A 57,671-nucleotide genomic window follows, 5' to 3' on the forward strand; every position below is an offset into this window, starting at 1 on the left:
AGGTGGAGGTGGAGGTGGATTCGGTGGCGCAACAAGACGCCCTAGTTTTGCCCAGCCGAATGCATCGGGGGGAGAACCTCAGGTCACACCGGCCCTAAAACCAATGCGGCAACGAGTTGACGGTCTTTCTATCGAGAAGGAAGCTGGCAAAAAGTTGGCTCCTGGGCAACGGGCCATGTTCGACTCGCAACTTGGCGAGCAACAACTCGGCTGGGGAGCCAATCAGATGCGATGGGACGACATGTCGACGTTCCAGCAGCGCAGTTGGTATTACGATTCTCAGGGGAATGCCAATCTCGGCCTTCAAGTTCTCGATGCCCGTGGGCGTTACTCGAACCGAGCCATTCAGGTAACCGATCGGGGTAAGGCAAACCAAGAGTTCTTATTCGCTCTGGTCGACGAAGCCGCGAAAAATGGCGACCTCTTGCTGCCCGGATTACCACCACAAGAAACGGCGTTCTGGTCACCTAACCTAGTCACCGACGACCAAGGTTTGGCCAGTGTTGATATTACACTGCCACCCAATTCGACCACATGGAAACTGCTTTCCAAAGGTATCACTGTTGAAACATTGGCCGGTGAGGCGGAAGCTGAACTGACGGTTACCAAGCCTTTGTTCGCTGACTTAACCTTACCGATGGCGTTTCAAAGTGGAGACACAATCCAAATTCCAGTCCGAGTCTTCAAGACAAACGGCGAGCCTGGCAAGGTCGAACTGACACTTGAAATCAGCATCGGTGACAAGACAGTCACCCAAAAGAAAACAATCGACTTCAAGCAAGAAACCGAGCGTGATCTACTCATACCTTTGAAGATTGATCCCGCCTCGGTAAAAAATGCCGATCCAGCCGTGGCCGAACTTCGCTTAGAAGTTCGCGCTGGCGACATGGCCGATGTGCAGCGACAGTCGGTGCCGATCCGCCACCGCAGCTATCGCGTTGTCCGTTCGGCCGCAGGCCAGGCTTCCAGTGACATGACAGCGGTGGCCAAGTATCCAGAAGGAATGCCTTGGGAGAACCCCACGCTGAGTATTGTGATCGGCCCTAATGTGCGTTCCGACCTCATGAGCGTACTGGATCCTCCGGTCGTGCCGCTCTATCGATGTGGCACCATCTCGGCGACACCGATCGACACGCTGACGAGCGATATCCTCGCCGGCATCGCCTTAGAAAGTCTACTGAAACAAAGCCCAGGCCAAGGCGGCCCCTCACTGGATACGGTGAAATCAAAGGTCGACTCCGCGATCGCTTCCTTAATCGTCATGCAAAACGACAATGGTGGATTCAGTTGGAGTGGTTCACTAACAGCAACCAATCGCTACTCGACAGCCCGCGCTCTTTGGGCGCTCGCTGCCGCTCGCAAGGCGGGACATCGCATCGATATCGATCTAATCCAAAAGTCGGTCCATGCGGTTAAGAATGAGATCCCCAAACTTCCGGTTGGCGACTATGACAGCAAGGCGACCTTGCTGCATGCCTTGACGATTGCAAATAGCGGCGATTTCTCGTTAGCCAATCAATTGCATCGCAATCGACAATCACTCACCGCTTCTGGCTGCGCTTATCTGGCGCTAACGTTTGCAGAGATGAACCGCAGCGATACGGCCCGAGAATTGACAGACCTAGTTAAGAACAAGATCGGCCAGCAGGGAATCTCGGGCTGGAATAGTTCGAATGTCGAGTCCCAAGCCCTGTACGCGTTGTGCCTTTTGGCAACTCAGCCTAAATCACCTGAGATGACGAAAGTAGCCAAGCAAGTTCTCCAGGCTCGCAGTGGTCATCGTTGGCAACCGGACAAGGCTACCGGACCTGCCATGATCGCAACCTGCGGCTGGACCGCCGGTCAAGCGTTAGCGGCCGACGACTACCAATTGGCCATCTTGATCAATGACCGCCAGGTAGAGACTCTAAAGATTGACGCGAATAGCCTGACTCAAACCATTGATATTCCGGCCGATTTCCTGAAGCGAGAGAAACAGGAGACCGTTCGATTTCAATTGACTGGACGAGGTGAGTTCACCTATCGCTGCGAACTGTCGGCGGATGTTCCTCTCGACAAGCTTGAGACGAATACCTCGCGATGGTATGTACGGCGCTACTACGACCCAGCTCCGCTGCGATTCGACGGAGAGGAGATTCCCCGCGGATTTGGTGTCGTCAATGGTAGTTACCAATCGTTCCGGAATGAACTCACCGAGTTACCCTCCGGCGAACGAGGTCAGGTACGCGTCAACATCTATCGCAGTAACGTCCGCAATGACGAAGAAGAACAGCAGATGGAATACCTGGTCGTCACCGAACCTATTCCCGCAGGGACGACGGTCGATCCAAGTTCGATCAGCGGAAGCTTCGAACGTTACGAGCTTCACCCAGGCTACATCTTATTTTACTTAGGACCGAGCCGCAGTTCGCGTTATCTCAAATACGAGTTGGTCGGCATTCAGCCGGGCAGCTACTACACCGGCCCCACGTTGGCTCAAGATGTTTACCGCCCCGAAAGTCTTGCAGTGGGTAAGTCTAAGTCGCTTATAGTTCTCGCCAGTGGCGAAGAAAGTGGTGATAAATACCAACTTACACCGCAGGAACTCTACGAACTTGGACGCCGCAAGTTCGACAAAGGCGACCTCGCCGGTGCCGAGGTTCACTTAACGGAATTGTTCAGCAACTGGTCGCTCGACAACAATCCATTCCGTGAAACGACCAAGATGCTATTTGACATTCATCTTCAAGCCAATCACTCGGCAGAAGCGGTCAAGTTCTTCGAATTGCTGATCGAGAAGTTCCCGGACGAACAAATCCCCTTCGCCAAGTTATTGAAAGTTGGGGACGCTTATAACGAACTAGGCGAATACGAACGTAGTTACCTGGTCTTCCGAGCAACAGTTGAAGCCAACTTCATGGTGGAAAGCCAAGTCGCTGGGTTCTTGGTCGATCAAGGCGAAGTCATTCGCAGTATCAAAGTCATGGAAGACCTTCTGAAGGACTCTCCCCAGGAAGCCTACACAGCGATTGCTGAGTACGCGCTGGCAACCGATGTGTACGGAAATGCGGCGCAAGCCGCCGCGTCTCGAGAAGGAAAGAACTTGAAATTAACGAAGGTTCACTTCCTGAAAAAATCGCTCCAAATGCTCGAGCAGTTCCTGACAACTCATCCCGACGATCCTTCCGCAGATGAGGCCGCATTTGCATTAGCATCAGGGATGACCGAACTCGAACAGTACGAGCAGACGATCAAACTTTGTAAGAAATATACGGATCGTTACCCCAAAAGCGATCACTTAAGCAGCTATTGGTATTTGACGGCATTTTGCCACTTCGCACTGAGCGAGCCGAAACAGGCTCTGGAGATGTCGGATAAAGTCGCGAAGAGTGTGCCGACTTCGCAGCGAACCTCGAACACTGTTGCCGCTCAGAATCGTTGGCGAGCCATCTATATTATGGGGCAGATTCACCACTCCTTGAATCAAGCCGCCAAGGCAATTGCCAACTATTCGGAAGTGAAAGATCGTTTTGTGGATGCGGCCCAGGCCATTAACTATTTCACTCGACAAGCGATCTCCTTAGAGGAAGTCACCAGTTTCCTGCCTAAAGAAAAGGTGCAACTGGCTCTGGACTATCGCAATGTAAAAGACTGCGAAATTAAGGTCTATCGTATCGATCTTATGAAGTTCGGTTTGTTACAACGAAACCTCCAAAAGATCACCACAATAAACCTCGCCGGTATCCAACCGTTACACGAAACGACCATCGAACTGGGCGACGGCAAGGACTATCAGGACAAGCAAAAGAACGTTCCCCTGCCTCTGGAGGACGAAGGAGCGTACCTGATTGTTGCTCGAGCTGATAACCTTCACGCCAGCGGATTGGTGCTCATCAGTCCATTGAAACTCGACGTTAACGAAGATCTGGTATCGGGACGCGTTCGGGTCACCGTGAAGAACAAGATGAAAGACACCTACGTCGATGATGTACATGTCAAAGTTATCGGCACGAGCAACTCCGATTTCGTTTCCGGCGATACGGATCTCCGTGGGATCTTCGTAGGCGATGGCATACGAGGACGTAGTACAGTTATCGCCCAAGCTGAAAAAGGAGAGTATGCGTTCTTCCGTGGAACTACTGACTTGGCTCTTACACCAGAGGAACTTAATCGGCGTAGTACGAGGCAATCAGAAACTCAGCAACAGCAAGGTCAGCAAGCACCGATGAACCAAACGGATGCCAAGCAGGAACTGCTTGAGGGCATTCAATCCGGCAACAGCGTAATTCAGCAGGAGCAACGCCGAAACCTGGATCGATTCTATCGCAACGACGTCAAAGGCGGCATCAAGAACTTCAAGTTCTAATCATCGCACTTTGTGGCACTGCTTCACCTAGTCGCGAAGCGGTGCCGCCATGGCTGTGGCGATCGGTACGAATATGATCAGCGGAATGAATGCCGCTAGGGACGTCGGGCGAATCCACGAAGTCGCTCCCATCGCCTTGCAGACCAACGTGACTGCGTAAAAGCACATCACCAGCAATAGGCAATAGCCGATTGCAATAAAGATGTTGCGATTCTCTTTTCGCAGGATGATTGGCAATCCCAGAAACAGCAGCGTGATATCGAGAAATGGCTGCACAATTCGGCTATGGATCTCGGTACGAACGTCGGCCCCCACATCGAGACTCCGATTGCTAAGCGTGGCAATCAAATCGTACGTAGAAGCGTAGTCTCGCCACTGGCTACTGGCTGTAAGTTGCTCGAAGGTAAGCTCAGTTGCCAGAAAGCACTGATTGGGCTCGAGCCAGTCGTGATCGACCGGCATGAGGACAAGCGGAGTCCCCTCGAAGTCGACCGAAGAAACCCCTTCGGTCGATGCCGGCTTGGTCAGGTTTTCGATAAGAAACCCACTGGGATGATCTGCTGTCGCGACTTGATAAAAAGCATTCTCGCCGTTGATCTGGTTTCCGATACCTTCGTAGTTTTGATCGAGCCGGAAAGTGGGCGACTCAATTCGTGAATCACTGGCAACTGTCGCAGCACCGTTTAGAAGGACGCCGGTCCGGTTATCGAACTTAGGCTGGAAGGTCTTTTTTGATTCACCGAGCCAGTCCTGGGCATTTCGCGTCAGGCGATCCATGTATTGGGGAATAAGAAGTTCGCGATTCAGAACACCCAAAATGGCAATCACGATCACTGCAATAATCACGGGGCGTACGATACGAGCCTGGGAAATACCTGCCGCCATCAAGGCCGTCATTTCATTATGACGCTGTAACCAAGTTACCGTAAACATCGCCGAAATTAGTGTCAGGATCCCGCTGGTCATTCCAAAGAAGGTAAACACACGCGGACTGTAGTATTCCCACAGAACACCAAACGTGCTTCCAGTTTGGTCGCCGTACTTGAGAAACTCGTCTAAGTTGTTGAATGAATCGATGACGATGAACAGTCCCGTGAAACTGATAAAGAAAATCAGAAACGACTTGAGAAACTGAGTCAGTAGGTAACGGTCGATCAGCAACATAGGTAGGGCCTTCCGGCCGGTTTGCTAGCAAGGGCGTTGTATAGATGGAGGCGATTTATACCGATTATGGGTCATTCCCCAAAGACGAAATGTCTCGATTCGTTTGACGGCAAGCCTCACAGAACAGATAAAATCAGCTGCTAGTAAGTAGTGCCTGTCCCGTTTTCGGCGTTCCGAGATCAAATTCCATGCCTCAGAATTCCATCTCTAGCGCGGTTTGCGACATCGGACGAACTTTGGCAGGGCTCTTCCTACCTGGCTGTTGCTGCCTATGCTCCGATGAAGTCGTCGAGTACCGAAACCCTAAAGTTCTCTGCCCGTCTTGCGAGCGGGAACGCACGGGGGCCAAGAAATGCTTCCGCTGCTCGGCCGTGCTATCACATGCGAACTCGCTTCCTTCGGATGATTGCCCGGCATGCCATCACCTAAAACTACCATTCGCTGAAGTCTCTTCAATAGGCAACTACGAAGGATTACTGGGCGACGCGGTGCTTTCAGCTAAAAGCAGCCGAGGTAGGGCAGCAGCATGGGATTTGGGACAACTACTGGCCAGTGAACTAGAAAATCGTACTGAGATCGAACCGTGGATCGTCCCTGTCCCCATGCATTGGATGCGTCGGATCCGACGCGGTACCGATACGGCTTCAATCTTGGCTAAATCCATTGCTCACAAAACAAGTTGGCCATACCGCAGACTCGTCTACTGCCAGCGTCGCTTGGCCAAGCAAAGCGAGTTGCCAATATCCGCTAGAAAGAAAAATGTACGCAATGCGTTTGCCGTAAAAGGGACAGTCTTGCCGGATCGTCCGATTGTGCTGGTAGACGACATTATGACGACCGGTGCAACGCTGGTTGAGCTTGCTCGCATTCTTCATAAGGTCGGAGCTTCGGATATCCGCGTCGCAATCGTTGCGCGTTCCATTCCCCAGTACCTTAACGTTTAAGCGGACAATGGGGACAAAATTCATGAAAATGCAACCGGATTGACTGTTTCCTTCGCGTAGAAAGGATCGAAGCAAGAAGGAGAGCATCCACACGACTAGCTATGTCGTACTGGAGAAAATAGCAGGAATTGCCCTATCAAGGATGAGCTTCCACCCAGACCTGAATGACGTCTTGCGCGAGAACAAGACGACAAGGTACCCCCCATGGCCAGTGAATTGACGAAGACCGATCCGAAAAAAGTGGGCGGGTTTTATATGTTTCGCCGCGCAGTCCTGCGAGGCTTGGCCATTGCCGCTCCTCCGCTGCTAACGATCGTCATCTTCATTTGGATCTTTACGACGATCCAAAGCTACATACTCGCCCCGATTGAAACGACGGCCCGTTCTACCATTGCCTGGGTCATTCAAGATGTTCATCGCGAACTTCCCAATGTCGCTCCCGAAGAGACCCGGGCCGAGTACGACTCGGAAATCTATCGCAAGACCGCCAACGGCCAGTGGGTCCCGGAAAAGATCTACAACTTCGTTTACGAACATCTTCACGACCAACCGATGCCTGCATCGGGCTACGGTGTGTACGAGCAGTACGTTCAATATCGCTGGCTGAAGCGTGAGCTTACGATTCCTTCCCTTTTCGCTATCTGTTTGCTAGCTCTCTATTTTACCGGGAAATTCCTGGCTGGGGGCTTAGGGCGGATGATCTGGAACGCCTCTGAACGGCATGTCATGCAGAGACTGCCAATCATTCGAAACGTCTACGGCTCTGTAAAACAAGTCACCGACTTCTTGTTAAACGAACAAGAAATTCAGTTCACCCGAGTGGTCGCGGTTGAGTATCCACGTAAGGGGATGTGGTCTCTTGGCTTTGTAACCAGTGAGAGCTTGCTCGATATTAAAGATAAGGCTGGCGAGCCTGTCATTACGATTCTTATACCGACCTCGCCGATGCCTGCTACTGGTTTTACCATTAACGCCAAAAAGAGTGAAACGATCGAACTGAATATCACCCTGGATCAAGCATTTCAGTTCATTGTTAGTTGCGGCGTTGTCGTCCCTCCGCAACAACAAACTCAAGCGTCTCCGGTCGCGGGCCAGATTCAAGCTCGCTTGAAAGAAAAAGAAAAGCAGGACTCCGTGGACGAACCACAGCAGGGCAATGGATAATTGTTCGTTTTTGATACACCGAACGATCCGTTTTGGCGAATATTCGCTTTTACGGACACCCCAACTCCCCTAACGCTCATTTGTTTTGTATGCTAATGAGTCGTTCAGTTCTTTAGCCAGCCTAATCACTTAAGCGTGATAGGCCCTGTCGGTCTGGATAGCAAAAAGTCTCAGATCGTCAATAAAGACGTCAGCCTCAACCCAATTTTTCATCTGGGTCAGGCGACCCCCATCTCATCCCGCCTTCGATTCATGGAACGAAACAGCACGTATGAATGGTGAGCCTCTCCGCATCGGTACGCGCAGCAGTCCCTTAGCTTTATGGCAAGCCCATTGGGTTGCCGAAGAACTTAAGCGAAGCGGTCAGTCCGTTGAAGTCGTTCATGTCTCGACCAAAGGCGATGTCACTTCGGGGCCACTTGGCGAAATTGGCGGCCAAGGCCTGTTCACCAAAGAGATCCAAGCGGCTCTTCTGGAAAATCGGGTCGATGTGGCTGTTCATAGCCTGAAGGATCTTCCCACCGATCCAACTCCTCGCCTTGCATTGGCGGCGATTCCCTCGCGCGAAGCTTGCGGTGACGTGCTCGTCTCCAGAGGTGGATTTCATGTAGATTCACTTCCTCAAGGGGCGATTATAGGCACAGGCAGCGTTCGTCGGCGTGCCCAGCTTCTGCATGCCCGACCCGACCTGGAAATTCGCGATATTCGAGGCAATGTCGAGACGCGTCTTCGAAAAATGGACGAAGGCGAGTACGACGCCATCGTCTTGGCCGAAGCTGGCCTCCGCCGCTTGGAAATGGCCGATCGAATCGTTCACGTGATCGACAAACGCGTCATGTTGCCTGCCGTTGGGCAAGGAGCATTGGGAATTGAAGTCCGCGATTCTGATCAACGAGCCAAAACAGCCGTCGGCGTTCTACATCACCCAGATAGCTATCAGTGTGTCCAAGCCGAACGAGTACTGCTAGCAGAACTACGTGGTGGATGCCTTGCCCCGGTTGGTGCCTGGGCAAGACTCGAAATTGGACGCGATCTTCTGCATCTTGATGGAGTGGTGATCAGCGGAGATGGCGTTCAGAAGATTTCTGCTTACGCCTGCGGACCGCCAACCAAAGCCGCTGAAATCGGACGTCAGGTTGCTTCGCAGCTTATCATTCAAGGCGCTCAGCGTATCATCAGCTATGCGAGAACCTCGGGCGGACGCGGTTAAGTTTTTGCCGCCTTCCGCAATCTTTGCCGACCAAGCCCGGCAGCTTTTTCCGGTTGCCGGGCCTTCGGAATTTCTTTCCGCCATGCTGGCGGGTATTGCTATCAGGCAAGTATCTCTCGCTCATTACCTAACTTAGAACAACCGCAGAACTTTTTTCCCATGGCGGTGGATCTTTGGCACGCACATTGCCTTTGAAAAGAGCGTGTCCGGGGGGGCATGTTTCAGACTAAAGATTCACCATGGTTTATGGCCTGTATATTTCGGCAGAAGGGGCTCAAGCTCAATCACGGCGTTTAGAAGTGATTGCGAATAACTTGGCCAACGTCGACACACCAGGGTTCAAAAACGAATTTGCGATCCTCGAAGCTCGCGATTCGGAAGCCATCAACCAACATCTCGATTCGCCTGGTAACGGCACCATCAACAATATTGGCGGCGGGGTGATGGTTCGTGATACACAAACCAACTTCAAGCCTGGCCCCATTACTCCGACTGGCAACCGCGACGACATTGCTATCCGCGGAGAAGGATATTTCCAGATTCAACATGGCGATCAGGTCATGCTGACTCGCGGTGGCAACTTTGTATTTTCCCCTGATGGACGTCTTACGACGCAAGAAGGGTATCCGGTGTTGTCCAGCGACGGTGACCCTGTCCAAGTCGATCCAGAAGCGAAGGCCGTTCATAGCGGTGAATACTTCAACGAACGCGGCGAAGCGGTGATTGGCGGCGAAGCCATTCCTTTGGCCATTGCTATGCCAGAATCGAATGCCGACCTCGTGAAGTTCGGAAAAAACTTTTTTCGTTCGCTCGGTCCTGTCGAGCAACTTCCAGAAGAGCAACGCAGTGCTGCTCCTGGCATGCTCGAACGATCTTCCGCCAATCCCATTACGGAAATGATGGCCATGATCGAAACAACCCGAGCCTACGAATCCAATATCAACATGATCAAATCGCAAGATGAAGCCCTAGGCAATTTGCTTGGCCGCGTCCTGCGACAAACCTAATATCCCCCTCGTATCACACACGCGAATTTGAAGGCGAACAAGGAAGTAAGCCATGAGTGTTCAAACTCTATACACCGCAGCCACTGGCATGCAGTCGATGCAAACAAAGCTCGACGTCATCGCCAATAACCTGGCCAACGTGAACACGACCGGGTTTAAGAAAGATCGAGCCAACTTCGAGGACCTGTTCTACAATCATGAAGTTCTCCCTGGTAATCCAGACTCGACCGGCAACCTGACACCAACCGGTACTGACGTCGGCCTCGGCGTCCGCGTTTCCAGCGTCCAAACCGATTTCGACCAGGGCTCGTTCACCAGCACCGACCGACCACTCGATATGCTGGTCGAAGGAGAAGGGTTCTTTCAAGTTCTCGATCCGAGCGGTGAGATCTACTACACCCGGGCAGGAAATTTTTCTGTCAACGCCAATGGTCAAGTGGTTACCGGGTCGGCAGGCATCGGTCGCCCTATCGAGCCGGCGATCGTTATTCCCCAAGACGCCACAGCAGTCGAAGTCAGTCCCGACGGTATCGTTTCAGTCCAGCAGCCTGGGTCAACTACTTTGAACGAAATTGGCCAAATTCAGTTGGCAACGTTCATCAACCCGGAAGGCCTTCTGAAACTGGGTGAAAACCTTTACGCCGAAACGGGCGCTTCAAGTGCCCCCATTACCGGCAATCCCCAAACCAATGGATTGGGTCAAGTTCGTAAAGGGATGCTGGAAGCCTCGAATGTCGAACCAGTTCAAGAGTTGATCGACCTGATCACGACCCAGCGATCCTTTGAGTTGAACTCGCAGACGATTCAAGCCGGCGATCAGATCTTGCAACTCATCTCGAACCTACGTCGATAGGATCCGCACTTAGAATCATGACGATTGCGACTTTAATTCGTTCCCTTCTCAGCATCATGGTGGCCTTAGTCATTTCCACAGCGGCAATGGCTCAGTCCAGTCAGGTCGTGCTGAAAAGCTCCTCCATGATCGGTGGGCCGTTGGTCCGCTTAGGCGATGTGGCTGATATCGAAGTTCAAGATAGTAATCTTCGTGAAGAACTGACTGACATGGAGTTGATGCCAGCTCCAGGCAAGGATCATTCAACTTACTTGACCATCAACGACATTCGCTCCATCTTGGCCGCTCGTGGAATTTCAAGTGATAAAGTCGCTGTCACAGGCTCGAACCGAGTTCGCATGGAAGCCGCTTCCATCGAAGAAACGATTGAGAATGCCGCCGTCACTGCCAAGAGAACTCCACGTCGAACTTTCGGTGGCCAGGTTGTTGGCGATCGCCCCCTAGAGATCATGACCGTTGCTCATGTCGTGAGAAACGTCCGCCGGGGTGAAGTCATTCAGGCAAGCGACGTTGAACTTCGCGAACTGACCGTCATTCGCCGTGACGACTCCTACCCTTCCGCACTACATAACGTGGTTGGAAAAGAAGCGACTCGGACTATCTCCGCTGATCTGCCGGTTTCCGCCAAAGACATTCGCGAGCCGATCATTGTTCATCGTAACGATGTAGTCACGGTCTACGCACATGCGGGCAATGTGGTAGTACGACGAGAGATGCTGGCCCTTAACGATGCTGGTGTGCGGGAACTGGTCGAAGTCCAACCCATCGAACCAAAACACTACGGCCGTGCTCGCCAAGTGGAGCGATTTCAAGCACAAGTCACTGGTCCCGGGGAAGCGATTGTCCTGGGCGGCCACGTGAAGGTGCCTACCTCGAAACCATTAATGGCGTTGCCGCAACCGGAGATCAACTGATGAAACTTCCTATCGCATGCTTAGTACTGCTGCAATTGGCCGTCATGAGTGACGTCCTGGTTGCTCAACAAGGTGGGCCCGTTTCGAGTCTCGGACGGCGCAACATGCCCGAAGGACAAATCGCCCAAGGCATGCCCTACAACGGCACCACAAAAGACCTTAGCTGGATGCACCGCGAATTGCCTCCGCCTCGCGAAGTGCAAATCCACGACTTGATCCATATCCGCGTCGACGAACGAGCACAGGCCTTCTCCGACGGCGAAATCGATCGCAAGAAGACCGGCCAATACGCGGCCATTCTTACCGATTGGATTCGCCTGGATGGCATTAACTCGATCAAGCCTGCGGTTCAAGCAGAAGGCGATCCAAGAATCACCGGCACGCTCAACCAGCGTCTCAAGTCGGAAGCAGAGATGGAAACGTCCGAGGGCCTGAAGTTCACCATCGCCGCTGAAGTTCAAGAGATTTTGCCGAACGGCACACTCAAGCTGGAAGCCCGTAAGACGATCACCGTCAATGACGAGATCTGGGTCTATCACCTGCGGGGAGTCTGCCGCACTGAAGACATCAACCCGAACAATACGGTGTTAAGCGAACACTTGGCCGACCTGACGATCACGAAGGAAGATCACGGCTCGGTCCGTGATGCTTATCGCCGCGGTTGGCTTCTAACACTTTGGGATAAAGTTCACTGGTTCTAAGAGACGCCTTATTATCCAGTTCATAACGTCATCAGAAATATTCAAATGATTCCAAAACTCGCATCCCTGACAATCTTCGCTTTACTGGTACTTGCCGGAGCCTCGGTTGAAGCCCAGGTTTCTCGTACACAGTACAGCTCGATTGACTCGCAGCGATTCCAAATCAATCGCCCGCTATCTGACTTTGTTCGGGTAAAGGGTCAAGAAGGCAACTACTTGCAAGGAGTCGGCTTGGTGGTTGGCTTGAAGGGAACCGGAGATTCGGATCTGACTCCCACACACCGTGCATTATCGTTGATGCTCAAGCACATGGGCAACAACTCTGGTAGCGGCCCGGGTGGCGAATTCTTGCCGGAGGAATTGAAGAACATCAAAAATATGGCCTTGGTTCTCGTCCGTGCGGATGTTCCTGCCGAGGGTGCCGAGGAAGGGGACTTCATCGACTGCGAAGTTAGCTCTCTGGGAGCTAAAAGCCTGGCAGGCGGCACACTGGCAATCTCAACTTTGCAAGGCCCTAACCCCCATGACAAAACCGTTTGGGCACTAGCAAGTGGCCCCGTCGAACTGGCCACGAAAGCCATTCCCACGCGTGGCTACGTTATGAAAGGCTGTCGTATCGAACAGGCGATTCGCAACCCGTTCGTTACCCAGGACGGAAAGATCTACTTGGTAATCAATGAAGGACACAAAGACTGGCGGATGGCTCAGGAAATTGTCTTCGGAGTGAATAACCTGGAGCAAAACATTAGCCGAGGAACAAGCGGTCAGATCGCCAAGGCGTTGGACCAGAAGACGATCGTGATCTCGATTCCTCCTCAATATAAGGAAGAACCAGTTTTCTTTCTTTCCATTCTGATGGAAACCCCAATCGTTGATAGCCTGCTGAACAACAAGGTCGTCATCAATAAACATCAAAAGCTGATCGTGATTGGCAGTGATGTCGAGATCGGCCCTGTCGTGATCAATCATAACGGCATCAAGGTCGAAACGGCCAATCCGGAAGCCTCGAAGTTTGTCACCATCGACACACAGAAGCAGTACGCGACACGCCTGAAAGACCTGGAAGACGCCCTGACGACACTAAAAGTTCCAGCGACCGACATCATCGATATTGTCGAAGCTTTGCATCATCAAGGCAAAGTGTACGGCGAGCTGATTTACGTCAACTAATCACTAATAAAGTCGATCCCATGAACGTCAATACGCTAACTTCAGCATCCGGCGCAGCGGCCCCCCAAGGCGAACTGCGCGAGAAGTTCGACCAGTTCGTTGGCGAATCGATGTTCGGACAGATGCTTAAGAGCATGCGAGAGTCTCTCGGCAAACCGGCCTACCTTCATGGTGGTCGCGCCGAGGAAGTCTTTCAGTCACAGTTAGATCAGTTAATGGTCGAGAAGATTTCCGACGCGAGTGCCGAGCAAATTTCCCAGCCGATGTTCGAGCTTTTCACCGCTAACATGGGCAATCGACACGAGGCTTCCGAGCTTTCCTCGTATGTAAGCGAAGACGAAGCTGAGCAGGCCATCAAGCAACTTGGTGCTCTGCAGCAGCAAAATAAAAACCAAGACAATGAAACGAGTTCGGCTGCCTTGTCGCAGCTGGATATCTCTATTTAATTCAGAACATTCCCCACTCTCAAGCAAGTGGTTTTGATCGACATGACTTTGCAAATGCCTTCCACTGCAGAACATTCATCACCGCCTCTTAATCTCGAAAACGAGACGGCGACCTTTCTGCTGGAACTTTCAGACGTCCAGGCCGACTTGCTGAACGTCCTACATCGTAAACGTGAGCAAATGGTTGCCAATGACTTGGAAGCCATGGAGCAAACCATGGTTAGTGAACAGGCACTGCTTGAGAGGCTTGATCAACTTCGCGATTCGCGCCAGATGCTCTTGGCCGATGCCCAAGGCAAGGGCTTACCAGCCGATAGCATGCACTCGCTAGCGAAAGCACTCGACGAAGATCAATCTGGCGAACTTGCGGCAAAAGCACACACCGCGAAAGATGCGATGCGTCATATACAGAACGAAACGTTGACTAATTTCGTGCTAGCCCAACAAACCGTGCTACATCTCTCGCAATTGCTACAAATCATTGCGACCGGAGGGAAACTTAAACCGACATATGAAGCGGAGAATGCCTCGAATCAGGGTGGAACCTTGGTGGACCAGGACGCTTAGGACGTGCTAGCGCAGCTCGCCTAACGAGGTAAAACAACTATGTCTCTATTCAGCTCTCTACAACAAGCGAATAATTCCCTGCAAGCAGCCCAGGTTGGGCTGCAAGTGACAGGGAATAATATCGCCAATGTCAACACGCCGGACTACCTTCGCCAGCGTGTGATCTACACGCCTGCGCCAACCCAGGCCGTCGGCAACCTGCGGCTTGGGCTGGGAGTTCAGGTCGAGGCGATCGTTCAACAGGTCGACCACTTCCTCGAAGAACGCCTGCGTGGTTCACGCAGCGATCTCGCCAAAGGAGAAGCCGAGGAAAACACGTTCACGCAACTCGATGCACTTATCGGCGAGTTGAGTGACACAGACCTCAGCACATCGCTCAACAACTTCTTTGGTTCGATCAACGATATCCTTAATCAGCCGGAGGATTTAGGCGTTCGCAACTTGACCATTCTTCGTGGTGAAACGCTAGCGGACGATATCTCTCGGCTTTATGAACGTGTCCGCCAGGTTCAACTCGACACGAATGATCGGATCCGTGATGCGGCCGGAACAATCAATGGCCTACTGACAGACATCGCTGATCTCAATGGAAAAATTACGGTCATGGAAGGGGGCGTCACTCAAAGTGATGCAGTCGGCCTCCGCGATCAACGACAACGAAAGCTAACTGAACTCTCCGAGTTGATTGGCATTCGAGCCGTGGAGCAGGAAAACGGTTCCGTCTCAGTTTTCGCTGGGGGTGAATACCTGGTGACCGACGGGATCGCTCGACAAGTCTACGCCGATGAAGAATCACAGGATGGAACCAACTTCGTAAACATTAAAATTGTCGACTTTGAGTCTCCTATTCAAACCGATACCGGCAGATTGGCGGGCCTGGTAAATTCGCGCGACCACATTCTCGGAGACTTTCTCAATCAGCTTGACGACTTCGCCAAGTCGTTCGCCTTTGAGTTCAACAAGGTCTTCAGTAGTGGCCAAGGCCTTACAGGTTACGAGTCGATTGAAGCAGAACACTTTGTCAACGCCGATCAATGGGACGATGCCCTCGACCAAGTCGGGCTCCCATTCACTCCGGAAAATGGCTCGTTCCAAGTCAAGCTTCTCAATCGACAGACAGGCATCTCCGAAACCCACGACATCTTCGTACAACTCAACGGTACGAACGACGATACCTCGCTGGAAGATTTAAGAGCGGCATTCGACGAAATAGATGGCCTGTCCGCTTCGATCAGCCTAGAAGGCCAACTTCAGATTGAAGCGGATCAACCCAACATTGAATTTGCTTTCGCAGATGATACCAGCGGGGCGTTAGCAGCATTGGGGTTGGGCACGTTCTTCACAGGGTCTTCGGCCACTGATCTGGGCGTGAATGAAATGGTAAGTGGTGATCCGTCCAAATTCGCGGCCAGCAAATCAGGCATCGGCAAAGACACCGACAATGCGTTGGATCTTGCGTCGTTTTCCGATCGCGCACTGGACTCGTTTAGCGGTACGTCCGTCGCATCGTTTTACAAAGGCTTAGTTGGAGGAGTAGCCCAAACTTCCGCAGTCACGAGGGGAGTCACCGAGGGTTTTCGCGTATTCAAGGATACGCTCGAAGGACAAAAGCTCGGCGTTAGTGGCGTCAACCTCGACGAGGAAGCTGTCCGCATGATTACCTTTCAACGTCAGTTTCAGGCATCCTCGCGAATCATCGCCACACTAGACGAACTATTAGAGATTATGGTCAACCTGTAAGGAAGGCCTCAGCCTGCGAGTCCTTGATACTGAGTAAAATCTCAGCCTCGCGGCCACGGAAACATATCCATGACACGCATTATTCCGGTACCTACAGGTCGAACGAGCGACTATCTTCTGTCGCAGCGTCTCACCAACCAAATGTCGGCCGATCAGCTCGACTTACTGCGACTTCAAACGCAGTTGAGCACCGGACGTCGTGTACTTTCCTTGAGCGATGACGCGCCAGCCGCGATACGTGGTGTCACACTGCAGTCGCTGTTGGAACAGAAGACGCAGATCCAAACGAACCTGATTACCAGCCAATCCTATCTTTCCGCCACGGACGTAGCACTAGCAAACGTCCAGACCACACTGAACGACGTAAAGGGATTGGCCGTTCAATTAAGCGATTCAACATTTTCAGATACAGAGCTCGCTGCAGCCGGAGAACAAGTCGAGCGTGCCATCCAACAACTAATGGACTTGGCCAACCAGCAGTTCCGCGGACGATATCTATTTTCCGGATCGAATACGACAACCAAGCCGTTTCAGACGCTTGATAATGGCCTGATTCAGTATCTGGGCAATACGACTGGACTGCAAAGCTTTGCCGACATCGACTTGCTCTTCGATACGACGGTAAACGGTCACGAAGCGTTTGGCGCTATCAGTCAACAGGTCAAAGGAATTGGCGACCTGAATCCGATTGTCACCGGCTCGACTAAGCTTTCTGATCTACGGGAAGGAAAGGGGATCCAACAAGGGAGCTTCCAAATTTCGGATGGGCTCTCGCCACCGGTTACCATCGATATCACCAAGGCGAACACACTCAATGACGTCGTTCGCCTGATAGAGTCGAATCCGCCTGCGGGTCGTAGTGTGACCGCCCGGATCAGTGATACAGGGCTTGTTGTCGATATCGATGATGCCGGAGGTGGCAACCTTACAATCCGCGAACTCGGTGGCAGTCGAGTCGCGGCGCAGTTGGGCATTCTCAAGACCGAAGGCAATCTGACCAACCCAATCGTCGGGGCATACCTGAACCCACGTGTCACGTTGACAACTAAAGTCGAAAACCTGCTGGGCACCAAATCAAACGCGATCATTGAATACCCTGGTGATAACAACGACATCCTCATTAAGGCCAATGCCAACGGCGAATCACTCAACGGAACCAAGATTCAGCTGATCGACGACGACTTATTGAAAGCAGGTACCGGTATTACCCGCGGCAATGAAATCGTAACCAAGGGTTCCGACTTGTTACGTCCCCAGGCTACCTTGAACCTAAACGGAGCCGACAACGACTTGCTGCTCACCGCCAATTCAACTGACGGCAGTCTGGACGGCGCGAGAATCGTAATCGATGCGACCAACGATATCGGAGATTCAGCCGTAATCGGCCCGACAACGCTTGTCGACGGTGTGCCTACGATTACGGTCCAGGTCGACGACAGTGACGAGACAAGCTTACAGACATTGATGAACGCCTTTGCTACCGACGGACGCTTTGCAGTCGGCAAGGCCAATACCGGCGAAGGCTTAAATCTTGCGAGTGTCGTGACCGCAGCCAACGATGGACAAGCTGCAACAGCCACCGTAACCACGCAGGCGATAAAGGCTAGAGCATCGCTTCCGCTTGTGGGGGGCGGCAACGACTTGACGCTCATTGCGAACCAAGCCGGTGATCTATTCAACGACGTTGAAATCGTGATCGATGCGTCCAACGATCTTGGTGATGCTGCAACGGCGAGCTACTCGGACAACGGAACGACGCGTCGATTGACGATTCAAATCGATGACGACAACGAAACGACCGTTCAATCGATTATCAACGCGATTGCTGCCGATGGAACCTTTTCCGTTACCAAGGACAATGGTAAAGGGGAGGCGTTCAACCTGACCGCTTCGGTGAATGTTGCCAGCGCCGGCACCATCGGCAATACAGGAAACACCGGTGGTGACATCGACACCTATTTTGTTCAGGTCTCTTCGGGAACGACGACTGCGAATGATCTTATACGGGCACTCAACAACAACACCGACTTCTCAGAAGAATTTACCGCTAGCATTGATCCGAAAGATACGACTGCTGAGTTCCTTACCGCAAGTGGCACAATAAGCACGACGGTAATCGGGCAAACTTCAGGTGGATCGGGAACAACCTTTGACAGCGAGTCTGGCATCCAAATTCAGAATGGATCAGTCATCACAACGCTTGATTTCATCGACGTAAAAACGGTTGAGGATCTGCTGAATGTTTTCAATGGAGGTGGTGCCGGCTTAGTCGCCGAGATCAATTCCAGCGGAAATGGAATCAATGTCCGCTCAAGCGTGAGTGGTGGAGATTTCTCCATTGGAGAAAATGGGGGACAAACAGCGACGCAGCTAGGCCTGCGAAGCTTTACGACAGAAACACGTCTTTCCGATCTCAACTACGGGCGCGGGGTAACCGGTACCGACGGCACCGACTTGACGATCACTCGCAACGACGGCGTAGAACTTCAGATCGAGCTCTCGTCCGCGAAAACCGTTGGGGACGTACTGAACTTGATCAACAATCATCCAAACAACTTGGATGAACCCAACACGGTGACGGCACGCCTTTCCGAGTTTGGTAACGGAATCGAATTGATCGATGACAATCCGCCTGGGTTTGGTCGTCTCACCGTCTCACAGGGCGTGCTGAGTCACGCAGGCGTTGACTTGGGGCTGATTCCTGCCGGCCAGACAGAAGCCACCGTCTCCGATTCGCCCGACGCTTCGCCAGCCACGGCAATCGTTCAATTCGCAGAACCAGACAACATCAACAATGCCTTCAAACTGACGGCCAATGACCCCGGCACCAGTTACAACAACATTCAGATCGAGTTCATCAACAATTCAGCCAACGGAAATGAAGCCCTCGTCTCCTTCGATCCCGCGACGCAAAAATTGACAATCGATGTCGATCCAACGCTGACTTCAACCAATACGGTGCTCGCTGCAATCAAAGCCGAGGGTACATTCGACGCAGAACTCTACGCGACCGAAGATGTTACCAACGCAGGTACCGGGCTCGTCACACAAACGGGTGTCCTTGCGACGACCAACGGTGGTTCTCCGGTGGCGGATTCGGCCGCAGCTTCCGCAGATATTTCATTCGCCTCGCCCAATCACCTCAATACCGCGTTTTCCCTAGTTGCCAAATCACCGGGAACGCGAATGAACGACGTCCAGGTTGTCTTCGAAGACTCGCTTTCTGGTGGTATTCCCAGCGCTGTCTTTAATTCAGCTACCAAGACGCTAACCGTTCAAATCGAAGCTGGCGTATCGACAGCCAACCAAGTGATAGCCGCGATCGACCAGCAAGGGGATTTCGATGCCCAGCTGAACTTCACAAACGATCTGACCAACTCAGGAAGCGGCATTATCAACGTGGCGGGGACTGTCGGAACTACCACAGGCGGAAGTCCGGAAGTGCTTCAAGGTCGCAATGTTAACCCACAGGAAACCCAGGGCATCTTCAATTCGCTCCTGCGATTGAAGGACGCCATCGCTTCCAAGAATGTCCAGGAAGTCTCGCGGATTGCCGGTCTGCTAGAAGATGATATTGATCGGCTTAGCTTTACCCGAGGCGAACTGGGTGCCCGAGATCAGCATGTGGATGTGCTGAAAGCTCGTGGAGAAGACGAGATCCTGGAATTGAAAACCAATCTTTCATTAGAAATTGACGTTGATATCGTCCAAGCCATTACAGATATGACCGCCAAACAGGCATCATTCCAGGCATCGCTGCAAATGACCGGCCAGCTCTACCAATTAACGTTGCTGGATTTTATCTAGTCTGACTTTGACGATTTTATGGATTCCTCCGACCATTCAGTCGATAGAGAGAATAGGGCGTTATCTTCGCGTCCATTACCATTTCGCCGTCACGATCGCGTAAGGACGCCAGGGGCTATGGAGTTTAAGACCACTCGCTTCGGCAAGCTCGACATCCGTCAAGATGAAATCATCACCTTCCCAAACGGCATGATCGGTTTCGACGATCATACGAAGTGGGCCATTCTGGCGGATGAATCCAACGAATCCGTTGGCTGGCTGCAGTCGCTCGAAGACCCAGGCCTCGCCTTCGCCGTCGTTAGTCCACGGCGATATATTCCGTCTTACAAAGTCAGAATTAGCCCGGAACAAGCCAGTTCTCTGCAAATCGATGCCGGCATGGAGACCTTTGTGCTTGTCATCGTAAGTCGCGAAGACAGCTTGGTTACCGTCAACCTCAGAGCTCCCCTCTTAGTAAATCTCTCGCTCCAGGTCGGGCGTCAGATGATTACCACTGACGAACAGCCGCTTCGGCATGTCATTGCGACTGAAACAATCCCTTTGCGTCGCAGTGCTTGAACAACCGGACTTGCCGTCAGAACAGTATCCACGGATTGAAAAGTGAATCCGTATCTCTAGGTGTCCGATACTCAACACGTCGAGTCATAGCAATGCACTGCTATCATTGCTGGCGAACGACTGCATCCAAGCAGTTGTTCGGGGCTGGACGGAATCTAAAAACACCAAGCCCAATAACCTGATTGAAATAAAAGTAGGAAGGAGCCAGAGATGCTGGTACTCTCGAGGCACCGTGATGAAAGCATCATGATCGGTGACAATATTGTCATCACGATTGTCGATATTCGTGGTGATAAAGTTCGCCTTGGCATCGCTGCCCCTCAAGACATTCCTGTGCATCGCCAGGAAGTCTACGAGGCCATCAAACGCGAGAACATGCAGGCCTCTGGCATGCAGCCGGAAGACACGGCCATGATGAAGAAGGGCCGCAAATAGTTGCGGTCACGATACGGAGGTCGTCTATCCGTCTGTCAGGCGACCTCCCAATCACTTACACCTAGCATGAGTCTGCGCAGCAAATCCCTCCTTGCGCTGAATCAATCTTCGGCAATCCGCAAGGCGTTGCGGATCATGATTCCTCTCCCTGCGGACTTTCGGCGAAATATTTCTCGTCGTAGTGTGTCTCCCGCTCACTAGCAATCAGCAAGTGCCAGTTCTTAGCTACCCGTACTCAAACCACGGGAAAACAGGGCATCTTAGCTTTTCTGACAAGTCCTTAGGCGCTCGTCTCTCACTCTATAACAAGCATCCTCACAGTTTGGTTGTAGCGTTTGGTTAGATGGTTCTGAATGGGCAAGGGAAACAACTTCGGTCAAGTCATATGTCAACGAAAAAGAATGTCTTTATCTCAAGCTAGTGTCAAAGTGTGACGATCTTCCCATTTAGACGTTTCGGAATCCTCACGGAAGCTGCGCCGACCACGTAGCTAGCTAGGATTATGAAGCGTTCAACGGGGGCAGGCCAAAGTTGGCTACGAAGTTCGTAGAACCGAAACGTGGCCAAACTCAAGATTGATAGTCGTTCGTTCCCAATATTTCGGGGCTGCGTTTTGCAGCCGCACCAGCTGAGTCACGACTCCCCGTCTCGGTTGGAACCAAACGTAGTCCTCTACTAGGAGGGGTGTCTCAATATGACCCGAATCAATACTAACGTCAGCTCACTCGTCGCTCAGAACACCTTGTCGCGGTCGAATAACGACCTGCAAACGGCCCTAGGTCGTTTGAGTACAGGCTTGCGAATCAACCGCGGTAAGGATGACCCAGCGGGCTTGATCGCCAGTGAAGGTCTTCGAAGCGATATCATCAGCGTGGAAAAGGCCATCACCAACAGTGAACGGGCCAACCAGCTGATTGCGACCGCCGACAGCGCCTTAGGCCAGGTGAGTCAGCTTCTCAACGACATTCGTGGCTTGACTTCCGAAGCCGCCAATACAGGTGCGTTGAGTGAAGAGCAGATCGCGGCTAACCAGTTGCAGATCGACTCGTCGCTAGAAGCCATCGACCGAATCGCTCAGATCACATCTTTCCAAGGCAAGCGTCTGTTGGACGGCAACTTGGACTTCATCACCAACGGCGTGGAAACCCAGTCGATCGAAGGCCTTCGAGTCGATCAGGCCAACTTTGGTTCCTTCAGCGAAATTGGCGTCGAGGTCAACGTCGTCAAACAAGCTACCCGCGGTCAACTGAATTACAACTTCGGTGCCATCGCCGAAGATCTCGTGCTGCAAATCGGCGGCGGCAACGGTACCGAGGCGTTCAATTTCGCCAAGGGCTCGACCATCGAAGAAGTCGCTTCGGCCGTCAATCTGGTTTCAGACGCAACGGGCGTGGAAGCCATTGTCGAAACGGCAGCCACCAATGGTACCTTGGTCGCATCCAGCTATGGCGAAAACAACGACGTCCTGCTGACCGCCAACGACGCTGGTTTCGACGCCGGCGACGTCCGCGTCAAGTACGTCAAGGGCACGTCTTCCTCGACAACGGCCAACTACACCGGCCCGCTCGGCGATGATCCGGCAACCATTGAAGTTGCCCTCGGCGTCCGTGACTTCGAAGCCGCATCCGTTACCGTCGACACAGCTGGTACGGACAACGACTTCACCATCACGGCCGATCAGTTGGGTGCCGACTTCAATGACATTAGCGTCATCTTTGCCGACGGAACCAATGTCGGTCAAGAAACGGCCGTTTTTGATGCCGACGCCAAAACGCTGACGATCACCAAGAATGCTGCTTCTACCGGTGCCGACATCGTTAATGCTGTCAATAATGCGCATACCCTTGCGGATACGCCGGCCACGATTATCGGTACGACTACCGGTGGCAACTCGTTGTTCAGCTTTACGTCGGATACGACCGGACTGGCAAACGATGGTGTTACCATTAACTTTGTCGGTGGCGAAACGGCTGGTTCTGAAACTGTCGCGTACGACAATAGCGATCCTGACAATGTCATTATCACTGTTGGTATTCAAGATGGCGTCTCGACCGCGAACCAGGTGATTGCCGCATTAAATGGCGACGTTACGGTTGGTGGCTTGTTCACTGCCGCTGCCAACGTTGTAGGCAGTGACGGTTCTGGTACCATCGCGGTTGCCGACGGTGGTGCAGTTACTGCAAACTCGAACAATGCGGCTACCGCTGCCTTGTTCACTGCCGCTTTAGTGGAGGTCGCCGGTACTGGCGCAGGTGCCGTGGCCTTTACCGGAACGTACGGTGCTACCACCGAAGGCGGCGTTGATGGTGGCGATGTTATCGCTACAGCGAACGATGTCATCTCGGCAATCAATGGCGCGACCGATAACGACAAGGTCACCGCTTCGCTGCAAGCCGGTAACAACGGTTATGGTGTCGTCTCTGAGTTCACCGATGTCGCATACAGCGGTGTTGCTGAGCAAAACAATGCGTTGCAGTTCCTAGCCCCTGAGTCGAATCCGAACGTGCGATTCGTCTCCAATGCCGGAACCGGCCTAAGCATCGACACGACCACCGATCCTCGTGTCGAAGGCTATTCGACTTCTGTCATTCAGAATGACGACGCGAATGGAAGCTTCGAAATAAAGGCCAAGCTTAAGGGTACCGAATTCGACGGTTACTCGATCAGCTTCGTCGATAACGCTTCGGTTACGGGTGGTGGCAATGAGTATGCTGTTCTCGACAAAGAGAACAAGACCATCACTATCAACATCGAAGATGGTGTTACTACGACGGAAGACGTGTTGACAGCCATCAACGACGACGCCTACGTCAGCCAGTTCTTCGAAGCCTCGAACTTCGGTTCGAGCGATGGCTCCGATGCCCTTACGATCGCCGACCTTGACATTCCTACGGAAACCTCGGGCGGAGTTTCTTCGGAAGGAACGCTGATCATCAATCTGGCTACGGACGAAAATGGGACAATCACGACCACTGCAAATGATCTGATTGCCTTCTTCGATGATCCTAGCGAGTTCATTGACGATCCGACCGAATCGGCCAACACGGCTGCTTACCTGTCCGATCGTGGCATCAGCATTACCAATTCTGGTGAAAGCAATGGCTCTGGTGTGCTGGCCGTTACCACGGAAGACATTTCGTTCTCGACCAGTGGTACCGATCTCGAAGATGCCCAGGCATCTGGCACGACTACGGCTGTCAATGGTGAAGACGCCCAGTTGACGCTATCAGCAATCAACGGTGGTGCTGAGTACGACGACGTCACCATTCAGTTTGTCGCCGACGGAGCTGTGACCGCTGGTACCGACGAACGTGCTGAATACGATGCTGGCTCGAAGACGCTGACCTTCTTCATCGAAGAAGGCGTGACGACAGCCGCCGACCTTGAAGACATCTTCGATTCCGGCGATGGCAACTACGACGCCGACATCGCTGCACTGTTTAGTGCTACCGCTGGCGGTACGGGTGCCGGGACTGTCACCGTTGACGACACCGCAACGCTTACAGGCGGCGTGGTTGATAACGGCTCGGTCCAAGGTGCTGCCCTGCAAGGCAACTCCGACTTGGAGAACACCGGCCTGACGTTCCAAGCGACTCGCTATGGCTCGGACAGCTTCGTGAGCGTGAAAGCTCTAAGCGGAACTTTCAGCCTGACGAACGACACCGGTGCTTCTGCCGACCGATCGGAAGGTACGGACGTCGATGTTCGCATCAACGGTATCCAGGCAGTCGGTGACGGTCTCAAGGCTTCGATCAACACTTCGTCGCTCGACCTAAGCTTCTCGCTGAATGCTTCGGTCAGTGATAACTCGAATCTGAACTTCCAGATCTCGGGTGGTGGTGCCTTGTTCCAACTGGGTCCGGACGTGGTTAGCAACCAGCAAGCCCGTCTTGGCATTCAGAGCGTTAGCACGGCAACACTCGGTGGTGTCAGTGGTCGACTGTTCGAGTTGCGTTCCGGCGGTGCCAAGAGCCTTACCGCTGACGTTGGTGGTGCTGCCAAGATCGTTGACGAAACGATCACGGTTGTCACCCAGCTTCGAGGTCGCTTAGGTGCGTTCCAGAAAACGACTCTGGAATCGAACATCTATACCTTGAATGACACGCTGGCCAATCTGACCGAAGCAGAAAGCTCGATTCGTGACGCGGACTTCGCCGCTGAATCGGCGAAGCTGACTCGGTCGCAGATTCTGGTCCAGTCGGGTACTTCAGTGTTGGGTATCGCTAACCAGAACCCACAGAACGTTCTGAGTCTGCTTCGTTAAGAAGCAATTCAGTTCTAAGAGAAATAAAACGCCCGACCTTTTGGTCGGGCGTTTTTCGTAGACAGGCGACTCGATCAAATTTACCTAATCGGAAAATCCCTCCAGCTTATGGTCATCGTTGGTCGATAATAGAGACAATCGCGGGCTCGATCTCTGCGGAACTATTGCGTGAGCGACGGCTCACCCACACGACACGAATTCAATGGCAGGCATTCAAGCCAATACTGGTCTAATCACTGGCATTCCGATTGCGGAAACGGTCGCGCAGTTACTTGCAATCGAGGCCCAACCGCGCGATTTGCTAGTCTCCCGCACAGAGCTTATCAACGACGAAGCGTCGGCGATTGCCGAGCTAACGGCTAGCGTTCTGAGCTTTCAATTTACGGCCAAGAAGTTCGAGACAAGCACTCTCTTCAACACTTCAAAGGCCACCAGTAGCAATACTTCGTTTCTCTCTGCCACCGTTACAGGAACCCCTAGGGGGGGCAACTACCAATTCACGCCGATCCGTTCGGCTCAATCGCAGCAGCTACTTAGTTCCGGCGTATCCTCCATCACCCAACCACTGTCTTCCGGCCAGATCCAGATCAGCCACGGGCCTAAGCTCGATGACGGGCTTTCTCTGGACCAACTCAACGGAGGACAAGGTGTTCAGCGTGGCAAAATCCGCATTACGGACCGCAGTGGAACTAGCGCTGCAGTTGATTTGAGCTATGCACAGACGATCGACGATGTCTTAAATGCTATCAATGGCAATGATGATATTCAGGTTACTGCTACCGTTGACGGCGATCGTATTAAGTTAACCGATACTTCGGGATCTTCGACATCGAACCTCATCGTTCAGGCTGTGGGGAATAGCAGCACGGCGGCCGACTTAGGTCTGGAAGGAATTAACACCGCGTCCATCACAGCAACCGGTGCCGATCTGCTGAGTCTGCATACCAACACGCTGCTTTCGTCACTTAACGATGGAAATGGTATCAGCGTAAACCACAGTGCAGCAGATCTTTCCGTTGCCTTGCGTGACGGATCCACACTAGAAATCGATCTCGGCAAGGCGGCCGCTCCTGAGGACTTTGCCACTGCGACAACCGTGTCAGGGGATGCCCGGCTCAGTTTCAACTCTGTCCAAAACGGCAGCGAATATGACGGCGTTCAAATTGTTTTCCAAAACAACGGCTCGATTACCCAAGGCAACGAAACGGTCGTATTCGACGGGAACGCCAAAACGCTGTCTTTTCAAATTGAAGCAGGCAAGACTACGGCTGCAGACGTTCTCGCTGCCTTAGAGAACGACGCGACCGCCAGTCAATACTTCACGGCCGAAACCGTCAATAATGGCCTCGGAAACGGGGTCATCGATCCGAACAAAGATTCCGTAACCACCGTCGCAACCAACGGTAGCTCTGCGGCCACCACAACGTCGGTAGATCCTAATGCTGCAATTACCCTGACCGCCAATGGAACCGGCGGATCCTACGATGACGTGACGATCGTTTTCGTGGACGATGTTGGGGTGACCGCAGGTGCAGAAACAGTTACCTACGATGACTCTGACCCAGGTAACAAAACGCTTACAGTTCGGATCAACGCCGGCAACTCTACCGGCGCAAATGTCATCGACGCAATTAACAATGATCCTATAGCAAGTGCGTTATTCACTGCCGCAAATGGTTCCGGCAGTGATGGAACCGGATTGATCGACGTCACCGATACGGCCGTCACTTCCGGCGGCGTACTACAATCGTCCGCAACAACGCCGGATGATGCTGCCAATGGTCAAGTTAATTTAACCGCCAAGGTAAAAGGGGCCGACTCCGATGGCTACCAGATATCTTATGTAGCCGACGAGACGGTAACGCAGGGTAATGAAGTCGTTGAGTTCGACGCCGATGCCCAAACCATCACAGTTCGCATCGCTCAGGGTGAAACGACGGCGACTGATGTTGTCACCGCGCTAAACGGCAATACGGCTTTTGCGGCTTCTTTCTCGGCTTCTAAGCCAACCAGTGCTACGGGCGACCGGATCATCGACGCTTCGATTGAAGCGACGACTGACAAAGGAGAAGCCAGCGAAGCCTCTGACCCACAAACGCTAGGCGAGCTGATCGATACCATCAACGAAGTCGATCCGACGAAACTGCGAGCACAAATTAGCGATGACGGCGATAGCATCGAATTAATCGATCTGTCTACCGACAACGGCGGGTCATTCTCCGTCAGCAGCATTAATAGCAGTTCAACCGCAGAAGATCTCGGCCTTACAGGCACGTCTGCAGACAATACGCTCACAAGCCGTAGGCTACAAGCAGGTTTGAAGACGACGCTATTAACCTCCTTGAATGGTGGACAGGGACTGGGCACTCTCAGCACGATCGCAATTACCGATCGCAGTGGCAGTTCAGCGAACGTCGATTTGTCAGCAGCCGAGACGATCGAAGATGCCATTGATTTGATCAACGCGTCTGGCCTGGCCATCAATGCTAAGGTCAACTTGTCGGGAACTGGCATTTCACTGACCGATACAAGCGGCTCGTTTTCCAGTAACTTTATCGTGGCCAACGCAGACGGCACCAACAGCGCCGAGTTGCTCAACATCGAGCACGACTCGACCGAACTAACTGTTAATTCAGGTAATCTTGGCCGGCAGTTTGTGAATGAGAATACCCGGCTCGACGACCTCAAAGGGGGTGCAGGCATCGAGCGAGGAAAGTTCCTTATCAAGAACAGTGAGGGTGATTCTCGGCTATTCGACATCACAGACGCTTCGTTTGAAACGGTCGGGGATCTAATCGACACAATCAACGCGCAGCTCACCCTGAATGTTGAGGCCAGAATCAACGACCGAGGCGATGGCATCGTCCTGATCGACAAGTCCTCGGGCTCGGGCAAGCTGACCGTCACCGAAGGCAGTTCCATCAATACGGCCGCAAGCCTTGGCCTACTTGGCACCGGAGTAGAAAAAGAAGTCGACGGCGTTACCCGCACCGTCATTGAAGGATCTGAAGTCACGACAATTGACATCGAAGATGGGGAAACCCTCGAAGATGTCATCACCAAGATCAATGATGCTGATATCGGCATCTCTGCTAGTTCGCTCAATACAGGGTCCGGTACAAATCCTGTACGATTGTCGCTGGTCAGCACAATTTCAGGAAGTGAAGGACGAGTCGTAATTGACTCGAGCCAATCGCAATTTCGTTTCGATGAAATTGTCGAAGCCCAGGACGCTCTATTACTATTTGGATCTTCAAGCAATGCATCCGCTGGCATCCTAACGTCTTCGAGTTCCAACAAGTTCAACGAAGTCCTGGAAGGCGTTTCACTAACGGTCAACGCAGCCTCTGATACGGCCATCAACGTGAACGTGCAAGTGTCGGATGAACCCTTGGTAAAAGCAGCCCAGGAATTCGTCGATCAGTATAACGCTCTGCGAGACAAACTTGATTCGCATACCTTTTTCAATGAAGCCGATAACTCGACAGGCATTCTCTTTGGCTCAAATGAAGCACTGCGAATCGATACCGAACTGGGCAACCTGATCACTTCACGCCTGGCCGGCAATGGCAAGTTCCAATCGCTCGAGCAGCTCGGCTTCGAGTTCAATGACACCGGCAAACTAAGCCTGAATTCGACCAAACTCACGGCAGCATTCGCGGAAGACCCGGAAGCGGTAGAAACCTTTTTTACGCGAGAAACGACCGGCTTTGCTCATAAGGTTTATAACCTGACCGAGCAATTTGCTGGCAGAAACAATTCACTGCTTGTCAGTCGAGCTCAAACCCTTCAATCTCGTGCCACCCTAAATACCGATCGCATCACGGCAATGACCGAGCGATTAGAACGCAAGTCCGAGCAACTTCTCAAACAGTTTTACAATCTGGAACTGACCATCGGAAAGCTGCAGAATAACCAGACGGCACTCAGCCAGATCCAGTATATCTCGCCTGACGGCACGTAATTACCGCGTAGCCAGATGTTTCCTCGCAAGACATCCGGCATACCGGTCGATATTACCGATAGACCCGACTCTTCGATCCTCGACTGACCCAAGTTGGTATCCATGAGCTTTGCAAGCGATTCGACGGAAAATTATCTGGAAACCGAAGTTCTTACGGCGACCCCGCAAAAGCTGCAGTTGATGATGATCAACGGAGCAATTCGCTTTGCCTACCAAGCCCAACAGTTAAGCGAGCAGCAAGATAAAGAAGAGGCTTGGGATCGGCTGATGCGTTGCCGAGAAATCGTCGCACAGATTCTCTGCAGCATCAAAGATGACGGGAGTGATCTGATGGGGAACGTTGCCGGGATCTACTTTTTTCTGTTCCAGGAACTCACCGATCTGCATGCAAAGGACGAGTACGCCCGTCTCGATGGCGTCTTAAACGTGCTTAACGAAGAGCGTCAAACCTGGGAAGAGCTATGCCAGCAGATGCCCGAGGCTCCGCAGCGTCCCACTGAAAACGAGCGCGAGATCACATCTTCGGACGCCGAAGAAATCATGGGAACGCTCAACGACAATGTCCATTCAGAGAGCTTTGAGCAGCGTCTACCTAGTTCGTATGGCGACGATAGCGGCGCGGCCTTTTACCCTAATGCCGGTGGTGGGATCTCATTTGACGCATAATGGCGCCTACAACATCAACTTCCGTCCAAAAAGACGTGTTATCTCGCCAGAATCACCTCGGTTCCCTGGTTGATGGAAAACCCCAATCCACGCAACAATGGGTGGTTTGATTTTCACCGCTTCACCCCAACCAGGGACCTAGTATCTTGGCCGAGAAAAAACTGATTCGAGTAGGGCATAGCCCTGACCCGGACGATGCGTTCATGTTCTATGCGTTGGCCTGCGACAAGATCGATACCGGCAATTATCGGTTTGAGCACGAGTTGGTCGATATCGAAACGCTTAATCGACGCGCGTTCTCCGGCGAATTGGAATTAACCGCGATCAGCATCCATGCATACGCTCACTTGCATGATAAATATGCGATCTGCTCGTGCGGAGCGAGCATGGGTGACAACTATGGCCCAATGGTCATCGCCAAGCAAGCGCTCACTCAAGACGAGTTAAAGACCAAGACCATTGCCGTTCCAGGCACTCTGACGTCTGCCTTTCTAGGGCTACAGATGTACCTGGGACAGGAATTTGAGCACGTCGTCGTTCCCTTTGACGAAATCATTGAGGTCACTGCGGCTGGAGAGTACCAGGGCAAGCAGATTGATGCCGGCCTGATCATCCACGAAGGTCAGCTCACCTATCAACGCCAAGACTTGCAATTGATTGTCGACCTGGGCGTCTGGTGGCACGATCGTACTGATGGACTGCCACTTCCCTTGGGTGCCAATGGCATCCGCAAGGACCTGGGCGACGAGACCATTCGTGAAGTGACCCGTCTGCTGAAAGAGAGTATTGTCTACGGTCTGGAAAACCGTCAGCCAGCACTGGACTACGCTCTGCAGTTCGGTCGAGGCCTCGACAATCAACTCGCCGACAAATTTGTCGGAATGTACGTTAATGACTGGACCATCGACTTTGGTGAACGTGGCCGTGAGTCGGTCACTCGCTTCCTGAAGGAAGGCTACGAACTCGGAGCTATTCCCGAATTGATCACACCTGAGTTTATCGACGGTTAGTGCGCCGAGATCAGCGAGGAATTCATTTCCAAATTGGTAATGAACGGTACTCCAATTGCATGGTAATATTGGAGTACCGAGATTTACCGATTTGATAGGAAAGTCCCCGCAGCATGACAGCCTGGCAATCGCAACTGAGTGCGGAGATCGACCAAAAGAGCGATCAGCTTGTTCAATTCCGCCGCAACCTTCATCGTTTTCCGGAAGTTTCTGGCGAAGAATTTCAGACAAGTCTCTCTCTCTACCAAGCACTAGGCGACATGGGCCTCTCGGTGCGAATGGGGCCTGAAGGTCGTGGCGTGATCGCCGATCTAGATACCTATGAAAGCGATGGATCAACCGTCATTGCCTTGCGTGGCGATATCGACGCTCTCCCTATCCATGACTGCAAGCAGGTCGAATACGGCAGCCAAGTCGATGGGGTAATGCATGCCTGCGGTCACGACGCTCATACAACGCTTGTCCTAGGTGCCGCCCAGGCAATTCAAGCATTATCGAAGAAAAATGCGTTGCCTTGGCCGATTCGATCCCGCTTTATCTTTCAGCCTGCTGAAGAAACGTGCGTCGGCGCCCAAGCTATGATCAAGGCCGGAGCGTTAGAAGATGTCTCAGCGATCATGGCCACACACATGGAGCCTGGGCTTCCCTATGGCAAAGTGGGTTTCCGCAAAGGAGAACTGACAGCCAATTGCGAAGAGATTCACATCACAATTCATGGGTCGAGCGGCCATGGTGCACGTCCTTACGAAGCAAATGACCCAATTGCCGCAGCGGCGCAGCTAATCAACACACTCTATCTCGCTTTACCTCGCGTCACGCAAACTCACGAGGCGGTTGTCGTCAGTTTTGGGCAAATCCACGGTGGATCGAGCGCCAACGTTATTCCGGAAACGGTTCAACTGCAAGGAACCATGCGGACGCTGCAACCTCAAACACGCACGGAAACGATTCGTCACATCCATCGTATTGCTGACGGAATCGCGATGGCAACCCAGACCGAAATTGAGGTCAGTTTCGACCTGGGAACACCTGCGGTCCGGAACGATGATAACGTGATTGACCTGCTCAAAGAGAATTGCGTAGAGCTACTAGGCATGCCGGGCATCTACGAGGTTCCGCGTGCCAGCATGGGCGGAGAGGACTTCTCGTTCTATCTGGATCATGTTCCAGGGGCGATGATTCGTCTCGGCTGTGCCACGCCAGGCGTTAGCAACTGGCCTCTTCTGCATAGCACGCGATTCGATATTGACGAGAGAGTTTTGCCGTTGGGAGCTAACCTGTTGGCCCGCAGCGTTATTGCCTGCTTCGAGCCTGGCTCGCGATTCAACACCCAACTCCTGCAGTCTCGGACGACTTCTCATCCCGATTCGGCTTCAGACTAGGACGCCCCTCATGTCGAAAATCGAATTTCGTGCCAATAACTATCCGACCCTTGGCGTAGAACTCGAGCTAGGTCTGATCGATAGCAAGTCGATGCAATTATCGTCTGCCGTTCAGACAATCCTCGATCAATTACCCGAAGAAGAAAAAGGGCAATACAAGCCCGAGCTAATGCAGTGTTGCCTCGAGATTAACACAGGAATTTGCCACACTGTCGACGAGGCCGAGCAAGACCTTTCTGCCAAGATCAAACGCATCGAGACCGTTTTAGATAAGCTTGGGCTAAAACTTTGGTGGGCGGCCACACACCCTTTTTCTCGTTGGAAAGATCAAGAGGTGACCCAAAACCAGCGATACTTAGACTTGCTGGAATTGCTACAAGAGATGGCCCGGCGTCTGGTTACTCAGGGTTTGCACGTACACGTAGGAGTCGAGTCAGGCGACAAAGCCGTCATGCTTTGCGATCGCATCATGCAATACTTGCCCCTGTTGTTGGCGCTTTCTGGTTCGAGTCCTTATTGGGAAGGACGCGACACCGGTCTTTCGTCTCATCGCAGCAAGATCATGGAAGGGCTTCCAACCGCTGGAATTCCGACGCTCATGCGGAACTGGAGCGAGTACGTGTGGATCGTCAACCATATGGTCGACACAGGCTTCATCAATACCATCCGGGAAATTTGGTGGGACGTTCGCCCGCACCACAACTTTGGAACGGTTGAAGTTCGCATTTGCGATATGCCTGGCAACATGAACGATGTCATGGCACTGACCGCTATGACACAGTGCTTAATCGTCTATCTTTCACGTGATATCGACGAAGGGGCTTATCAGCACGATTGCCACCCGATGATGGTCCGGCAGAACAAATGGCGAGCGGCCCGCTATGGGACATCGGCTCGACTGGTCAACTCGTTCACCTTCGATGTCGAAACTGTACCTGAGATGACCAAACGCCTAGTAACCAACTTGGCACCGCTGGCTAAACGTCTGCAATGCGCCGACCAACTCGAGCATTGCAACGTCATCGCCAATCGCCCTAGCTGGGCTGCGCAGCAGCGAAAGCTGCTACAAGAAACAGGATCAGCGGCCGAGATGGTCCGAATTCTATCCGATGGATCGAGACTATCCAAAGCCGCTGGTTCCGAAGAATCAACCGTTTAACCTATCGACCCACTACGCCGTGCCGGCTGGGTTAAAGTACTCTGGTTCCTTTCCGGAGATCCACTTGATATTGCAGCCAATGCTGGGCATTTGCGGTTCCGGCACAGCTTGGCCTTCGACAACAGCATCGACCGCTTTGCGAAGATCGTCGCCAGTCACGGCGATATCACCACCGGGCCTGCTGGCATCAAACTGCCCACGATAAGCAAGCTTCTTCTCGGCATCGAAGACATAAAAATCTGGCGTGCAAGCTGCTTTGTAGGCCTTGGCAATACTCTGATCTTCGTCGTACAGATAAGGAAACGTGTAGCCACGGTTTTCGGCTTCATGAACCATTTGCTCTGGAGAATCGTCCGGGTGTTTTGCCACGTCGTTGGAACTAATCCCCACTACAGCCACCCCCTTCTGCTGGCATTCTCGACCAAAATCGGCCAAGGCATCCGCCAGATGCTTCACGAATGGACAGTGATTGCACATGAAGATTACGACCAGCGCCTTCGCGTCTGAAAAGTCGGCAAGCGAGACCGTCTTTGAATCGACATTCAACAGCGAAAAATCGGGAGCAGGCGTTCCCAGCGGAAGCATAGTACTGGCGGTCTTAACCATCGGATAATTGTCCTGGGGTAGTGGATGCGGGAAGTCGTAAACCGTTTCCGTATTCTAACGCAGCAGCAGGCTCTCTCAACCGCAGGCCACGGTCACGACGGCATTAAGATTCAGCGATGCCAAACAGTTTTCGCGCGTTAGCCGTCGTCGTGCGAGCCATTTCCTGGAGATCGACACCCCGTTCATTCGCCAGACATGCTCCGGTATGCACAACAAGTGCCGGCTCGTTGGGTCGCTGTTTACGGCATGGCTCAGGACTCAAGTAAGGGCAATCCGTTTCTACCAGCAAACGATCTGCGGGGATCGTTTTCGCCACGTCGCGGAGTTCCTGATTTTTTTTGAACGTCAACATGCCAGCAAAGCTAATATGCATTCCGCATGCGACACCTAGTTCAGCCAGTTGGGTGTTTCCGGTATACGAATGCAGAATCCCCGAAAGGGGCCCCTCGGTCTTCGAGGCTTCCAACCACTCGACGATGTCGTCTTCGCAGTCACGCATATGAATAACGAGTGGCTTGCTGTAAGCCCTTGATTTCTCGACATGCCACTGCAAGTACTGTTTCTGAAGTTCGATCGGGGCGAAGTCCCAGTATCGATCAAGGCCTGTCTCTCCGATGGCAACTACCTTCGGGTGGGGAATCAACTGTTCGATTTCATCGAGGTCTCCTTCGTTTGCCTCGGCACTATGATTAGGATGAATCCCCACCGAAGCGTAGACGTTCTGAAATCGCTCAGCCAACTGGACGCAAATCCGGCTATCCTCCAGGGTAGTTCCGATCGCAACAATCGTTCCGACACCAGCCTTTTGGGCACGTCCTATTACGTCATCGATTTGCGGTAGAAGCCCTTCGTCGAACAAATGGGCGTGTGTGTCAAACCATTCCACGGTGTTTACTCTTTTGTTGGCACATAACAGCGTATCCGAATCGTTCCATAGTAACGCGAGCAACGCTCTAAAGAAACGGCCGTTACGTCCTCATCGCTGGCGAATCACCATTGGCTTCGGCGAGATTTTCCAAATGGCCGACGGCCAATCCGATCGCCATATTGATCAGCAAATACGATGGTTGATCTCGATCAACCCATGTAACGATCTCTTCCAACGTCTTCAGAAGGCGACGCTCGTAGCGTGTAAGTTCCTGCAGTATGAAATCGAGGGAGAGGTCGTTCAGGTCGGTATAAGCCATCGGAAAGTCCCCCAACGAAACAGGCCGGTCATCCGCTTCAAGCACGCGTAGGATACGCTGGACCAAATCATGATGATCCGCTGCGATATCCTCAATAATGCCTGCTTTTGATTCGCTGCCGATTCTTACCCAGGGGCGAGCATACGTTAGATAGGTTGGCAGCGAACGATGATGTAAAGCGGCAATTCGGTTCAGAATCTCAAATTGTTTGGCAGGCAACATTGGCAGCAATTCACCTAAAGCATCACGAGACCAAACCGCGAACGGCCTGCTGAATCCAAACGTTTAAAAAGTCCCAACCCACAATCAATACTAAGACAGGTATCGTTAAACACCACAAATAGCCTGTCTGCAAAATGCTTGGCGAGTTTCGCATCGGAGTTGTATCGGCATCGACAGGGTCGATTGTCATCGTTTTCACAATACGAAGATAGTAAAACAAACTAATCGCCGTATTCAGGCAGCCAATCACCAGCAAAGCAACCAGATACGTTTCACCACTTGCTAGATACCCTCGGGCCAGTCCGGCAAAGACCGCAAACTTGCCAATAAAACCCGCCAGCGGAGGAAGACCGACAAGACTGATCAGCAAGATTGTTAGGCAAATCGTGAACGACTTACTACGATGTATCATACCTGCATAGTCGCGAATCTCTTCACTTCGTGTGACATCACGCACCATGGCCACCACGGCGAACGCCCCTAGATTCATCAGCAGATAGACTGCAATGTAAAGCCCCAGATAGCCGACACACTGACCTGCCGCGATAGGATCGATCGAGATGAGAGCGAGTACGGCAGGCACAGCCATCATCATGTAGCCTGCGTGAGCAATAGTGGAATAGGCCAAGAGCCGCTTAATATTCGTCTGAGCGAAGGCAGCCAAATTTCCGAACGTACACGTTATGGCCGCTATCGCAGCAATCAGCCAAGCCACGAAGTTGCGCACGGAACCCAGTGCCGATCCCACCGCTTCGGATTCAACGGCAATGGCATTCGCACTACTATTTTCCCAGTCCACTAATAAAAGTGGGGCACTCTCCAAACATGTGAGCCCTACAGCAACGCGTAGGAGCAGTGCTAAGGCTGCGGCCTTCGAGGCCACGGAAAGAAATGCTCCGACCTCGGCCGTGGCTCCTTCAAAAACGTCAGGACACCATTGATGAAACGGAACCGCAGACAGCTTGAAAGCTACGCCCACTAGTATCATTAATGTAGCCATCACCATGATTACGCTCTCGGCAGGCGAAATGCCGGAGGCTGCCATTTCCGCAAGACGCAAAGCCATTGTCGGAAGATGGGCCGAATTCAGTATTCCGGACAAGAGGCTGATTCCATACAGCATCACTCCCGCTGTACCTGCTCCGTAGACCGCATATTTCAGCGCGGCTTCCGATCCCTTCCTATCGTGACGATGGATCGCCACCATCACATACGACGGTACCGATGCCATCTCGATTGCGAGAAAGATCATCAACACATGATTCGTTGACGCCATCAAGCACATGCCTAAAGTTGAACCTAGCACCAAGGTCACAAAGTCAGGGCTATCGGGTTTGCGGTGTGCCTGGGTTAATTTGACAAGGACGAAGAAAAGCAGCAGAAAGACTAGCAAGAACGTTTTTATCACGACAGAAAATCCATCGTGAACCAGCATACCGGTAAAGATCTCGACCCTCGGTAAATCACCAATCGCAACCATACGGGCCGGACTTTGTGAGATGTCCCATGGGGCCAGTGGTGACAATACCCCCAGAGCAACCAGGGTGCCCACCAAGGCGAACCAGGTCGAGTCAATTCTCTCGGAAAACGCGAATATACGTGCCAAGAGAATCACCAAAATCGTCGCGCATAATACCAGTTCAACCCCAAACCCAATGAGGCTGGCAAAGGTATCGGACGTCAGGTGATTCACAAGGGTGAAAAACATGCTGGATAAAAATCTACTTAGGGAGCGTTCGCGGCAACTTCTTGATCGGCTTCTTCTCGTTCGGCTCGAAGCTTAGGAAGCTTCACTTCCTCGGTCCACTCGACCAAGTCGGCCACCTGTTGATCGACCGTGGCGTCCATGTATCGGAACATCGTCGCTGGAAAAACCCCTAGCACGACTGCCAATACACAAAGGGGCAGGGCAATGGCCATCTCGCGTAGACTGATCTCCGACAATCCTTCCGGGTGCGGGCCTCGATACTCAGGCCCAAGATAGACGCGTTGAATTGCCCACAATATGTAAGCGGCCGTCAGAATAACGACAGCCGCTGAAATCGCGGCTAATGTGGCACTTAACTTCCAAACCGAAAGGACAACAAAGACTTCGCCGATGAAACCACAAAGACCAGGCAAACCTAATCCCGCGAAAAACAACAGCATCGCCATCGCCGTGTAAATGGGCATTTTGCCGTACAATCCGCCGAATTGATTCAAATCACGATGATGCACGCGGTCGTAGATCACGCCGACCATGAAGAACATTCCAGCCGAACTGATCCCATGACCAATCATCTGGAACAGAGCGCCTTTGACACCCATGCTCCACGAAATCGGATCAAATACAGATCCGGCGGTTGCACTCCATACCCCCAGGCCAAGCACGACGTAGCCCATGTGACTCACCGAGCTATAGGCGACCATTCGCTTAAAGTCTTTTTGAGCCAGTGCGGCGAACGCCCCATAAACCATGCTAGTGACGCCAACGATACATACGACCCATACAAGATCGTAACCAGCGTCAGGACAGATCGGGTAGCAAATCCGCACGATCCCATAGCCCCCCATCTTTAATAGTACTCCGGCTAGAATCATTGACACCGGCGTGGGAGCTTCTACGTGGGCATCCGGCAACCAGGTATGCAGTGGTACACTGGGAACCTTGATCACGAAACCAATAAACAGCAGTACAAACGCCCACCACTGAATCGACTTTCCGAACAACAACGCCTGATCGAATACGTCTGTATGTTGGCCGAGTTGCTGGAGGGCCAAAATGTTGAACGTGTGCACCGGATATTCACTAGCGTCAATCTTTGACTTGTAGACTTCTGCGGCCATCAACTGGCCAGCATCATCCCAGGAAGCTACATGTGCGGCGGCTAGTTGTTCGGCAGAGAGCTGTCGCAGATCGCTATTAAAATACAGCATTAATAGAGCGATCAGCATTAGCACACTGCCAAACAGCGTGTACAAGAAGAACTTGATCGCGGCGTATTCCTTACGTGGCCCACCCCAGACCCCAATCAGGAAGTACATCGGGAGCAGCATGACTTCCCAAAATATGTAGAACAAAAAGAAGTCGAGCGACAGAAACACGCCCATCATGCCGGCAAGCAGAAGCAGGTAAAGCACGCAGTAGCTCTTTACGTATTTGTCGATCGTCCAACTGGCCCCCATGGCCAAGAAAGAAATCAATGCCGTTAGCATTAGCAAGGGAAAACTAATTCCGTCGACACCAAGAAAGAATTGAATATCGAACGACGGAATCCACGAGGTTTGGACGACTTTTTGAACGCCCGCTTCATTGATTTCAAAACTGACAGCATCACTCCCAGGCAGCGCAATCCATAGCGTTGGCAGCAAGACGAGCAACGTGACCAACAACGTAAACCAGCGCAGCAGCGATTTATTTTCCGATGGAAAAAACAACAGAGCGATCGCTCCCACAACTGGTGTGAAGATCAGCGATGTCACGATTAAACTTGCCAAGTTATCCATACAGGTGCCTCAAGGGCAAAAACCTTCGCCATTACCGAGCCAAGGAATAGGTCCAAAAGCTAAGGATCAAAAACAACGCGACGGTACTGACGACAATCAGCATCACATACTGTCGTAAACTACCTGTTTGCAGCGTTCGCAAACTGTTGCCCAATCGATAAGTCTGCCACGAGAACCAGTTCACGAAACCGTCAACACCTCGGTGATCGATCCAATAGTCAGAAAGGTTGGCCAAGCGAACCGCCAGCCACACCATGCTATTAACAAGTCGGTCGATCACCAGTCGATCAAACATAGCGACACAAGTCGCAACTGCCAGCGTGCCGCGAACAAATACGGCCTGATAAATCTCGTCGAAGTACCATTTATTAGCGAGAACGCGATACAACGGATCGAACGAACGCCGCACATCCGCTGGATCCAAGGTTCTCCATAGATAAAACACCGACGCCAACAAGATACCGCTGATTGCCGCTCCGAATGCCAGCAGCCCAACTGGCCCCTTAACTGCGGCAACGTGCCCCTTCGATTCTTCCGGCAATATGACACTCCAATGACTACCAGATATATCTTGCCAAATTCCTGCCGGCCGAGCCTGTTCAATCGTACTAGAGAGCGTCGGCAGACCAGCCCAACCGTAGATCGGCCAGGCAACAACAACAGCCAGAATCGATAGCAACACCAGCGGCACGATCATCACTCTTGGCGACTCATGGGCGTGTCCGTGCTTTTGGGCGGAACGTGGCTCACCGAGAAACGTCAGGTACCACATTCGGAACATGTAAAACGCCGTCAGGCATGCTCCACCGCAAGCAGCAGAGAAGAAAACCGTTCCCCAAACCGGATTGAAATTGCGAAACGAAAACACCTGTTCCAGGATAGCATCTTTCGAGTAGTAACCACTTAATCCAATCGGCAGCCCGAAGATGGACGGAATGCCGATGCCAGAGATCGCCAGGCAGCCTACGAGCATCGTGAAACCGGTCCACGGCATTTTGCGAATGAGCCCGCCCATCTGAGGCATTTCGTTGGTATGCACCGCATGGATCACCGAACCTGAGCACAAGAACAGCAAGCTCTTGAAACATGCATGGGTTATTAAGTGCATCACGCCTGCGGCCCAGCCCCCCACACCAAGAGCCAACATCATGAAGCCCAGCTGACTTACCGTCGAATACGCCAACACACGTTTAATGTCGGTCGCGACTAGGGCGATTGTTGCCCCAATCAACAACGTCGCGCACCCCAAGCAAGCAATCACCAGCAGCACTTCCGGGAGGAAGATTGGATACGACCGGGCTACTAAGAACACACCTGCTGCAACCATCGTGGCCGAATGCACTAGAGCCGACACAGGCGTTGGACCTTCCATCGCATCGGGCAGCCAGACGTGCAGCGGGAACTGGGCACTCTTGCCAACGCACCCGCAGAAGATCCCCAGGCCGGCGACCATCAACAGCATATATCCATATTTCGTGTTGTCTCCACCGGTTGTCCCGTCGCGCCACATATCAATCGCCGCATCAACTTTCGCGGCCAATTGCTCTTGGCTTAGTGGCTCAACAGAAGCCAGCGCCATCTCGTCAATTCGATCCGCAGCCGCCAAGCGGACCATCCCATCTGGCACCTTTAGCGCGTAGTGGCTTTCTTCGCTCCGCGTCTGCGAAAAGACGCCTCTACTCGAACCAGAGATATCACCGAAATTGAGCGTTCCCATACTCGCCCATAAGGCCATCAGCCCGACAAGCATTCCAAAGTCACCGACTCGATTGACAATGAATGCCTTGTTGGCAGCGAAAGACGCCGATTGGCGTTCGACGTAAAAACCGATCAAAAACCAGGAACAGAGCCCGACCAACTCCCAAAAGACAAACGTCATTAGGAAGTTCCCAGAAATCACCAGCCCCAGCATGCTAAAGCAGAATAGAGAAAGAGCCTGAAAAAAACGAGCGTATCGGCCAGGTCGACGTAGCGATTCTCCGTCAGCAAGCAGCGCTTCATTGTCGACGACTTCATGCAATTCGTCGTGCATGTAGCCCATGGAATAGAAATGAATGCACGTGGCAATGAATGTCACCATGCAGAACATGAGGATCGTCAGTGCGTCGATGTAGTAATTAATGCCAACGTCAGCCCCAGCGAAACTTGCCAGGGTATAGCCACTGCCTGTGATGATCGGTGGGGCATAATGCTCCGTCGCATGATGCGGGTCACTCACCGAATGGGGTACAGGTATTTCATGAGCGGCAAACCAAATCACTGCCACGAAGAACGACAAAACGGTCGAAGTCAAAATAGCACTTGTTGCTATCCACGCTGCCGGTTTTCCACGCCTACCAAGACGTGTGGCTGCCAGTAGGATCACGCAAAACGACACCAACGGTATCAAGACCGCGGCCGTTAGCAAGCTCGGAAGGTATGGCAGAAAAACGTCCATCAACCTTTTAGTTCATCCGCACGATCGACATCGATTGTCGCATGGTTGTTGTAAAAATTCAGGGCGATCGCCAATGCGACCGCAGCTTCCGCCGCCGCCAACACGATGACAAACAACGCGATCATATGCCCGTCGAGACCCAAGTTCTCTTCACGAAAGTAAGGACTCGCAAATCCTACGAAATTGACAATGGATCCATTGAGCACCAACTCAATTCCCATCAAGATGCCCAGGGCATTCCGCTTGGTCGCCATACAGACCACCCCGGTCACAAACAGAAATGCTCCGACCGCTAGAAAGTGAGATAATCCGACAGGTTCGCTTAAAAAGCTCATCGCTGGTCGTCTCCGTGATGATGTCGCTTGGCTCTGGCCAGGAACGCGGCCCCGACTAACACGACCAACAAATGTACCGAAATGATTTCAAAGGGAAGAAGATAACCCGCTAACCCTGTTTCCTCGTTTTCGATCTTGTCAGCCCTCACACCCAGCAGGGCCAAACCAATCTCTCCGGTTCGCTGCGGCATCCCTTCGCTGGCCTTTGCAGCCATAAGCTCTAGCTTGCGTCGCTGTTCTTCGGTAATCTCATCTCCGCGAGCCTGCTGGCTCGTGAGTTCTTTTGCGAAAGCGATTAACTCAGCATCCATGTTGGATTGATAATCCGAGCTTTGCCACTGCGGAATAAGAAACACCAGTTGCACCAAAACGGCCAGCAAGGTGCCGCCAACCAAGAGACCAAGTATCCAGTCGCTGGCCTTGGTCTGCATGGTGACAAACGCTTTTTGTGCCGTGAGCATAACGCCGAATATCAGCAGCACGACCGTGCCACCCACGTAGATCATCAACTGTATTGCTCCGACAAAATACGCTCCGGCCAGAAACAGCAATCCGCTGGTTGCGGCCAAGCTGACGATCAATGCAAACGCCATCCGCACGATGTTGTTCGTCATCGCGACGATAACGGCAAAGCCGCAAGCACACAGGGAAATGACATAAAACATCACCGTGTGCCAGTTGATGGCCGCTTCACCAGTGGCTGCAAGAAGGGGAGTCATTCGACGTCTCCTGTCTTGTCGGTAGACGACGAAAGCGACTGCAGCAAAGCCTCGGCTTGTTTCTCACCCGTCTTAAACCAACCCTCGCGTACGAGCGCACGCTCTTGGGCTGGCAACAGATCATTGAAGAAGGGAACGCCCAACGCAGTCCAGAACATAACGCCCAACAAGCAGACCGCCGAAATCGGAACGCAGTACTTCAGACACATTGTGATTACCTGATCGACACGCAGACGGGGAAAAGTCCAACGCACCCACATCATCCCGATCACACCAAGCGAAGCTTTGATCAATAAGCAAATCACACCGAAGATGTTGGCTATCGAACTGAACCACCAGCAGTTCCCTAAATAGTCGGGAAACCAATCCATGAGCGCGCTGAATATCGGGATCGGACCATTCCATCCGCCAAAGAACAAAATCGCTGCCAAAGCCGATACCAAGATCATCGAACCATACTCGGCCATGAAGAACAGACTCCACCGCATACCGGAGTACTCGGTAAGAAACCCGGCGACAAGTTCACTTTCTGCTTCGGCCAAATCGAAAGGAGCTCGATTCACACTGGCAACCGCGCAGGTAAAGTAAACCCAAAATACGATGAAGACAAAGGGATCGTGGAAGATGAGCCAATTGGTAAACAAGCCCCGCTGTTGATCGCCAATGGCAACCAGGTCCATGGTTCCGCATATCATCACCGGAACGATTACACAGATACCCAGCGGGACTTCATAACTGACTACCTGAGCCGCTTGCCGCATCGCACCGAATAAAGACCACTTCGACCCTGACGAGTAGCCGGCCAAGATCACGCCAAAGACTTCCAACCCTAAGACAGCAATCAGGAAAAACAATCCAATATTCAGATGCAACGCCACCCAACCAGAAGCGAAGGGGAGGGCCATAAACGCCGCAAAGCTGGCAGCGAATGCCACGTAAGGAGCAATTTTGAAAAGAATGGGATCGGCATCCTTAGGCATCAAGTCTTCTTTGGAGAGAAGCTTAATTCCGTCGGCCAACGATTGAAGCCATCCGAATGCTCCACCGGTGCGAGTTGGCCCCAGGCGATCTTGAATACGGCCAGATACTTTCCGTTCGGCCCAGATGAAAACAAACGCCCCCAGAGCGATCACATTGACCAGCAAGAATGCTTGAATCAGCGCGGCGACCGTGTACCCCAGGAATTCCCATCCTGCAGGAAACCAACCTGCGAAGAACTCTCCCACGTGCGCGCTTTCCTTGTGCGTATAAAAACCGGGCAAAACACTGTCTTTTCCCGGATCCTCATGATACCGGGCCAGGCTCCCGGCGAAAACTACTCAGTCGTTAATCTCCAACGTTCTCGCAAAGCCGTCGGCGAATCAGCGATCGATTTCTCCCATGACAATATCAAGCGAACCAACGATCGCCGGGATATCGGCGATCAATCCGCCACGACAAAGCTCTTCTACGACTGAAAGATTGCTAAAACAACTGCTGCGAGCCCTGGCCCGACGAGGTATCGAGTCGCCGCCATCGGAGACGACATAGAACCCCATCTGCCCGCGAGGACACTCCGTTTCTAGATAGGTCTCACCTTGGGGCAACTTGGCTGACAACTTAATGGGCGTTCCCCAGTCGCCACTGGCCTCCTGATAGAAGTCCATCCCTTGGCGAATCAACTTGATCGCTTGGATTACCTCTAGCATTCGCACGTAAAACCGATGCCAACAATCGCCCAGTATGGCTTCTTCCGGCACGGCAGGATAAACCTGATCATTCGGATAGCTGCCATTTTTTTCAACGATCACCTCGAAGTCGTATCCCTTGTACATCGATCTATAACGTGGCTCACCGTCACGCCGAAGATCATGATCGACGCCTGAACCCCGTAGTACCGGTCCCGAGCAACCATAGGCAATTGCCATATCAGCCGACATGATCCCAATACCGGCAGTTCGCTTGATAAAAATTGCATTGGTTGTCAGCAAAGTGTGATAGTCTGGAATTTGGGGCTCGAACTGGTCCAGAAACTGGCGACACTTATCGATCCAGTCGGACGGCAAATCGGCCGTAACCCCCCCCGGGGTGATATAGCTGTAGGTCAGCCGCGCGCCACATACCCATTCGAGAAGGTCGAGAATCTTTTCTCGCTCGCGAAACGCATAGAGAAACGGACTGAAGGTGCCGAGATCAAGCCCGTAGGTCCCCATGCCCACCAGGTGGCTGGCAATACGGTTCAACTCCGCAATTATCACGCGAGTATGCCGCACCTTCTCAGGCAGATCGTAGTTCAATAATTTTTCGACAGCCAACGACCAACCGAGGTTCATATTCATACCGGCCAGATAATCCATCCGGTCGGTATAAGGAACGAACTGCCGGGGCGTGAGATTCTCGCCAATCTTCTCCGCACAGCGATGCAAATAACCAATATGCGGCACTACCTCTGAGACCACTTCGCCATCGGTTCTCAGAACGAGTCGAAGAACACCATGAGTACTAGGATGCTGTGGCCCCATGTTCACCAACATCTCGTCGGTGCGAACATCGAGTTCAATGATATCGGAATGATTCGTGTTGGACATTCAATTGGCTTTCAGCGAACTATCGCCCACGGATTCCGTGATACTCGAGCGGCATTTCGTAGTCTTTGCGAAGTGGATGCCCTACCCAATCTTCTGGGCACAAGATCCGTCGTAGATTTTGATGTCCGACAAACAGAACACCTGACAGATCGTATGCTTCACGCTCGTGCCAATCAGCCGTTCTCCAAACGCTGGCCACCGACGGCAATTCAGGAATTCGGCCTTCGACATCATCCTTCCATCTTGGAAGCATCACTTTCAGCACGCCAGTCGTCTTATGGCGAATGCTGGAAACGTGATAAACGACCTCAATGTGGGGTTCCCACTTTGCTTTGGCCGCTTTCTTCGGGTCGGTTTCGCAATAGTCCACGACGCAAATGGAATTCAAATAGTCGAACGCAATCTGGGGCTCTTCCTTCAGATAACGGCAAACGTCCACCACACTTGCGGGCACCACCTCAATCCATGGATCGACGTTTTGAAGATTCACACCGGAAATCTTATCACCGAAACGTTGCTTGAGCTTATGAACGAAGACTTCGTCGATCATGGTTGCTTAGTTCTTTCCTAAACGATCAAGTGGTCGTGACAACCTGAGTCGAATCGCGCCAGCTTGATTTAGATTTAGTTCGCGTGTGGGAATGCCCGGCCATTGATCGCACCCAATCGAGATCGCCTCGCTTCCAAACGTATGCGAACCCAACCATGAGAACCGCGAAAAAGACCATAATGTCTGCCACACACGTCCAAACCAACTTCGAAGCCGCATTCCTTGCCTGGGCATTGGTGGCAGCAACGTTCTCTGTCGCCAACAAATCTGCTTCTTCAACTGGCAACCCAAGTTCCGTGACTAGGCCTGCATAACCAGGACCAATCGCGCGGGTACCATCTTCCATTTCCACAATCGCAGGCGTATCCGGCCTGGCGATTTGAGTCGACTTGCCAAAGACGACGGCCCATGGAAAGAAAAAGGCGACTTCTACTTCGAAAATAATGAACAGCAATGCGACCACATAAAACCGCAGGTCGAACTGGACAAAGCTGGAGCCGATCGTCGGCTCTCCGCATTCGTAAATCTCCAACTTCTCAGCGTGCGGATTTTTCGGTCGCAGTATGCTTCCCAGCAAGAGGTTCACCAACACGAAGCCAAAGCCTGCCACGGTGAACAGGATCAGGTAAGCAACGATCGTTGTTGATAAACTCATCGGTGAAATAACTTTGAAGCATGGTCATTGATACGCCTCTGGGCGGTTCACATGACATCATTTAAGAGGCCATACGACAACTGTGCAACTAGTCGGATTGCTCGGACGGGCCTCCATGGACCGGGCTAAGCACCGCTTTGGATTCAGCCACGGCCGTCGGATTCAAGGTCGCTCGGCCCCAGGCAACGTCGATGGGCAAACGGGTAAAGTCAACCAGGGCACCATCGCGGCTGTAAGAACTTAGGTCGAGCGTGCCCCCCATGAAGATACAATCGACTGGGCACGGTTCGACGCACAAAGCACAGAACATGCACTTCGAGTAGTCGATTGTGAAATGCGTCAGCTTGAAGCCTTTGCCATTCTCGACTCGCTCCTTACCAATATAGATACAGTCGACCGGACAAACCTTGGCACACTGATCGCAACCAATGCAAGTAGTGACATCGAAGCGATGAAACCCTCGATAGCGGGGGGCCACTTGGACAGGCATCTCTGGATATTCGAAATGCTCGGTAAATGTTTTCCGATTTGGATCGTACGTTGACTTCCAAACGCGAAGCGTCACCCAAAGGCCCTGAATGACCGTTGTGATCGCCCGAATCAGATTTTTCCACCAACTAAGCATGCCTTCCCTTCGCACGAATATCCGTTGGCTGCGATTCATTTGAAAGCCGTGAGGCTTTCCCTTACAGGACCTGAGTTTATATTAATGGCAACAGACCCAACATTAACATTTCCTCCCCCACTGGCAAAGTGAAACCCAATAGCCAAGCAGTGGAGTAAACTACGTGAATTCCAGGGACCTTAGGGAAGCTTGGCAGCCAAGGCAAATGCTCCGGTTTTTTCGGTACATTCCTCGCGACTGGCTCCAGAATTCACTAAAGTCCACGATTTGCTTGCTTGACGCGGCTAATTTAGCGCGTAGAGTGAAGTGAGAGTTTCCTCGCGCACAACAGGCTGTTCTTGTTGCGTTTGGGAGATTTTCGAGGATGTCGCTGTATTAGGTTGAAATGTCTCGAACCTTTTGATTTCTGCTCAAGTCTAACGAAGGCACCAAGAAGGTTCAAGCATTCGACAAGGCAGTGCCGCCAAAATCATGAAAGTGTATTCCCCCCTTGGCGGTTGCGTGGAGAGCATAAAATGCTGGTATTATCGAGGAAGAAGAACGAGAGCATTGTCATCAATAACGACATCACCATTGTCGTTGTTGAAATTCGCGGTGATAAGGTTCGCCTAGGGGTCGAGGCCCCAAAGGAAGTCCCTGTACACCGCCGCGAAGTGTATGATGCTATCAAACGCAATGAGAGCGAACAGTCGGCGACTGATGCGTCGGCAAATTTGGAATCGGAATAGTCGCAAGATTATTGCCCCTCTCTCACTGTAACAACAAACGCCAACTGAATCTGCGAATTCTCACCGTATTCTGCTGCGGTTGCGTGTTTCGAAACTTTTTCGGTTAGTCCTGGAAGGTTTTTCTCTTCCTTACGGCTTCCCCCCTTGAAGACAACCAAAGCCATTGGGTATATTTAAGCCCTTCAACAAATGGCCCCTTCGTCTAGTGGTCTAGGACACCGGCCTTTCACGCCGGTAACACGGGTTCAAGTCCCGTAGGGGTCACTTCAAAGCCTTTCGTCTTCACGACGGAAGGCTTTTTTTGTGGACACCGTGGACCCTACCTACAGCTCGACAAGAACGTGGAACATTGCCTTCCCAGGGCGGCCGCTTCCCGATTCATCTTTGATAAGCAAGTTGAAGACCTACCGCGATTGCGGGTAGGCTTTCTTTCATCCAAAGCCCTGCACAAAAATAGCCAAGCAATATGACCAAGCACCCCTACGATGCCTTGCTCGTCCTCTCTTTCGGCGGCCCAGAAAAACCGGACGACGTCATTCCCTTTTTAGAAAACGTTCTCCGCGGGCGTAACGTTCCGCGTGAACGAATGCTGGAAGTAGCCGAGCACTACTATCACTTTGGGGGCAAAAGCCCGATCAACGACCAAAATCGATCGTTGATCGAAGCCCTCAAAGCAGAACTTGGGTCCCACAATATTCCGCTTCCGATCTACTGGGGAAATCGCAACTGGCACCCTCTTTTGACCGATACGCTGAAGCAGATGTTCGATAACGGACACCGCAAGGTGCTGGTTTTTGTCACTTCCATCTTCAGTTCCTACTCTGGTTGCCGCCAATACCGCGAAGACATCCAGCGAGCACTGCAAGAACTCGGCCTGGAAGAGGAGATGTCGGTCGACAAAATCCGGACCTTCTACAACCACCCCGACTTCATCCAGACAATGGCCAAGCGTGTTAGCGATGCGATCAGCGAGCTCCCCGAAGATGGCTCCGATCAGCGCAGGGTGCTGTTCACAGCGCACAGTATTCCCAACGCAATGGCAGCCAACTGCGCTTATGAAAAGCAGTTGCAGGAGAGCTCTCGCCTGATCTCAGAAGCTGTCGGCATCAAAGAGTGGTCTCTTGTTTACCAAAGCCGTAGCGGCCCTCCCCAACAACCATGGCTGGAACCGGACGTATGCGACACCATTCAGGAAATCGCCGATCACAAGTCCGCACAGCAGATTGTGGTCGTTCCGGTGGGTTTTGTTTCCGATCATATGGAAGTCATCTACGATCTGGATGACGAGGCCGCAAAACTATCCCAGAACGTTGGCATCCCGATGGCACGCGCCAAGACGGCAGGTGTTCACCCAGGATTCGTCAGCATGATCCGAAAGCTAATCGAAGAACGGATGGGGATTACTACCGAAAAAGAAGCGATCGGCAAGTACGGCCCATCTCACGATATCTGCCCGATCGATTGCTGCAAATACGAACCTCGTCGACCTGCCCCGGCTCAACCTATTGACTAGGCTATTGCTATGATACATCGGATTTTGATCACAGCTTTCGAGCCCTTCTTGCATTACCCGACCAACGCATCAATGCAGATTCTCACCCATTGGGCTAAGGACAACCCTTGCTCGGAGCGGTCTAGGTACACCACCGACATCTTGCCGGTCGACTACGATCTTGCAGAACCGCGTCTGGACGATCTGCATGCGGACCCATTCGACTTTGCGTTGCACCTGGGACAGTCACCTCGAATTCATGAATATCAACTGGAAATGGTGGCGATTAACCTTAAAAGTGATCCCGCCACACCTATTGCGACACTAAGCCCCTTGGGACCGACCGCATTTGCGAGTCAACTACCGCTAGACTCATGGTGCCAGGATTTGAGGCAACAAAACCTGCCCTCGTCCGTAAGCTTTCACGCAGGGACCTATCTGTGCAATGCAACCTATTACTGGTCGACGGAAATCTATCGTCAACGCAATATTTCCGATCGCAGCTTGTTCGTCCACGTTCCTCTTATCGACATGGCTGATTCTAATGCAGAAAATGACATACGCCGAGGTTCACGAATGCTGTCTCGACTAGTACGCCTGATTGAAGGACACCTCGACGGGAATCAAGCGTCACTTGCCTGCCGCGAGTGAATCTCCTGAAAGCCCCGAAAGGTCATGGCTGCCTTGTTGCAAGCGGCCCGAAAGGATTCAGGATAGGGAACCCCAGGCAGCGCAAAGACCTGCTGCCCTCCTTTAAAGAAAACAAGATCGGCGGATCGAAACCAAGCCTGACCAGGAAGCTGCCTCACTTCGATTTGATCGAACTCATCCAGAGCGATCTGACGCTCCATAGCACCTTGGATTCCACGCTCGACGTTCACATGACGATTTGTGATGCGATATCTCGTCCCCACCACCGGCAGCGCATTCCAAAGGTAGAGCGGAACAGCAATCGGAATGGATAGCAAGACGAAAAGATTGCCTACTGTGAAAAACGAAACGCCAGCCTTTTTCTCGTATAGCCGACCGAGAAACTGCCCGATAGATGTCGCCGACACAGACGGCCAGACAATTAATGCCGTCGACTCGTGCTGCGAACTTAATGTAAGCCCTGCAATGGCTTGTTTCATATGCGTTGCCCAACCTGATGGTTGGTAAAATCAAAGTTTATCGTGCACTAACCCGACTGACCGTTCTCTGACTGGTCATGCATATTTCCGCTGCGGAACGCATCGGCCATCGCCTTGGGGACCTCAGCTTCGGCAAATACAAGCTTGGCGCGATTCATGGCAACCTTTGCCTTGTTTTCCTGCTCGGAAGCAATCGCTTCAGCTCGGCGCTGCTCCGCTTTGGCGCGAGCCACACGTGTATCAGCTTCGGCTTGATCGTTTTGCAAGCGAGCCCCCACATTCTCACCAACGTCGATGTCAGCGATATCGATGGAAACAATTTCGTACGCCGTATGAGCATCGAGGCCCCGGGAGAGCACTGCCCGAGTAATCACATCAGGATTTTCTAACACGTGGGTGTGATGCTCGGAAGAACCAATCGCGGAGATAATACTCTCGCCGACACGTGCAATAATGGTTTCTTCCGTCGCACCACCAATCAACTGTTCGAGCGAAGTTCGTACCGTCACCTTAGCACGAACACGAAGTTCAACACCATTTCTTGCGATCGCACTGAGCGTGTTCTTGCCACTGCGGCGCGGGTCTGGGCATTCAATCACTTTAGGAAGCACACTGGTCCTCACCGCGTCAACCACATCTCGTCCGGCCAAGTCGATCGCGGCAGCTCGATCGAAGTCTAAGTCGATCCCAGCACGCTGTGCCGCAATGATAGCGTGAGTCACATGCATGACATTTCCGCCGGCCAAGTAATGGGCCTCCAAACGCTGCGTACTGATTCCGTTGCGTCTGTCGATATCGAGCCCAGACTGTTTCGCCATAATCTTGGCTTTGACAATCAGTCGGCTATTCACTTGGCGAAGGCTCATTCCCACCAAGCTCCACAGCGACACGTCGGCACTTGACATATATGCCTGAAACCAGAGCTGGCCGTAATTCAGCATGACAATGAGAATAACAATGCCCAAGGCGACCAACATGAACGTCGCCAAAGCGTAGACGTACCACATGGTTCCAGCTGCGTTGTCAATTTGGGCCAACAGCAACAATGCGTTATTCATGGGGGTTTGTTCTCACTCAGAGACGTTGCACAAGGGAGGAAGCATCATCGATTCTGCTGTCCGCAATCATAACGGATCACCCGGCACGACTCCAGCAATCACCCAAAGTCGAACTCGGTTTTCGTAGACCAGCACTCTTTACACTATTTAAAAGAACCTCACACAGGCAACACCTGGGCGTGTGAGGTCCTCTATTCGCTGTCTCACTCTCAGCAACTTCGTTATCGCACTGACGGGATTAACCGATGCTGTCTTGTGTCCAGGCCCCATCAATGAGTCGCCAAGTCTTGCCGTTAGGGCTCTCATCTTGAAGCTCCCGGGGGAGACGATTGGGCCGAACATTATCGAAACATTGCAGTGCCGCGAATCGATGTATCGAAGCGGGTATACCTACAGAAGTAAAGCCCGGATGCCCTGTCGCTGGAAAGGGGCCGCCATGATTCATCGCAATACTGACCGCAACACCGGTTGGCATTTTATCATCGATCAAACGACCGACCTTTTGCCGCAAATGGTCAGCGACCTGGTCGTAGGCTGGGTCATCACCACCGGCAGTATCTGAGTAGATGGTCCCAGTAAGATTACCTTCAAGCGAATCAATGACTGCACAAATTTCCGCCAAGTTCTTTGCCTTTACAATCAAAGAGCAGTTTCCAAAGGCCTCGGTTTGGAACACCTCGGAGGTGGCTAGAAATTTCTCTGCGGTTGTTGAAAGCAAAGTGTTCGGACAGGTATAACCCTGAGAAGAGCCCTCGCCACTACCGCTCACCTCGACGTCCGCCCCTGCGTCAATCAGTACCTTGAGATTCTGAGTAAGCCCAGCCTCAACACCTTTGGTAAGAAGCGTGCCACTAGGAGCTTGCATGAAGGCCTTCTTAGAGCTTTCTATAAACTTAGCCGTTTGGTCATCGTCCAACAAAATGACAAGACCCGGATTGGTACAAAACTGCCCGGCTGCCATCAAACAGCTGGTTTGAAACTCGGTAGCGATCGCTTCACCCCGTTCAGAGAGAGCCCCTGGCAAGATCACAACCGGATTCACGCTAGACATTTCCAGGTAAATCGGCTTGCCGACCTTGTCCGCAGCTTCCTTTAGCTTCAATCCGGCCGTCTTGCTGCCGGTAAAACCAATTGCCCCGAGACGATGATCGGCCACGAATTTCAAGCCATCTTCGTTGGCCATGTGGTAAATCAACTGCACCGTAGCCGACGGAAGCCCCGACTCATTGGCAGCTTGTTGTGCGAGCTTAACCAGTTCGCGAGTGGTCCCTGGCTGAGCCGGATTGGCCTTCACAATGACTGGGTTTCCGGCTGCGATCGCCGCTGCGAAGTCGCCCCCTGCGGCACCGTTGAATGCCAGGGGAAAGTTGTTCGGGCCGAAGACTGCTACCGGACCAATGCCAGCAAAGTACGAACGAATACCACTCTTGGTGTCAATCGTTGCAGCTCGCCACGATCCATCAACCGCCGCTGCGGCAGCCAAGCGTAGCTGATTGATGGTACGGGGCATTTCCACATCAAGTAATCGCGGCGATATAGGCAATCCACTTTCTAAATTGGCCAGTTCACAGATCGCTTGCTTGTTATCGTCAAGCAGTTCGGCAAATCGATTGAGGAACAGCTCTAGTTTTTCTACCGCCATCTGACGCATTTCCTGGAATGCGGTTGCCGAAGCCGCTAGGGCCTGGTCGACGTCACTCCAGGAGCTAATCGGATACTGTTCCGGCAGCGTCTGTTTGCGTGTGGGGTTCTCGGCTTGAAACGTTTCGTTGTGCTCAGCGTCTCGCCATTTTCCACCGATGAGAACCTGTTCTGCCGCCATGAAACCAATCACCTTTCCCGATGCATTACGGTCTATGTCACCCTTGAATGACCTTACTGGTAAGGGTGCCGATACCTGAAATCTGGATACTCACGATGTCTTGCGGATGAAGAGTGAAGTCGTTGTCAGGAACGATTCCCGTTCCCGTCAGCAAAAAAGCTCCGCGTGGAAAATGCTGATCTCGGAAGAGATACTCAACCAGGCCTTCCAAAGGGCGGGCCAATTGATCGAGGCTCGTTTCCCCCTGAAAGACCTCACTCTCTGCCCGAACGATACTCAACTGCACTTTAACCTGGGAAAGTTCGGAATGTTGCTTCCAATACTCAGAAGCCAAAACAACCCAAGGCCCTAATCCGCAACACTGGTCATAAACTTTTGCTTGCGGGAGATAAAGGGGGTTCTCTCCTTCGATGTCTCGACTGCTCATGTCGTTACCGATCGTTACACCGACTATTTGCCCGCGAGAATTCAAGGCCAACGCAAATTCTGGCTCAGGAACATTCCACTTGGAATCTTTACGAATTCGCAAAGTCTGCCCCGTTCCGGTAACCCGGCCTGGGGTCGCCTTGAAGAAAAGCTCGGGGCGATCCGACATGTAAACACGATCGTAACAATCGGCGGCGGCTTCCGACTCTTCCATTCGCGCCGTTTGACTACGCTTATACGTCACGCCAGCCGCCCAAACTTCCTGTTGATCGATGGGGGGTAACAGGACAACTTGATCGAGTTCGATCGTATCTTGCGCGTTGGCAAGTAATGACTCGACCTTTTGCACAGGATCATCCGCATCGAGGATCTCAAAGAGACTAGTGATATCCTGGCCGGAAAACTGAACCACTTCGTTGTCGCGCACCATACCCACCGCTGGGCTTCCGTGGGTTCCAATAAACTTTGCTAGGCGCATAGCTGTTAATCTTTCGATGAATGGGGGGGGGAATTCTTTCGCCATATTCTAACCCTGGGGAAGGGGCGAATGTAGACGCAGTACAGCAGCAATTGGCTGCCCCGGAATTAAGCACTGCGGGCGCGCATCCGTAGCATTCGTAATGCAGAATGACCGCATTCCCTGATTGAGACAGGGCTAGTAGCATCGCTAACTCTCGCCACAGTCAGTGCCTACGGCAGGTGGCCAAAGTGTAACCACCTAAGGGTTTATGGTACGCGGCATGCAGTTTGCTTTGACGGTTGTGTCCGCGACTCAATGGCCACCCTCTCCTTCTAGTTATCTCCACCATGGCTAATAGGGCCAAAGTTCCGATTGGCGAACGACCTGGAGACAACCCTAGCGAGGATCATGCCGCCTTTGCTGTCGCGAGGAGCTATCTTGCGGCTGACGTGCGCACCGTTGCCGGCCGGTGATTTGGTTGTCGGGAGAGGGCACCTGGTTGCCGGATCGGCGCGGTGCGACGTAGCCTACCTTTTAGTCGACCCCTTGTTCTTACCGCGAACCTTTCTACATGGTTTGTGTATAATACTGATAGCCGTTCTGTTGTCGGCCAGAACGCTCTGACCATGAAAACTCGTCGACTTGTCAGCCGAACCAAGCTGACCATCTCTATGTCACTACCGTCGAAACTGCGTCGCCAGATTGCTCATCAGGCTGCGCGCATGCTGTATGACCGCCAGGAATCTGAGTACTACCATGCCAAGATGAAAGCAGCCCGGCGAGTCCAACGAGGCTGGGTCAAGGAAGCCGACCTTCCCACGAACGCTGAGATTCGTGACGAAGTGCAGTCGATGGCCCGAATGTTTGAGGGGGATACCCGACTCGACAACCTTTTAACCATGCGTCTGGAAGCGCTGCGGATGATGAAAATTCTCGAGCGTTTTCGCCCTAAAATTGTCGGGAGCGTTCTGACAGGGCACGTCCGCAAAGGATCCGATATCGATCTCCATATTTTCAGCGACAGCATGTCGGCAGTTACTGCTACGCTGGAAGCCGAAGGGATTCGCTACGACGTGCAGCGAAAGCACGTCAACAAACCAGGCGCTGCAGGCATCTATACTCACATTCATATTCGCGAAGAATATCCTTTTGAACTCACCGTCCGGGCAACGAAGGATGCCTCGGCTGTTTCCAAAAGTTCGATCACCGGCAAACCGCAAGAACGCATGAGCATTGCCGAGTTCGATCATTTTCTAGCAGAGTCGTACAACGAGATCGAATACTCGGAAGGATTAGCCGCGGTCGAAAATCAAGTCGATCGCTTTCTTCAGTTCGAGGCTTTGCTGTTACCTCTGGAAAACGTCAAGCAAAGCCCTAAATGGCATCCAGAAGGAGACGCACTTTACCACAGCCTTCAAGTGTTCGACCTGGCTCGAGACCACTTGCCTTACGATGAAGAGTTCCTGCTAGCCGCCCTTCTGCATGACGTCGGAAAAGGAATTGATCCACACGATCACGTTCTAGCAGGCCTAGAAGCACTCGGGGAGGATATAACAGAACGAACATACTGGCTCATTGCACATCACATGGAAGCCGCACTCGTTGTGGACGGCACAATCGGAGCGAGAGCCAAACGCCGCTTGAAAGAGTCTGAGGATTATGAAGAGCTAGTCCTATTGGCACGCTGTGATCGTGAAGGCAGAAAAGTTGGCGTAGAAACGTCCGAACTGGAAGAAGCAATCGACTACCTGCGTCAACTTTCGTATGAATGCGACGCGTGGTGAGCGAAACTAAAGAGAAACGGGATCGTCAATCCAATCTTCTAGCCCTGCGCAAGCACTCGACTTTCGCAGTTTCCGCAGGGCGGCAATCTCGATCTGCCGAATTCGTTCGCGGGTCAGTGAAAAGGCCTGACTCACTTCTTCCAATGTTTGCGTTTGGCCATCGGGAATGCCATATCGCCGGCACAGTATCTCTTGCTCACGTGGCGTTAGGACACTAAAGACACTCGCCAGTAGTTTCTGGACCGTCTCGCGACTTGCTTCCGAGAGTCCTGAAAAGTCATCTCGCGCCGGCAGCATATCGGCAAAATCATCGTCGTCGTAAGACTTTAAATCAAGCGACATCGGTCCACGCATCAGCACGTCGGCCTGCAGAACATCCCGTTCGGTTACCTTGGCGCGACTTGCCGTTTCTTCGATCGTTGGATCGCGATTCTCTTCCTGGCGAAACTGAGCTTTGGACAATTGTACGTTCTGAATCCGCTCCTGCATTCTCGCCGGCACTCGAATCAACTTTGCCTGGTCGGCAATGGCTTTCAGGATCGCTTGGCGGATCCACCAAGTCCCGTAGGTGGCGAACTTGAAACCGAGTGACACGTCGAACTTTTCGACGGCTCGAATCAGACCTACATTTCCTTCCTGAATCAAATCTAGAAAGCTCAGGCCACGATTTCGATAGCTTTTGGCAATGGAAACCACCAGACGCAAGTTCGCAGCGACTAGTTCCTTTTTTGCACGACAGTACGTTTCATGCGCCTCACGAATCTTTGGCCACTGAAACGCGAGTGTTCCCGGCGTCTCTTGATAGAGCTCAAAAATCTCCAACGCCTCTGGAGAGACCGGCATGTCGAACATCTGCCTTGCTGTACAGCCGACCGATAGATCAAGCGATTCAAGTGCCTGCTCAATTTTACGTTGCCAGTCCGGCAAGAATTTCTCTCGCAATCCTAGTGACTCTAGAAGACAAGCAATTGCATGGCGGCGGCGCATAAGGCGCTGGACCGCACGCTCACGCCGCTGAGGTGTTTCTTCTTCGGTACGCATGGCCACAGAAATATCGTAGCGATTACGATGCGACGACTCTGCGAGCTGCTCAATGGCCTCGCGAACATTGCTTTGCAGTTTCGCTTTCTGGCCTGGGCCGCTGATGGTAACTTCCAACGTGCGATCAAGCCGCCGGCTGCCTTGAGCGACTTCGACCAAGAGATCACACACCATAGTCGCCACTATTCCACAACCAAATAATCGGCGAAGGTAGCCGCGACGCGTTTCGGCGACACGTCGGGTAAGATGCTGCTCTTGCTGTGGAGTCAGTCGGGCGATCTTTCCCATCTCGACGAGATAGGTACGAAGTGATTCGGAATCCGGGGCCTGGCGTTTTTCTAACCCATCGATAGAAGACTCCTCCTGAGCTTTTTTTCGACTTGGCACAAGCGGATCGGCATTTGATAAGGAATCGGCGTAGGCGTGCTCTTCTTGACTGCCCACGGTACTGCCGCTTCCCTTGCTCATCTTCGACGTTTCTCCCCTTTGGCTGGATAGACTGCCTGGATATTCGTCCGACGAACATCTATATCCAACGTGGTTTTCCGCAATGTCGTAGTAGACGAGATCTGGCCCTCATCTGCCGCACAGCGTCATTCTATGCAGCTCGCCTCACAAAGAAAGGATTTCACCCCCCGAAATCCCCAGACCACTGACTCTGCACGGCAATCCGTACAAACTCCAAGAGCAACCCCTGGAGCCCATCGCTCAAGGACTAGAGGTTCTCTGCTTCGACGACCAAGTAGAGTTCGTAAGCTGAGAGACCATTACGGCCGACGTTTTCCAGCCTAGGAGCAAGCGTTTCATGCTTCTCCTTCAATCGCATCAATTCGCGACCTGCCAGCTGTCCGTTTCCGTCTCGATCGAATTC

The 57,671-nt window shown here is 52.4% G+C and carries 45 protein-coding genes and 1 tRNA gene (1 of these 46 running past the window's edge); 26 read left to right on the forward strand and 20 right to left on the reverse strand.

Translation table 11 applies throughout. The features are described from left to right. Nucleotides 1–103: 103 nt before the first annotated feature. Nucleotides 104–4,345 (forward strand): alpha-2-macroglobulin family protein, encoded by a 4,242-nt coding sequence (locus tag HOV93_RS20785; protein ID WP_207398472.1) that lies wholly within the window; start codon nt 104–106, stop codon nt 4,343–4,345. 27 nt (nt 4,346–4,372) lie between these two features. Here HOV93_RS20785 and HOV93_RS20790 read toward each other — a convergent pair whose 3' ends face one another. Continuing rightward, nucleotides 4,373–5,509: an LptF/LptG family permease gene (locus HOV93_RS20790; protein ID WP_207398473.1), complete on the reverse strand. Its 1,137-nt coding sequence runs from the start codon at nt 5,507–5,509 to the stop codon at nt 4,373–4,375. Between the two features lie 188 nt (nt 5,510–5,697). On the opposite strand from HOV93_RS20790, the gene HOV93_RS20795 reads away from it, so the two are divergent. The 20 genes from HOV93_RS20795 to HOV93_RS20890 all read left to right on the forward strand — a co-directional run bounded on the left by HOV93_RS20795 (nt 5,698) and on the right by HOV93_RS20890 (nt 33,470). After that, a complete protein-coding gene (locus HOV93_RS20795; RefSeq protein WP_207398474.1) occupies nt 5,698–6,453 on the forward strand; it encodes a ComF family protein in 756 nt (251 codons plus the stop codon). A gap of 204 nt (nt 6,454–6,657) precedes the next feature. Next, on the forward strand, nt 6,658–7,617 hold the full coding sequence (locus tag HOV93_RS20800; protein ID WP_207398475.1) for a DUF502 domain-containing protein: 960 nt from the start codon (nt 6,658–6,660) through the stop codon (nt 7,615–7,617). Nucleotides 7,618–7,888: 271 nt separating this feature from the next. Further along, nucleotides 7,889–8,827, forward strand: a complete 939-nt coding sequence (gene hemC, locus HOV93_RS20805; protein WP_207398476.1) for a hydroxymethylbilane synthase — start codon at nt 7,889–7,891, stop codon at nt 8,825–8,827. 239 nt (nt 8,828–9,066) lie between these two features. Next, nucleotides 9,067–9,834 (forward strand): flagellar hook-basal body protein, encoded by a 768-nt coding sequence (locus HOV93_RS20810; RefSeq protein ID WP_207398477.1) that lies wholly within the window; start codon nt 9,067–9,069, stop codon nt 9,832–9,834. 52 nt (nt 9,835–9,886) lie between these two features. Then, nucleotides 9,887–10,687 (forward strand): flagellar basal-body rod protein FlgG, encoded by an 801-nt coding sequence (flgG, locus tag HOV93_RS20815; protein WP_207398478.1) that lies wholly within the window; start codon nt 9,887–9,889, stop codon nt 10,685–10,687. Between the two features lie 17 nt (nt 10,688–10,704). After that, the gene (flgA, locus tag HOV93_RS20820; RefSeq protein WP_207398479.1) at nt 10,705–11,601 is read left to right on the forward strand and encodes a flagellar basal body P-ring formation chaperone FlgA; all 897 of its coding nucleotides are present in this window, start codon (nt 10,705–10,707) and stop codon (nt 11,599–11,601) included. Then, nucleotides 11,601–12,302: a flagellar basal body L-ring protein FlgH gene (locus tag HOV93_RS20825; RefSeq protein WP_207398480.1), complete on the forward strand. Its 702-nt coding sequence runs from the start codon at nt 11,601–11,603 to the stop codon at nt 12,300–12,302. Before flgA ends, HOV93_RS20825 begins: the two co-directional genes overlap by 1 nt. Before the next feature lie 45 nt (nt 12,303–12,347). Next, nucleotides 12,348–13,472: a flagellar basal body P-ring protein FlgI gene (locus tag HOV93_RS20830; RefSeq protein WP_207398481.1), complete on the forward strand. Its 1,125-nt coding sequence runs from the start codon at nt 12,348–12,350 to the stop codon at nt 13,470–13,472. Nucleotides 13,473–13,492: 20 nt separating this feature from the next. Next, nucleotides 13,493–13,918 carry a rod-binding protein gene (locus tag HOV93_RS20835; protein WP_207398482.1) on the forward strand — a complete coding sequence of 142 codons (426 nt, stop codon included), beginning with the start codon at nt 13,493–13,495 and terminating at the stop codon, nt 13,916–13,918. Between the two features lie 54 nt (nt 13,919–13,972). After that, the gene (flgN, locus tag HOV93_RS20840) at nt 13,973–14,485 is read left to right on the forward strand and encodes a flagellar export chaperone FlgN (protein ID WP_207398483.1); all 513 of its coding nucleotides are present in this window, start codon (nt 13,973–13,975) and stop codon (nt 14,483–14,485) included. Nucleotides 14,486–14,524: 39 nt separating this feature from the next. Beyond that, nucleotides 14,525–16,225 carry a flagellar hook-associated protein FlgK gene (flgK, locus tag HOV93_RS20845; protein ID WP_207398484.1) on the forward strand — a complete coding sequence of 567 codons (1,701 nt, stop codon included), beginning with the start codon at nt 14,525–14,527 and terminating at the stop codon, nt 16,223–16,225. Between the two features lie 69 nt (nt 16,226–16,294). Next, complete coding sequence (gene flgL / locus HOV93_RS20850; protein ID WP_207398485.1) at nt 16,295–20,032, forward strand: flagellar hook-associated protein FlgL; 3,738 nt, start codon at nt 16,295–16,297, stop codon at nt 20,030–20,032. 117 nt (nt 20,033–20,149) lie between these two features. Next, nucleotides 20,150–20,590 (forward strand): flagellar assembly protein FliW, encoded by a 441-nt coding sequence (gene fliW / locus HOV93_RS20855; protein ID WP_207398486.1) that lies wholly within the window; start codon nt 20,150–20,152, stop codon nt 20,588–20,590. Nucleotides 20,591–20,800: 210 nt separating this feature from the next. Then, a complete protein-coding gene (gene csrA / locus HOV93_RS20860; RefSeq protein ID WP_105354695.1) occupies nt 20,801–21,025 on the forward strand; it encodes a carbon storage regulator CsrA in 225 nt (74 codons plus the stop codon). Between the two features lie 694 nt (nt 21,026–21,719). After that, nucleotides 21,720–25,289, forward strand: a complete 3,570-nt coding sequence (locus HOV93_RS20865) for a flagellin N-terminal helical domain-containing protein (protein ID WP_207398487.1) — start codon at nt 21,720–21,722, stop codon at nt 25,287–25,289. A gap of 202 nt (nt 25,290–25,491) precedes the next feature. Then, a complete protein-coding gene (fliD, locus tag HOV93_RS20870) occupies nt 25,492–29,253 on the forward strand; it encodes a flagellar filament capping protein FliD (RefSeq protein ID WP_207398488.1) in 3,762 nt (1,253 codons plus the stop codon). Between the two features lie 102 nt (nt 29,254–29,355). Then, nucleotides 29,356–29,919: a flagellar export chaperone FliS gene (locus HOV93_RS20875; RefSeq protein WP_207398489.1), complete on the forward strand. Its 564-nt coding sequence runs from the start codon at nt 29,356–29,358 to the stop codon at nt 29,917–29,919. A gap of 146 nt (nt 29,920–30,065) precedes the next feature. Next, entirely contained in the window at nt 30,066–30,929 is an 864-nt protein-coding gene (locus HOV93_RS20880; RefSeq protein ID WP_235990746.1) for an MqnA/MqnD/SBP family protein, read from the forward strand. Nucleotides 30,930–31,042: 113 nt separating this feature from the next. Next, nucleotides 31,043–32,311, forward strand: a complete 1,269-nt coding sequence (locus HOV93_RS20885) for a M20 metallopeptidase family protein (RefSeq protein WP_207398490.1) — start codon at nt 31,043–31,045, stop codon at nt 32,309–32,311. A gap of 10 nt (nt 32,312–32,321) precedes the next feature. Further along, nucleotides 32,322–33,470, forward strand: a complete 1,149-nt coding sequence (locus tag HOV93_RS20890; protein ID WP_207398491.1) for a carboxylate-amine ligase — start codon at nt 32,322–32,324, stop codon at nt 33,468–33,470. Nucleotides 33,471–33,482: 12 nt separating this feature from the next. On the opposite strand, the gene HOV93_RS20895 is transcribed toward HOV93_RS20890, so the two are convergent. The 13 genes from HOV93_RS20895 to HOV93_RS20955 form a co-directional block, all read right to left on the reverse strand. Then, on the reverse strand, nt 33,483–34,076 hold the full coding sequence (locus HOV93_RS20895) for a thioredoxin family protein (RefSeq protein WP_207398492.1): 594 nt from the start codon (nt 34,074–34,076) through the stop codon (nt 33,483–33,485). A 103-nt stretch (nt 34,077–34,179) separates the two neighbouring features. Beyond that, nucleotides 34,180–34,962 (reverse strand): TatD family hydrolase, encoded by a 783-nt coding sequence (locus tag HOV93_RS20900; RefSeq protein ID WP_207398493.1) that lies wholly within the window; start codon nt 34,960–34,962, stop codon nt 34,180–34,182. Nucleotides 34,963–35,044: 82 nt separating this feature from the next. Then, a complete protein-coding gene (locus tag HOV93_RS20905; protein WP_207398494.1) occupies nt 35,045–35,485 on the reverse strand; it encodes a hypothetical protein in 441 nt (146 codons plus the stop codon). A 22-nt stretch (nt 35,486–35,507) separates the two neighbouring features. Further along, complete coding sequence (locus HOV93_RS20910) at nt 35,508–37,193, reverse strand: NADH-quinone oxidoreductase subunit N (protein WP_207398495.1); 1,686 nt, start codon at nt 37,191–37,193, stop codon at nt 35,508–35,510. 17 nt (nt 37,194–37,210) lie between these two features. Beyond that, nucleotides 37,211–38,971 carry a complex I subunit 4 family protein gene (locus HOV93_RS20915; protein WP_207398496.1) on the reverse strand — a complete coding sequence of 587 codons (1,761 nt, stop codon included), beginning with the start codon at nt 38,969–38,971 and terminating at the stop codon, nt 37,211–37,213. 31 nt (nt 38,972–39,002) lie between these two features. Then, nucleotides 39,003–41,408, reverse strand: a complete 2,406-nt coding sequence (nuoL, locus tag HOV93_RS20920) for an NADH-quinone oxidoreductase subunit L (protein ID WP_207398497.1) — start codon at nt 41,406–41,408, stop codon at nt 39,003–39,005. Next, nucleotides 41,408–41,743, reverse strand: coding sequence for an NADH-quinone oxidoreductase subunit NuoK (gene nuoK / locus HOV93_RS20925; protein ID WP_207398498.1), 336 nt, complete (start codon nt 41,741–41,743; stop codon nt 41,408–41,410). The genes nuoL and nuoK overlap by 1 nt, the downstream gene beginning before the upstream one ends. Further along, nucleotides 41,740–42,462 (reverse strand): NADH-quinone oxidoreductase subunit J family protein, encoded by a 723-nt coding sequence (locus HOV93_RS20930; protein ID WP_207398499.1) that lies wholly within the window; start codon nt 42,460–42,462, stop codon nt 41,740–41,742. The genes nuoK and HOV93_RS20930 overlap by 4 nt, the downstream gene beginning before the upstream one ends. Next, nucleotides 42,459–43,688 carry an NADH-quinone oxidoreductase subunit NuoH gene (gene nuoH, locus HOV93_RS20935; RefSeq protein ID WP_207398500.1) on the reverse strand — a complete coding sequence of 410 codons (1,230 nt, stop codon included), beginning with the start codon at nt 43,686–43,688 and terminating at the stop codon, nt 42,459–42,461. Before nuoH ends, HOV93_RS20930 begins: the two co-directional genes overlap by 4 nt. 135 nt (nt 43,689–43,823) lie before the next feature. Continuing rightward, complete coding sequence (locus tag HOV93_RS20940; RefSeq protein ID WP_207398501.1) at nt 43,824–45,029, reverse strand: NADH-quinone oxidoreductase subunit D; 1,206 nt, start codon at nt 45,027–45,029, stop codon at nt 43,824–43,826. Between the two features lie 19 nt (nt 45,030–45,048). Beyond that, the gene (locus HOV93_RS20945; RefSeq protein WP_207398502.1) at nt 45,049–45,579 is read right to left on the reverse strand and encodes an NADH-quinone oxidoreductase subunit C; all 531 of its coding nucleotides are present in this window, start codon (nt 45,577–45,579) and stop codon (nt 45,049–45,051) included. 25 nt (nt 45,580–45,604) lie between these two features. Next, nucleotides 45,605–46,234: an NADH-quinone oxidoreductase subunit A gene (locus HOV93_RS20950; RefSeq protein ID WP_207398503.1), complete on the reverse strand. Its 630-nt coding sequence runs from the start codon at nt 46,232–46,234 to the stop codon at nt 45,605–45,607. 88 nt (nt 46,235–46,322) lie between these two features. Continuing rightward, nucleotides 46,323–46,859: a NuoI/complex I 23 kDa subunit family protein gene (locus HOV93_RS20955; RefSeq protein ID WP_207398504.1), complete on the reverse strand. Its 537-nt coding sequence runs from the start codon at nt 46,857–46,859 to the stop codon at nt 46,323–46,325. A gap of 515 nt (nt 46,860–47,374) precedes the next feature. On the opposite strand from HOV93_RS20955, the gene csrA (HOV93_RS20960) reads away from it, so the two are divergent. The 4 genes from csrA (HOV93_RS20960) to HOV93_RS20975 all read left to right on the forward strand — a co-directional run bounded on the left by csrA (HOV93_RS20960) (nt 47,375) and on the right by HOV93_RS20975 (nt 49,730). After that, nucleotides 47,375–47,587: a carbon storage regulator CsrA gene (csrA, locus tag HOV93_RS20960; RefSeq protein WP_207398505.1), complete on the forward strand. Its 213-nt coding sequence runs from the start codon at nt 47,375–47,377 to the stop codon at nt 47,585–47,587. Nucleotides 47,588–47,778: 191 nt separating this feature from the next. Further along, nucleotides 47,779–47,851: transfer RNA gene (locus HOV93_RS20965), tRNA-Glu, on the forward strand. A gap of 202 nt (nt 47,852–48,053) precedes the next feature. Next, a complete protein-coding gene (locus tag HOV93_RS20970) occupies nt 48,054–49,100 on the forward strand; it encodes a ferrochelatase (protein WP_207398506.1) in 1,047 nt (348 codons plus the stop codon). 9 nt (nt 49,101–49,109) lie between these two features. Further along, on the forward strand, nt 49,110–49,730 hold the full coding sequence (locus tag HOV93_RS20975) for a pyroglutamyl-peptidase I family protein (protein WP_207398507.1): 621 nt from the start codon (nt 49,110–49,112) through the stop codon (nt 49,728–49,730). On the opposite strand, the gene HOV93_RS20980 is transcribed toward HOV93_RS20975, so the two are convergent. From HOV93_RS20980 to HOV93_RS20995, 4 genes are all read right to left on the reverse strand, one after another. Continuing rightward, the gene (locus tag HOV93_RS20980) at nt 49,703–50,209 is read right to left on the reverse strand and encodes a PH domain-containing protein (RefSeq protein ID WP_207398508.1); all 507 of its coding nucleotides are present in this window, start codon (nt 50,207–50,209) and stop codon (nt 49,703–49,705) included. The genes HOV93_RS20975 and HOV93_RS20980 overlap by 28 nt on opposite strands. Before the next feature lie 47 nt (nt 50,210–50,256). Further along, on the reverse strand, nt 50,257–51,267 hold the full coding sequence (floA, locus tag HOV93_RS20985) for a flotillin-like protein FloA (protein ID WP_207398509.1): 1,011 nt from the start codon (nt 51,265–51,267) through the stop codon (nt 50,257–50,259). A gap of 238 nt (nt 51,268–51,505) precedes the next feature. After that, nucleotides 51,506–53,089 carry an aldehyde dehydrogenase family protein gene (locus tag HOV93_RS20990; protein ID WP_207398510.1) on the reverse strand — a complete coding sequence of 528 codons (1,584 nt, stop codon included), beginning with the start codon at nt 53,087–53,089 and terminating at the stop codon, nt 51,506–51,508. Nucleotides 53,090–53,126: 37 nt separating this feature from the next. Further along, entirely contained in the window at nt 53,127–53,993 is an 867-nt protein-coding gene (locus HOV93_RS20995) for a fumarylacetoacetate hydrolase family protein (RefSeq protein WP_207398511.1), read from the reverse strand. 608 nt (nt 53,994–54,601) lie between these two features. Between HOV93_RS20995 and HOV93_RS21000 the strand changes: the two genes are divergently transcribed. Further along, on the forward strand, nt 54,602–55,759 hold the full coding sequence (locus tag HOV93_RS21000; protein ID WP_235990751.1) for an HD domain-containing protein: 1,158 nt from the start codon (nt 54,602–54,604) through the stop codon (nt 55,757–55,759). Between the two features lie 6 nt (nt 55,760–55,765). Here HOV93_RS21000 and HOV93_RS21005 read toward each other — a convergent pair whose 3' ends face one another. Both HOV93_RS21005 and HOV93_RS21010 read right to left on the reverse strand, forming a co-directional pair. After that, on the reverse strand, nt 55,766–57,268 hold the full coding sequence (locus tag HOV93_RS21005) for an RNA polymerase sigma factor RpoD/SigA (RefSeq protein WP_207398512.1): 1,503 nt from the start codon (nt 57,266–57,268) through the stop codon (nt 55,766–55,768). A 247-nt stretch (nt 57,269–57,515) separates the two neighbouring features. Next, on the reverse strand, nt 57,516–57,671 hold the final stretch of the coding sequence (locus HOV93_RS21010; RefSeq protein ID WP_207398513.1) for a zf-HC2 domain-containing protein. The gene runs 1,281 nt beyond the window's last position; 156 of the gene's 1,437 nt are visible here — the last part of the coding sequence; the start codon falls outside the window, past its right edge; it ends in the stop codon at nt 57,516–57,518.

It is taken from the genome of Bremerella alba (assembly GCF_013618625.1).
Classification (GTDB): domain Bacteria; phylum Planctomycetota; class Planctomycetia; order Pirellulales; family Pirellulaceae; genus Bremerella; species Bremerella alba.

What these genes read in the sequence shown, in the direction of transcription:
- HOV93_RS20950 (WP_207398503.1), bottom strand. Translation starts at nt 46,234, where the DNA reads ATGAGTTTATCAACAACGATCGTTGCTTACCTGATCCTGTTCACCGTG.
- csrA (WP_105354695.1), top strand. Translation starts at nt 20,801, where the DNA reads ATGCTGGTACTCTCGAGGCACCGTGATGAAAGCATCATGATCGGTGAC.
- HOV93_RS20800 (WP_207398475.1), top strand. Translation starts at nt 6,658, where the DNA reads ATGGCCAGTGAATTGACGAAGACCGATCCGAAAAAAGTGGGCGGGTTT.
- csrA (WP_207398505.1), top strand. Translation starts at nt 47,375, where the DNA reads ATGCTGGTATTATCGAGGAAGAAGAACGAGAGCATTGTCATCAATAAC.
- HOV93_RS20910 (WP_207398495.1), bottom strand. Translation starts at nt 37,193, where the DNA reads ATGTTTTTCACCCTTGTGAATCACCTGACGTCCGATACCTTTGCCAGC.
- HOV93_RS20830 (WP_207398481.1), top strand. Translation starts at nt 12,348, where the DNA reads ATGATTCCAAAACTCGCATCCCTGACAATCTTCGCTTTACTGGTACTT.
- HOV93_RS20810 (WP_207398477.1), top strand. Translation starts at nt 9,067, where the DNA reads ATGGTTTATGGCCTGTATATTTCGGCAGAAGGGGCTCAAGCTCAATCA.
- HOV93_RS20975 (WP_207398507.1), top strand. Translation starts at nt 49,110, where the DNA reads ATGATACATCGGATTTTGATCACAGCTTTCGAGCCCTTCTTGCATTAC.
- hemC (WP_207398476.1), top strand. Translation starts at nt 7,889, where the DNA reads ATGAATGGTGAGCCTCTCCGCATCGGTACGCGCAGCAGTCCCTTAGCT.
- HOV93_RS20865 (WP_207398487.1), top strand. Translation starts at nt 21,720, where the DNA reads ATGACCCGAATCAATACTAACGTCAGCTCACTCGTCGCTCAGAACACC.
- fliD (WP_207398488.1), top strand. Translation starts at nt 25,492, where the DNA reads ATGGCAGGCATTCAAGCCAATACTGGTCTAATCACTGGCATTCCGATT.
- flgG (WP_207398478.1), top strand. Translation starts at nt 9,887, where the DNA reads ATGAGTGTTCAAACTCTATACACCGCAGCCACTGGCATGCAGTCGATG.
- HOV93_RS20940 (WP_207398501.1), bottom strand. Translation starts at nt 45,029, where the DNA reads ATGTCCAACACGAATCATTCCGATATCATTGAACTCGATGTTCGCACC.
- flgA (WP_207398479.1), top strand. Translation starts at nt 10,705, where the DNA reads ATGACGATTGCGACTTTAATTCGTTCCCTTCTCAGCATCATGGTGGCC.
- HOV93_RS20885 (WP_207398490.1), top strand. Translation starts at nt 31,043, where the DNA reads ATGACAGCCTGGCAATCGCAACTGAGTGCGGAGATCGACCAAAAGAGC.
- flgL (WP_207398485.1), top strand. Translation starts at nt 16,295, where the DNA reads ATGACACGCATTATTCCGGTACCTACAGGTCGAACGAGCGACTATCTT.
- HOV93_RS20990 (WP_207398510.1), bottom strand. Translation starts at nt 53,089, where the DNA reads ATGGCGGCAGAACAGGTTCTCATCGGTGGAAAATGGCGAGACGCTGAG.
- HOV93_RS21005 (WP_207398512.1), bottom strand. Translation starts at nt 57,268, where the DNA reads ATGAGCAAGGGAAGCGGCAGTACCGTGGGCAGTCAAGAAGAGCACGCC.
- nuoK (WP_207398498.1), bottom strand. Translation starts at nt 41,743, where the DNA reads ATGAGCTTTTTAAGCGAACCTGTCGGATTATCTCACTTTCTAGCGGTC.
- HOV93_RS20995 (WP_207398511.1), bottom strand. Translation starts at nt 53,993, where the DNA reads ATGCGCCTAGCAAAGTTTATTGGAACCCACGGAAGCCCAGCGGTGGGT.
- nuoL (WP_207398497.1), bottom strand. Translation starts at nt 41,408, where the DNA reads ATGGACGTTTTTCTGCCATACCTTCCGAGCTTGCTAACGGCCGCGGTC.
- HOV93_RS20980 (WP_207398508.1), bottom strand. Translation starts at nt 50,209, where the DNA reads ATGAAACAAGCCATTGCAGGGCTTACATTAAGTTCGCAGCACGAGTCG.
- flgN (WP_207398483.1), top strand. Translation starts at nt 13,973, where the DNA reads ATGCCTTCCACTGCAGAACATTCATCACCGCCTCTTAATCTCGAAAAC.
- HOV93_RS20785 (WP_207398472.1), top strand. Translation starts at nt 104, where the DNA reads ATGCGGCAACGAGTTGACGGTCTTTCTATCGAGAAGGAAGCTGGCAAA.
- fliW (WP_207398486.1), top strand. Translation starts at nt 20,150, where the DNA reads ATGGAGTTTAAGACCACTCGCTTCGGCAAGCTCGACATCCGTCAAGAT.
- HOV93_RS20825 (WP_207398480.1), top strand. Translation starts at nt 11,601, where the DNA reads ATGAAACTTCCTATCGCATGCTTAGTACTGCTGCAATTGGCCGTCATG.
- HOV93_RS20835 (WP_207398482.1), top strand. Translation starts at nt 13,493, where the DNA reads ATGAACGTCAATACGCTAACTTCAGCATCCGGCGCAGCGGCCCCCCAA.
- floA (WP_207398509.1), bottom strand. Translation starts at nt 51,267, where the DNA reads ATGAATAACGCATTGTTGCTGTTGGCCCAAATTGACAACGCAGCTGGA.
- HOV93_RS21000 (WP_235990751.1), top strand. Translation starts at nt 54,602, where the DNA reads ATGAAAACTCGTCGACTTGTCAGCCGAACCAAGCTGACCATCTCTATG.
- HOV93_RS20970 (WP_207398506.1), top strand. Translation starts at nt 48,054, where the DNA reads ATGACCAAGCACCCCTACGATGCCTTGCTCGTCCTCTCTTTCGGCGGC.
- HOV93_RS20795 (WP_207398474.1), top strand. Translation starts at nt 5,698, where the DNA reads ATGCCTCAGAATTCCATCTCTAGCGCGGTTTGCGACATCGGACGAACT.
- HOV93_RS20890 (WP_207398491.1), top strand. Translation starts at nt 32,322, where the DNA reads ATGTCGAAAATCGAATTTCGTGCCAATAACTATCCGACCCTTGGCGTA.
- HOV93_RS20955 (WP_207398504.1), bottom strand. Translation starts at nt 46,859, where the DNA reads ATGCTTAGTTGGTGGAAAAATCTGATTCGGGCGATCACAACGGTCATT.
- HOV93_RS20945 (WP_207398502.1), bottom strand. Translation starts at nt 45,579, where the DNA reads ATGATCGACGAAGTCTTCGTTCATAAGCTCAAGCAACGTTTCGGTGAT.
- HOV93_RS20915 (WP_207398496.1), bottom strand. Translation starts at nt 38,971, where the DNA reads ATGGATAACTTGGCAAGTTTAATCGTGACATCGCTGATCTTCACACCA.
- HOV93_RS20895 (WP_207398492.1), bottom strand. Translation starts at nt 34,076, where the DNA reads ATGGTTAAGACCGCCAGTACTATGCTTCCGCTGGGAACGCCTGCTCCC.
- HOV93_RS20790 (WP_207398473.1), bottom strand. Translation starts at nt 5,509, where the DNA reads ATGTTGCTGATCGACCGTTACCTACTGACTCAGTTTCTCAAGTCGTTT.
- HOV93_RS20905 (WP_207398494.1), bottom strand. Translation starts at nt 35,485, where the DNA reads ATGTTGCCTGCCAAACAATTTGAGATTCTGAACCGAATTGCCGCTTTA.
- flgK (WP_207398484.1), top strand. Translation starts at nt 14,525, where the DNA reads ATGTCTCTATTCAGCTCTCTACAACAAGCGAATAATTCCCTGCAAGCA.
- HOV93_RS20930 (WP_207398499.1), bottom strand. Translation starts at nt 42,462, where the DNA reads ATGACTCCCCTTCTTGCAGCCACTGGTGAAGCGGCCATCAACTGGCAC.
- HOV93_RS20875 (WP_207398489.1), top strand. Translation starts at nt 29,356, where the DNA reads ATGAGCTTTGCAAGCGATTCGACGGAAAATTATCTGGAAACCGAAGTT.